This window comes from Salmonella sp. 5800, assembly GCF_046558195.1.
Classification (GTDB): domain Bacteria; phylum Pseudomonadota; class Gammaproteobacteria; order Enterobacterales; family Enterobacteriaceae; genus Salmonella; species Salmonella enterica.
Genome location: NZ_JBGDOX010000005.1, coordinates 1 through 57671, shown reverse-complemented (window position 1 = coordinate 57671; position 57671 = coordinate 1). Strand labels below are relative to the sequence as shown.

Genomic DNA, 57671 nt, shown 5'->3' with positions numbered 1-57671 from the left:
ATTCGATTTTATCTTTCGCAAAAAACCGTGATACTCATCACATCGACGGAACATCGTCCCATAAACAGAATAACCTGCGAGAGATTAATCATGAAAACCATTAAATATGCTGTTGCAGCCATCGCGCTTTCCACCCTTTCTTTTGGCGCTTTTGCCGCAGAACCGGTTAGCGCGTCTCAGACGCAAAACCTGCATAAAATCGGCGTAGTGTCTGCCGATGGCGCCACCACGCTGGATGGCCTGGAAGCTAAACTGGCTGAAAAAGCCGCCGCTGCTGGCGCAAGCGCTTATAACATCACCTCCGCCGTAGGTAATGACAAAATGAGCGGCACTGCGGTGATTTACAAATAATTTACCTGCCCGCCAGATTTCAGACTGTAACATCGCTGTTGTTTGAATTCTGACGGGTATTACCCTCGTCTGTTTGCCAACAGACCCACTGCTCCAACCCTCATTAACCCTGTTTGTTACCCTTATTTGCCCGTCCGTCACTGGACGGGCTTTTTTTATTCGCTAAAAGCCTGTTCGACGCGCGCAAGCCCGTCTTCTAACGTCGCCGCCTCTCCCGTCGCAACCAGACAACAGGCCATTTGCGTTTTTAATGATTGCGGTACCGGCTCGTGGCCGGCAAGGCAGCGCTCAATCCAGCGCGCGGTGATTTCAGGATCTTTAGTCGCAGGCAGTAAAAGCGGCTCGTCGTGCGTGTCGCTCTGACGCTCATGTAGTACCTGCACGCCACGGCTATCAATCAGGCTGATTTGCGGACAGCGTTGCGGGTTGGCATAGACTTCGCCTTCGGTACCATGCATCAGCAAAGCCCGCCCGCCGATGCGGCTAAAAAAGGTCGCCACACGCGGGACATATTCAGGGTGAGAAACGCTTGATAAACGCAGCGCGGCATCCTCAGCAAATGGCGTCGCCAGCTTGGCCAGTGAATGCGCGCTGTTGCGCACGCCCATCCGCCAGCGCATCGCCAGCTGTTTTTCCAGCGGCGGGCAGAGCGCGCTCACCGGGATAAACACCGGCTGGTGCCCGTCCAGTTTGGCCTGCGCTTGTCCACCGTGTAGAGTGGGGACAATCCCCATCAGCTCAAATATTGTTTCCGTCAGTACACGGGTCGGATCTTCACTGACGCCGTGTACTACGACTGGAAAGCCCAATTTATGCAGCAGGATAGCCAGCAGCGGCGTTAAATTCGCCTGTTTACGCGCGCCGTTATAGCTGGGAATAACGACCGGCAACGGCCTATCTGCGGGCGGTGTCAGTTTGATGGTATGATTCTGCATGGCTTCATAAAAGCCCAGCATTTCGGCTTCGCCTTCGCCTTTAATACGCAGCGCCATCAATATACTGCCCATTTCCAGGTCGGGGATGTCGCCATTCAGCATTCGGGTATACAAACCGCGCGCGGTGTCCAGATCCAGATCGCGGGCGTGATTTTTACCTCGCCCGATCTCTTTGATGATCTTGCGATAATCCATTGAAAGCTCCTTGAAGTGTGCTCACAGCATTAACGCCGTCGGCGGCGTGCAGGTTTTGCTTTTGGTTTTACTATAACGTCTGGCACGGCAGGCTGCTCTATCGGAAAAACAGGTAAGGCATTCAGTAAACGCTGTCCGTAGTTTTTGGTCAACAACCGCTTATCATAAATGACCACTTCTCCCCGACAGGCGTGGCTACGGATCAATCGCCCTACCTGCTGAATTAAATTAAAAGACGCGCTTGGTAAGCTTTGTACCTCAAACGGATAACGATTCAGACTTTTTAGCCATTCGCCTTCGGTGATCACAACCGGGCTGTCGATCGGCGGGAAGGCAATTTTATGGATATGGACCTGCGTCAGCAGCTCGCCTTTAAGATCCAGCCCTTCGGCAAAAGACTGAAGCCCAACCAGCACGCTGCGTTCGCCGCTCTCCACCCGTTTACGGTGCAGCTCCACCAGCCGGTAACGCGGCTGGTCGCCCTGGACCAGGAGGAGTAAGCGCACATCAGCGACATGCTCCAGAAAACGCTGCATCGCCCGCCCGCTGGCGAACAGTACCAGCATACCATGATGTTTTTTGCTCTCCAGTTGCTCGCGAAAATAGGCTGCCATTTCGGCAATATGCTGCTCTTCGTTATCAATAGTGGGTTCGTAGCGCATTTGAGGAATCACCAGTTTCCCCTGTTCCACATGATTAAACGGCGAATCCAGCGCCACAAAGCGGTCGCCGGCTTTTTCTTTTAAGCCGCTCATTTCCTGCAGGCGCGAAAAGCTATTGAGCGAGCGCAGTGTCGCCGAGGTGACAATAATGTGCGGTACGCTGCGCCATAACAATCTTTCCAGCTGCTCGCTGACGCGGATACCGACACAATGGAACCAGACGTGGAGTTGCCCTTCGCGTATTTCACGCGTCGCCCATTTGGACACCGGCGCGCCTGAAGACTGCGCCATCGAAGCCAGTCGCCATAATTTACTTTGCGCCTCGAACATTCCCAGCGCCCGGTTCATCTGTAAAATCACCCGATGCAAACGCACAATATCGTGCGACCCGGTTTTTTCGCTGAGATCGTTGAGAAAGGATTCCGCCAGCCCACGCAACGTCTCGGTCAGCTTCGCCAGTCGCTGGCAGATTTCCATGACCTCATCAGGCAACTCGCCCATTGCAAAACGGTGCTCCGCCTCCTGCGCTGCGGGCATATACAGATTAAGAATGGCATTGAGCGAGGCGATCAGTTCGTATACCTCCTCACAATGGGCATTAAGTCGCTCAGGATTCGCTAACGGCGGCGTGGTTTTAGGGCGAAATTGCTCCATGCAGGTCGCCACCAGTTTGCTGAACAGATCCAGTTGCAAGCGATACCAGGAGGCGGTAATTTCCGCGCTCATCTCCAGCGCATCGCGAGCGACATCGGGCAGATGATGACCTTCATCCAGTACCAACAGCAGATGCTTTGGCTCCGGCAGTACGGCTTCACTTTCCATCGCCGCCATTACCAGCGCGTGATTCGCCACCACGACTTCTGCTTCCTGTATTTCACGTCGGGCGACAAAGAATGGACATTCGCGGTAATAGTGACAGTTGCGGTTCAGACAACTGGCTTTATCGGTACTTAATCGCCGCCACAGATCGTCGTCAATAGCAATGTCGGTATGATCCCGCAGACCATCCCATTTGTAACCGTCAAGATCCCCTTTCAGCCTGGCGCAGCGCTTTTGCTCTTCCTGGTTGTTAGGCGTCAGTTCGTCATCAAGAAAGGCGAGCAGATCCTGCTGCGTAGGCTCGCTACTGGCTAGCGCCGCCAGGTTTCGCGGACACACGTAACGCCCGCGGCCAAAGGCGGCGGTAAAGCGCAGATCGGGGATGATTTTTCGTAGCAGCGGCAAATCTTTGCTAAAGATCTGATCCTGTAACGCCACGTTAGCGGTACTGACCACCAGTGTTTTTTGCTCTTCCCGGGCAATGGCGATACCGGGAATAAGATAGGAGAGGGTTTTCCCGACGCCGGTCGGCGCTTCAATAGCCAGATGTCTCCCTTCTTCCCCGGCCAGCGTTCTGGCGACGTCAGCAATCATCTGCCGCTGCGGCGCACGGGGAATAAAGTCGGGAATCTGGTCCTGAAGCGCCTTATACCAGGCGGCGATTTGCGCTTTCAGCGCAGCGGTCAATGCCATGAGAAAACCTGAAGTACTGTATAAACAGCCACTATTGTGTCACATTTCAGGGGCGGGAAGTACCTTTTTTACCGGTTCTGGAAGGCGGCTCGCAACGCGATGTGTATTTTGCCGGATGGCGGTGCAAGCACCTTATCCGGCCTACGTATTTGCATAGTCCGTAGGCCCGGTAAGCGTCGCGCTACCGGGCATGTTGCCGGATAAAATTTACTGAGCAGGCGTGATTCTGCGCGGGCGACGCGGCGGACGTGCTTTGTCGCCAGCGGGTTTCCCCTCGCCTGTGCGCGGTTTTGGTTTCGCCTTCGCCGCCCCGCTATCCTGACGTCGCGGCTGCTGACTGCGCCCCGCTCCCCCCTGATTTTGTCCGCGTCCACGACCACCGCCGCCGCCGCGCTGCTGACGGCCATTCTGAATCGGCTCCGCTTTAATCGACGGGTCCGGCTCATAGCCCGGCGTCGTAATGCGTGGGATCTCTTTTTTCAGCAATTTTTCGATATCACGCAACAGTTTATGCTCGTCAACACAGACCAGCGACAGCGCCTCGCCAGTTGCCGCCGCGCGACCGGTACGGCCAATACGGTGTACATAATCTTCCGGCACGTTCGGCAGCTCATAGTTGACCACGTGCGGCAGCTCTTCAATATCCAGACCACGCGCCGCAATATCCGTCGCCACCAGCACGCGAATATCGCCGGATTTAAAATCGGCCAGCGCGCGGGTACGTGCGCCCTGCGATTTATTACCGTGGATCGCCGCGCTGCGAATACCGTCTTTATTAAGCTGTTCCGCCAGATGGTTCGCGCCATGCTTGGTGCGGGTGAAGACCAACACCTGCTGCCAGTTGCCCTGGCCAATCATTTGTGACAGCAGTTCGCGCTTACGTTTTTTATCGACAAAGTGCACGTGCTGCGTCACCTGCTCTGAGGCCGTGTTGCGGCGCGCCACTTCGATTTCCAGCGGGTTGCGCAACAGCTTTTCGGCGAGCGCTTTGATGTCGTCGGAGAACGTGGCGGAGAACAGCAGATTCTGACGCTTCGCCGGCAGTTTCGCCAGCACGCGACGAATGTCATGAATGAAGCCCATATCCAGCATACGGTCGGCTTCATCCAGTACCAGAATCTCAATCTGATCCAGCTTCACGGCATTTTGATGTTCCAGGTCGAGCAGACGTCCCGGCGTCGCCACCAGCACATCCACGCCGCCGCGCAGTTTCATCATCTGCGGATTGATGCTTACGCCGCCAAATACCACCAGCGAGCGAATATTGAGATATTTACTGTAATCTCTGACGTTTTCGCCAATTTGCGCCGCCAGCTCGCGGGTTGGCGTGAGGATCAACGCACGCACCGGGCGACGACCTTTAGCGTGCGGCTGATGGGTAATCAGATGCTGCAACAATGGCAGGGTAAAACCCGCCGTTTTACCGGTTCCGGTCTGGGCGCTGGCCATCAGATCGCGGCCTTCCAGCACGGCGGGAATCGCCTGTTGCTGAATAGGGGTAGGTTCACGGTAACCCTGCTCGGCAATGGCGCGCAGGATATCAGGGTTTAATCCCAGGGAATCAAAAGACATAACTACTCCGGACCGCCCCGACCGTTGCCGGTGTAGTTTTCAGGGAGATGCTCAAATTTGGAATGACAAAAACCACAATGTCATGAAGGGGCGGAGTGTAGCAGTTTTTGTGATGCGGCGCATAAATTATCCCGGAAGGTGGCAAAGACAAATTAATCGACCACACTGGACAAGTGCCATTATGAGTCATAGTCTTAATCAATCGATTGATTAAGAATTAGGGCGTGTGATGAATATTACCACCACGACCACCAAGGGCGAGCAGGCGAAAAGTCAGCTCATTGCCGCCGCACTGGCGCAGTTTGGCGAGTATGGCCTCCATGCCACCACGCGCGATATCGCCGCGCTGGCGGGGCAAAATATTGCCGCCATTACTTACTATTTCGGCTCAAAAGAGGATTTATACCTCGCCTGCGCCCAGTGGATTGCCGATTTTCTTGGCGAAAAATTTCGCCCCCATGCTGAAAAGGCGGAACGTCTGTTTCGCCAGCCTGTCCCTGACCGGGACGCCATACGCGAGCTCATTCTGCTCGCCTGCAAGAACATGATTATGCTGCTGACGCAGGAAGACACCGTTAACCTGAGCAAATTTATTTCACGCGAGCAGCTCTCTCCCACGTCGGCCTACCAATTGGTTCATGAACAAGTTATCGATCCGTTGCACACCCATCTGACAAGATTGGTTGCCGCTTATACCGGCTGCGACGCCAATGATACGCGCATGATTTTGCATACCCATGCCTTACTGGGCGAAGTGCTGGCGTTTCGTCTCGGCAAAGAAACTATTCTGTTACGTACCGGCTGGCCGCAGTTTGATGAAGAAAAAGCGGAGCTGATTTACCAGACGGTAACCTGCCACATCGATCTTATTCTGCACGGTTTAACGCAAAGGAGTCTGGACTGATGAAAAAACCTGTCGTTATCGGACTGGCAATCGCAGCGATCGTCGCTGTGATTGCCGGTGGAACCTGGTGGTATCAAAGTCGGCAGGACGATGGGCTGACGCTATACGGTAATGTCGATATCCGTACCGTCAATATCAGCTTTCGCGTCGGCGGCAGGCTGGCGTCGCTGAATGTTGATGAAGGCGATGCCATCAAAGCCGGACAGGTGCTCGGCGAACTGGATCACGCGCCATACGAAAACGCGCTGATGCAGGCGAAAGCTGGCGTGTCGGTCGCGCAGGCGCAATATGATTTGATGCTGGCAGGCTATCGCGATGAAGAGATAGCCCAGGCCGCCGCCGCCGTCAGACAGGCACAAGCCGCTTATGACTACGCGCAAAACTTTTATAACCGTCAGCAAGGATTGTGGAAAAGCCGCACCATTTCCGCTAACGATCTGGAAAACGCCCGCTCATCGCGCGATCAGGCGCAGGCGACGCTGAAGTCCGCGCAGGATAAACTGAGCCAGTACCGTACCGGTAATCGTGAACAGGATATCGCCCAGGCGAAAGCCAGCCTGGAACAGGCAAAGGCCCAACTGGCGCAGGCGCAGCTTGATTTGCAGGACACCACGCTTATCGCGCCTGCCAACGGAACCTTGCTCACCCGCGCGGTCGAGCCTGGCAGTATGCTGAACGCTGGCAGCACGGTATTAACGCTCTCGCTGACCCGCCCCGTCTGGGTGCGCGCCTATGTCGATGAACGCAACCTCAGTCAGACGCAACCGGGGCGCGACATTCTGTTGTATACCGACGGTCGTCCTGACAAACCTTACCACGGCAAGATTGGTTTCGTTTCGCCCACCGCGGAATTTACGCCGAAAACCGTCGAAACGCCGGATCTGCGTACCGATCTCGTCTATCGCCTGCGCATTATCGTCACCGATGCGGACGATGCGTTACGCCAGGGGATGCCAGTCACGGTGAAATTTAATGACGAGGCACGGCATGAGTGAGGCCGTTATTACGCTGCACGGTCTGACGAAGCGCTTTGCGGGAATGGATAAACCCGCCGTCGCGCCGCTCGACTGTACCATTCATTCCGGTTATGTCACCGGGCTGGTAGGGCCGGACGGCGCAGGAAAAACCACGCTAATGCGTATGCTGGCGGGCCTGCTCAAAGCCGATGGCGGCAGCGCGTCCGTATTGGGCTTCGATCCGATACAAAACGACAGCGAGCTGCACGCGGTTCTGGGCTATATGCCGCAGAAATTCGGTCTGTATGAAGATCTTACCGTCATGGAGAACCTTAATCTCTATGCCGATTTACGCAGCGTTACCGGCGAGATACGCGAAAAGACCTTTGCCCGTTTGTTGGAATTTACCGCCCTCGGCCCTTTCACTGGCCGTCTGGCGGGGAAATTGTCCGGCGGGATGAAGCAAAAACTGGGGCTGGCCTGTACGCTGGTCGGCGAACCGAAAGTGCTGCTGTTGGATGAACCGGGCGTTGGCGTTGACCCGATTTCACGGCGCGAGTTGTGGCAGATGGTCCACGAGCTGGCGGGCGACGGGATGCTAATCCTCTGGAGCACCTCCTACCTCGACGAAGCCGAACAGTGCCGCGATGTGCTGCTGATGAATGAAGGCGAGCTGCTCTATCAGGGCGAACCTAAAGCGCTGACGCAAACGATGGCCGGTCGTAGCTTTCTGATGAGCAGTCCACAGGAAAACAACCGTAAGTTGCTACAGAGAGCGCTCAAACTGCCGCAGGTGAGCGACGGCATGATTCAGGGACGTTCGGTACGCCTGATCCTGAAAAAAGAGGCGACCGCAGCAGATATTCGTCAGGCCGAAGGAATGCCGGAAATCACCCTCAATGAGACCGCGCCGCGCTTCGAAGATGCGTTTATCGATCTGCTTGGCGGAGCGGGAACCTCGGAGTCTCCGCTGGGTTCAATCCTGCATACGGTTGAAGGCACTGCCGGCGAAACGGTGATTGAAGCGCAGGAACTGACGAAAAAATTTGGCGATTTCGCAGCCACGGACCATGTTAATTTCGTCGTACAGCGCGGCGAGATTTTTGGCCTGCTCGGCCCGAACGGCGCGGGTAAATCAACCACCTTTAAAATGATGTGCGGCCTGCTGGTGCCGACGTCCGGCAAGGCGCTGGTGCTGGATATGGACCTGAAAGTCAGCTCCGGCAAAGCCCGTCAGCATCTGGGCTATATGGCGCAAAAATTTTCGCTTTACGGCAACCTGACGGTTGAGCAGAACCTGCGTTTTTTCTCCGGCGTCTACGGTTTGCGGGGCCGCGCGCAAAATGAAAAAATTCAGCGCATGAGTGAAGCGTTTGGTCTGAAAAGCATCGCGTCGCATCCCACCGATGCGCTGCCGCTGGGCTTTAAACAGCGACTGGCGCTGGCCTGCTCGCTGATGCACGAACCGGATATTTTATTCCTTGATGAACCAACGTCCGGGGTTGATCCCCTCACCCGCCGTGAATTTTGGCTGCATATTAATAGCATGGTGGAAAAAGGGGTCACGGTAATGGTGACGACCCACTTTATGGATGAGGCGGAATATTGCGATCGCATCGGACTGGTTTATCGCGGGAAGCTTATCGCCAGCGGTACGCCGGACGATCTCAAAGCGCAGGCCGCCGATGAGCAACAGGCCGATCCGACGATGGAGCAGGCCTTTATCACTCTCATCAATGACTGGGATAAGGAGCATACGCATGAGTAAGTCTCTCTCCTGGCGCCGCGTGCGTGCGTTGTGCGTCAAAGAGACGCGCCAGATCGTGCGCGATCCCAGTAGCTGGCTGATTGCGGTGGTGATCCCGCTGCTGTTGCTGTTTATTTTTGGTTACGGTATTAACCTCGACTCCAGCAAGCTGCGGGTGGGGATTCTGCTTGAACAACAAAGCCAGGAGGCGCTGGATTTCACTCATGCGATGACCGGTTCACCCTATATCGACGCGACCATTAGCGATAACCGCCATGAATTAATTGAAAAAATGCAGGCCGGACGCATTCGCGGACTGGTGGTGATTCCGGTGGATTTCGCGCAGCAAATGGCGCGCGACGGTGACAGCGCGCCGATTCAGGTGATTACCGACGGCAGCGAGCCAAACACCGCCAACTTCGTTCAGGGTTATGTGGAAGGCATCTGGCAAATCTGGCAACAACAGCGGGCGGAAGATCGCGGCGACACCTTTGAACCGCTCATCGACGTCCAGACGCGCTACTGGTTTAACCCGGCGGCGATCAGTCAGCATTTTATTATTCCTGGGGCGGTGACCATTATCATGACGGTAATTGGCGCAATCCTCACCTCGCTGGTCGTTGCCCGCGAATGGGAGCGCGGCACGATGGAGGCGCTGCTCTCAACCGAAGTGACGCGTGTTGAACTGCTGCTGTGTAAGCTTATTCCCTATTACTTTCTCGGTATGCTGGCGATGCTGCTCTGTATGCTGGTATCGGTGTTTATTCTCGGCGTGCCGTATCGCGGTTCGCTGGTGATTCTGTTTATCATCACCAGTCTGTTTTTACTGAGTACGCTGGGGATGGGGCTGTTGATTTCCACCATTACTCGCAACCAGTTTAACGCCGCGCAGGTGGCGCTGAACGCCGCCTTTTTGCCCTCAATTATGCTGTCCGGGTTTATCTTCCAGATAGACAGTATGCCTGCGGTGATCCGCGCGGTGACCTATATTATTCCGGCGCGCTATTTTGTTAGCACCCTGCAAAGTCTGTTTCTGGCCGGCAATATTCCGGTCGTGTTAGGCGTTAACGTACTGTTTTTAATCGCCTCGGCGGTGATGTTTATTGGCCTGACGTGGCTAAAAACCAAACGACGGCTGGATTAAATATGTGTATGGATAATTGTCGTCGTAGGCCGGATAAGGCGTTCACGCCGCCATCCGGCATTATGCCTGATGCGCTTTGCTTATCAGGCCTACAAACTGGACTGAGAGGACGGACATGTTTCATCGTTTATGGACGTTAATTCGCAAAGAACTGCAATCGCTTTTACGCGAACCGCAAACGCGCGCGATCCTGATTCTGCCGGTGCTGATTCAGGTCATCCTGTTTCCGTTCGCCGCGACGCTTGAAGTCACTAACGCGACTATCGCCATCTATAACGAAGATAACGGCAAACATTCGGTAGAACTTACCCAGCGCTTTGCCCGCGCGAAAGCGTTTACCCATGTGCTATTGCTGAACAGTCCGCAGGAGATCCAGCCGACTATCGATACGCAAAAAGCGCTGCTGCTGGTACGCTTCCCGGCGGATTTCTCGCGGAATCTGGATACCTTCCAGCCTGCGCCGATGCAACTCATTCTTGATGGACGTAACTCCAACAGCGCGCAAATCGCCGCCAATTATCTGCAACAGATCGTCAAGGAGTATCAGCAGACATTGATGGACGGCAAGCCAAAGCCCAACAATAGCGAACTGGTGGTACGCAACTGGTATAACCCGAATCTGGACTACAAGTGGTTTGTGGTGCCCTCGCTGATCGCCATGATCACCACTATTGGCGTGATGATCGTCACTTCACTGTCCGTCGCCCGCGAGCGTGAACAAGGCACTCTGGATCAGCTGCTGGTCTCTCCGCTCACCACCTGGCAGATTTTCGTTGGTAAAGCGGTGCCGGCGCTGATTGTCGCGACCTTCCAGGCCACGATCGTGCTGGCTATCGGCATTTGGGCATACCAAATTCCCTTCGCCGGTTCGTTAGCGCTGTTTTATTTCACGATGGTGATTTACGGGCTGTCGCTGGTAGGCTTTGGCTTGCTGATATCATCGCTTTGCGCCACGCAACAGCAGGCGTTTATCGGCGTCTTTGTCTTTATGATGCCGGCGATTTTGCTCTCGGGTTATGTCTCGCCGGTGGAAAATATGCCAGTCTGGCTGCAAAACCTGACGTGGATAAACCCTATCCGCCACTTTACTGATATTACCAAGCAAATTTATCTTAAGGATGCGAGTCTGGGAATTGTCTGGGGAAGTTTGTGGCCGCTACTGGTGATAGCGGCCACCACGGGGTCAGCGGCGTATGCGATGTTTAGACGCAAAGTGATGTAGCTTTTTATCTTTCGCCAGTAGCGAGACCACGGCGGGCCCGGCCAGGATAGCCAGCCCCGCCAGCGCCAGCAAGACATTGTTTTGCAATACGCGGGATAGCAGCCAGAGGACAATCAGCGCGGTGCCGAAGTACCAGGTGGTAGTCAGCTCTTCCAGCACATCCGCCACATCGCGCCAGCGTTGCTCATGATGGCGCTGCAACGCCAGCATCAGCAGTACCGTCACGCCATAAAGCACGCATAATCCCAGGCCGACGCGCACTAATGTGCCGCTCATCCAGCCTATTACCAGCATCGCCACTACCAGTAAATGCAACATAATCTGCCAACAACCGAGGCCGGTTGCGACACGAACGCGTTGTTGCCACTTCATGGCTTTTCTCCTGAAGCATTTTTCTCTCATTATTCAGAGTACCGAACTTTACGGAAAATTCCGTAAGACCGCATCTTTTTGTGACGACGACTACACTATTTCAATCAGGATAGTGACGCGGACAGGAAGAAAATGACTCAACACACGCGAAATTTTTCATTCAAAGTGCTCACAATTAATACGCACAAAGGTTTTACCGCCTTTAATAAACGCTTCATCCTGCCGGAGCTGCGCGACGCTGTCAGAACGGTCGGCGCCGATATCGTCTGTCTGCAAGAAGTGATGGGCGCGCATGAAGTACATCCGCTGCATATCGAAAACTGGCCGGACACTACCCACTATGAATTTTTGGCCGACACCATGTGGAGCGATTTCGCCTATGGCCGCAATGCGGTCTATCCGGAAGGCCACCACGGTAACGCGGTTCTTTCTCGCTATCCCATTGAACATTATGAAAATCGCGACGTCTCGGTCGGCGGTAGCGAAAAACGCGGCGTGCTCTATTGCCGCATTACGCCGCCCATGCTCAACCGCCCTATCCACGTCATGTGCGTACATCTCGGCCTGCGGGAGAGCCACCGCCAGGCGCAGTTAACCATGCTGGCGGGATGGGTGAATGCCTTGCCGGAATCAGAACCGGTGCTGGTGGCCGGAGACTTTAATGACTGGCGGCAAAAGGCCGGCCCGCCATTAAACGCGGCCGGGCTGGAGGAGATATTCACCCGTGCCCATGGCCGACCGGCGCGCACATTCCCGGTGAGTATGCCGCTGCTGCGACTCGATCGTATTTACGTCAAGAATGCGAACGCCAGTTCTCCTACGGCGCTACCGCTGCGGAACTGGCGACATTTATCAGACCATGCCCCCCTTAGCGCGGAGATCCATCTATGAAATGCGGCTGGCGTGAAGGTAATCAAATTCAGCTACTGGAAAACGGCGACCAGTTCTATCCTGCCGTGTTTGAGGCTATCGCTCAGGCACAGCAAAAAATCATTCTGGAAACCTTTATCTTGTTTGAAGATGAGGTGGGTAAAAAACTCCATGCCGCTCTGCTAAAAGCCGCACAGCGCGGCGTAAAAGCCGAAGTATTACTCGACGGCTACGGCTCTCCCGATCTCAGCGACGCGTTTGTCGGCGAATTAACCTCGGCGGGCGTGATTTTTCGCTATTACGACCCCCGCCCGCGTCTACTGGGGTTGCGAACCAATATCTTCCGCCGAATGCACCGCAAAATTGTGGTGATTGATGATCGTATTGCCTTTGTCGGCGGCATTAACTACTCCGCCGAACATATGTCGGATTACGGCCCGCAGGCGAAACAAGACTACGCGGTACGGGTCGAAGGGCCTGTAGTGGCCGATATCCTGCAATTCGAAGTCGAGAATCTGCCGGGGCAAAGCCCCGCGCGCCGCTGGTGGAAGCGCCATCATCAGGCCGAAGAAAACCGCCACCCCGGCGAAGCGCAGGCGCTGTTTGTCTGGCGGGATAATGAAGAACACCGCGACGATATCGAACGTCATTATCTGAAAATGCTGACCCAGGCAAAGCGTGAAGTGATTATCGCTAACGCCTATTTTTTCCCCGGCTATCGCTTGCTCCACGCAATGCGTAAAGCCGCCCGCCGTGGCGTGAGCGTAAAACTGATTGTCCAGGGGGAACCAGACATGCCGATAGTCAAAGTCGGCGCGCGGTTGCTCTATAACTATCTGGTGAAGGGCGGCGTGCAGGTTTATGAATACCGACGCCGTCCGCTGCATGGCAAGGTGGCGCTGATGGACGATCACTGGGCCACGGTAGGGTCGAGTAATCTCGATCCGCTCAGCCTGTCGCTTAACCTTGAAGCTAACCTGATCATTCACGATCGTACCTTTAACCAGACCCTGCGCGATAATTTACAAGGCATCATCGTGAACGATTGTAAGCAGGTCGATGAGTCTATGCTGCCGAAACGCACCTGGTGGAACCTGACCAAAAGCGTGCTGGCGTTCCACTTTTTACGTCATTTCCCGGCGCTGGTCGGTTGGCTACCGGCGCATACCCCGCATCTGGCGCAGGTTCCCCCGCCTGCCCAGCCGGAAATGGAAACCCAGGATCGCGTTGATCCAGAAAATACAGGAGTGAAGCCCTAATGGCTAAATCGCATCCGCGCTGGCGGCTGGCTAAAAAAGTGCTGACCTGGCTGTTTTTTATTGCGGTCGTCGTTCTGCTGGTGGTTTATGCTAAAAAGGTCGACTGGGGCGATGTCTGGACCGTCATCCGCGACTATAACCGCACGGCGCTTTTAAGCGCTGTAGGACTGGTGATCGTTAGCTATCTTCTGTACGGCTGCTACGACCTGCTTGGACGGCTTTATTGCGGCCATAAGCTGGCGAAGCGACAGGTGATGTTGGTATCGTTCGTCTGCTATGCCTTTAACCTGACGCTCAGCACCTGGGTCGGCGGGATCGGGATGCGTTACCGACTATACTCTCGCCTCGGGTTGCCCGGCAGTACTATCACGCGCATTTTCTCGCTCAGCATTACCACTAACTGGCTGGGCTATATTCTGCTTGGCGGCATCATTTTTACCTTCGGCATTGTCCAGCTTCCCGACCACTGGTATATCGATGAAGGCACGCTACGTATTCTCGGTATCGTTTTATTGTTGATTATCGCGGTCTATCTGTGGTTTTGCGCCTTTGCGAAGCGGCGGCATATGACGATTAAAGGGCAGAAGCTGGTGCTGCCGTCATGGAAATTCGCGCTGGCGCAGATGGCGATCTCCAGCGCGAACTGGATGGCGATGGGCGCCATCATCTGGCTGCTGATGGGTCAGGATGTGAACTATTTCTTTGTGCTGGGCGTACTGCTGGTGAGCAGTATCGCGGGCGTCATCGTGCATATTCCGGCAGGCATCGGCGTGCTGGAGGCCGTATTCCTCGCGTTGCTGGCGGGCGAACATACGTCGCAAGGCACGATTATCGCCGCCCTGCTCGCGTACCGCGTGCTTTACTATTTTATTCCCCTGCTGCTGGCGCTGGTGTGCTACCTGATCCTGGAGAGCCGGGCGAAGAAGCTGCGGGCGAAAAACGAGCGGGCGATGGCGAAATAAATTTAAGCAGACGCGTTTTCGCTTTCCAGCACAACGCGTTTTATCCGGTAAAAATAAACATATGCTGAGAAAAAAGACGTATTCATCTGTAAGCGGGAAAAAAGCAGCAATGACCAGCTAAACAGCAGCAGGAGCACTTCGTGAAACTCGCCCATGAATACTGATGACAGGGTACAGAACGTTGCCAACGTAACGGAAATAATGGCCAACAATAGCGCATAGCGGTAAATAATGACCCCGCTCATTCTTCCTTTAAGCAGGAGCTGATTTGACGGGGTAAGAAAAGCGATATAGCCCACGGCCAGGAAGAAGACCAGCTCCAGATGCTTTTTATTGTGCAGCTCAAACTGCGCAATAACCATGTTTATACTGACGATCCATGTCATGGTCATCATGATCGCCGTAAGCCCAATAACGCCTCCGTGAGGAATACCTTGTTCATACCAGTTTTTTTTGTAGTGGCTGGCCGGATACACAGGTAACTTAATTTCTGGCGGGATCAACTGCCCTTTTTTCACCAGCTCCGCCAGTGTTTTTCCTGTTAGCCACGTCATCAGGTTCATGGGCTTATCATTTCCTTGTCTGTGAGGTTAGATATTTTTGTAATGCGACTCGCACTAATCGACGCCCCAGGCAGAAACGAATCATCATCGTAAACGTTTCGCCATTCATCACCCAGCGGCAAAGCACAACCATAATAATCGCGATAACCAGATCACTCTTTAGTTCGCTATTTTGATTGCACAACACGTCAAATAATCCAGTACCGCAGAGCATAATATTTAATAAAAACAGTAAAACGCAGAGGCGCAAACCCAGGATAAAACCTTTGGCAATAAGCCATACCTCAGCCATAACACATAGCATCATACCTATAGCACTGCCAAAATAAATAATTATATTTAGTGGCCAATACAGGATAAACTTATCAAAAATAAAATGCGCACTGCACACACCTCCCACAAGAAGCATAAAACTAAACGCGCAAACAGGCGCAGGATTAGGTAATGAATGTTCCCATGACAATCCGGTAATGAAATGAGAAATCAGCGCTGGCGGGCATTTCTGATTAAAATCCTCGCCGCCATTTTTAATGGCGCGAGTGACGTCTTTAGCTTCACAAAACGCTAACCAAAATTGTTTGCCACATAATTTACTCATTATACCCATCATCACCAACCTGAATAAAAAACCTGCAACGCCTACGGCCTGAAAGATAATAGTATTTCCAGAATCATCAAAATGATATAACGACACAGCGTAACCACAGCATTAATAATGCCAAGGTAAAGCGTCAGCGCGCCAAATAAAGCGCAACGAGACAGGGATGAAAACTCGCTGTGATATAACATGCGGGCATAACCATGAAGTGTCGATTTTTCTAGTGCTGTAATCAATGTCCATACCAATACCGTCAGCATACTGACTATCCAGACCAGAGTGCTACTGGCCACCAGACTATTGACAACTATCGCAGCGATGATCCCGCTTACCGCCATAAAAATTAACGGTCTGAATAGACCAGAACTGATATTCAGGTAGAAAATAAATAAGGCATTAAGACTAAACATGATTCCAACAATCACGAAAATGGTCGCGCCACCTGAGAAAAGGTAAGCTAATGACACGCCGGTAAGTGTAATGATGGCAATATATATCAACGTTACGACAACAGTGCCAAAGCGGGAAAGGCAGGTAATGGCCCCATACCCCAGACCAAGCAAAAGTGCTGATATCCACAAAACAACAACAGGTTGAACGTGGGTTATCAAAAAATGAGTATACAACGTTAACCATATAATGCCGGCGGTACACCATAGTCCCAACGCAGTATACCAATAGGTAAGGGATAACATTGTCGCGGGAATAAATGCTATTTGCCGTATACGTATTGCAGCCAGAGGTCCCACTTGTCATTTATCACTCTTCACATGATCACGGTGATAAGAATGGCAAGCGCAGGAAAACATTTCTAAGATATTTATGCTGTTTCGCCCTAAATATAGTCCTAAAAAAATCCTGGCGCAGGGCCAGGATTTTAAGAGATCGCTATAATTAGCGGCGATTGCCAAAAATACGCAGTAACATCAGGAACAGGTTGATAAAGTCCAGGTACAGCGTTAACGCGCCGAGAATCGAATATTTACGCAGATTAGCGCTATCGCGGGTATCTATTTGCTCGCCGATATTTTTCAATTTCTGCGTGTCATAGGCCGTCAGACCGACAAACACCACCACCCCGATATAGGTTACCGCCCACATCAGCGCTTCACTCTTCAGCCAGAAATTGACCAGCGACGCCAGAACGATACCAATAAGCGCCATAAACAGCATATTGCCGAAACCGCTAAGATCGCGTTTAGTGGTGTACCCGTACAGGCTCATAGCGCCAAACATTCCCCCCGTTACCACAAACGTGCTGGCGATAGAGGAGTAGGTGTAAACGATAAAAATACTGGATAACGTCAATCCGGTTAGCGCCGAATAGAGCATAAACAGCGTCGTCGCCATTCCGGCGCTAAGTTTATGCACCAGTCCCGACAGAACAAACACCAGCGCAAGCTGGGCAATAATTAAGCCAAAGAAGGTGATCTTACTGGAAAAGACAAACATCATGACGGCTGGCGTATTAGCCGCATACCACGCGATAAACGCGGTCAGTAACAGTCCGACCGTCATCCAGCCATACACTTGCGCCATATAGGTCTGCAGGCCGGACCGCGCCTGCACTATTGAATCAGACCGTGGAAATCTGTCCATGATGAACTCCTGTGTGGAAATGATACCCTAAAGCGTATCACATTCTGCTACCAACGTTTCGCCGACTGCTGGTCGCTGTCGCGCGCTTCGACCCAGCGATCGCCTTCCGGCGTGGCTTCACGCTTCCAGAACGGCGCACGGGTTTTCAGATAATCCATAATGAACTGACCGGCGTCGAACGCGCTACTGCGGTGCGCGCTGGTGACGCCGACAAACACAATCTCATCGCCCGGCCATAATTCGCCAACGCGATGAATCACCGTGACCCGCCCCAGCGGCCAGCGGGAACGCGCCTTCGCGACGATCTCCGCCAGAGCTTTCTCAGTCATGCCGGGATAATGCTCCAGCGTCAGCGCCTTAACGCTATCGCCCAGGTTATGATTGCGCACTTTTCCGGTAAAGGTGACGACCGCGCCGTCTTCGTCGCGCGCCGCCAGCCAGGAATATTCCTCCCCGACGCTAAACGGCGCAGGGCCGACTACAATTCGCGTTTCGCGCATGTCAGCCCCCCGTGACTGGCGGGAAAAACGCCACTTCATCGCCCGCCGTCAGCGGATGGTCAAAACTGACCAGCGTCTGGTTGACCGCCGCCAACAGCTTACCGTCTTCCAGCGCCAGCGCCCAACGATCGCTCTTTGTCGCCAGATGCTGTCGCAGCGACTCAACGGTGGAAAAATCTGCTGGAAGCTCCAGCGCGTCAGTTCCTGTTAGCTCGCGAACCTGGGCGAAGAAAAGCACCTTAATCATGCGCATCCACCTTAAAATCCCCCGATTTGCCGCCGCTTTTCGCCAGCAGGCGCACCGGACCAATTACCATATCTTTTTGTACCGCTTTACACATGTCGTAGATGGTTAACGCCGCGACGGACGCCGCAGTTAATGCTTCCATTTCGACGCCGGTTTTACCGGTCAGACGGCACAGAGACTCAATACGTACACGGTTATGCTCCGGCTCGGCCTGAAGCTGAATCTCCACTTTACTTAGCAGTAGCGGGTGGCACAGCGGGATCAGCTCCCAGGTGCGTTTAGCGGCCTGAATACCGGCAATACGGGCGGTCGCGAAAACATCGCCCTTGTGGTGTTTGCCATCAACAATCATCGCCAGCGTTTCACTACGCATGGTAACGAATGCTTCCGCCCGTGCTTCACGAACGGTTTCCGCTTTAGCGGAAACGTCCACCATGTGCGCTTCGCCTGCGGCGTTTATATGGGTTAATTGCGACATCGTTATTTCTTTAAATGAGGGTGAAAATTACATGGGCGTGTACGGGCATCCAGCTGCGGCGCAATGATATTCTCCCATGCGGTTCTGCACGCTTTTGTGGAGCCCGGCATGGCGAAAATCAAGGTGTTATTCGCCACGCCAGCTACCGCGCGCGACTGCAGAGTTGCGGTGCCGATCTCTTCAAACGAGAGCATGCGAAACACTTCGCCAAATCCTTCCACTTCACGATCGAACAGCGGCAACAGCGCTTCCGGTGCCTGATCGCCTTCGGTCAAACCGGTCCCACCAGTTATCAATACGACCTGCACCTCATCACTGGCGATCCAGGCGGAAACCTGGGCGCGAATCGCGTAACGGTTCTCTTTAACGATGGCTTTCGCCACCACTTCATGCCCGGCCTCCTGCGCCGAATCACGCAGATAATGACCGGAGGTGTCGTCTTCTTCGCCGCGTCGGCTGGAAACAGTAAGAATAGCGATGCGGGTCGGGATAAATTCAGCGCTGACCTGACTCATCTGAAATCTCCTTATTAAGGATTAACCGCCAATGTAAGATAAATTTTGCGTAATACCAGTATTGCTCTGATGAAGGAAGTGGGTCTGCTTTTTCTCCCGCAACGCGTCGGAAATACGTTTCTCAAGCGCGTATTGCTGCGCATCATCCTGTAACAGGTCGCGTAAACTCACGCCGCCGTCGCCAAACAGACATAAATGCAGCTTCCCGACGGACGAAACACGCAGGCGGTTACAGGTGGCGCAGAAATCTTTTTCATACGGCATAATGAGACCGATCTCACCGGCGTAATCGGGATGACAAAAAACCTGCGCCGGGCCATCGCTACGCTGGCGGAGCTGGTGGATCCAACCGCGCTTAATCAGCTCGTCGCGTAATACCTGACCCGAAATATGATGTTTGCGGAAGAGATCGCTCCCCTCGCCCGTCTCCATAAGTTCAATGAAGCGTAGCTGAATGGGGCGAGGCTGAATCCAGGCAAGGAAGGTATCCAACTGATGGTGATTCACGTCGCGCATCAGCACGGTGTTGACTTTCACCTTTTCGAAACCGGCGTCAAAGGCGGCATCGATGCCCGCCATCACCTGGCGGAATTTGTCCTGACCGGTAATCGCATGGAACTGACGCGCATCCAGACTATCCACGCTAACATTGACGCCCGTCAGCCCCGCTTCGCGCCAGTTCGCGGCATCGCGCGCCAGTCGATAACCGTTAGTGGTCACCGCGATCTGGCGAATAGCATCATTTTCACCCACGGCGGCAATGATGTCGGTAAAATCGCGGCGTAATGAAGGCTCGCCGCCGGTAAGACGCACCTTCTCCGTGCCAAGACTGGCAAAAGCGCGCGTAACGCGACGAATTTCATCGACGGTAAGGAAACCGTTGTTAGTGACGCCGCCAGGTTTGTAGCCATCCGGCAGACAGTAGGTGCAACGAAAGTTACACACATCGGTAATCGACAAACGCAAGTAGTAAAACTTACGCGCGAAAGCATCGGTAAGTTGTGAAGCCATGTACACCTTTCCAAATACGGGAGGCGGAGTCATTTCTTCCTGCGCCCTGGTGGCAAACGTTAAACGTTGTCACGGCCAAAGCACCGTATCAAAAATGACCCAGGTGCAGAGGCTAGAGTGTTTACTGTGGTTACGCCGATACTAGCGTGTAAATGACAATTTCGCCATCACGCTTTCGCTATATAAACATATACATAGCGATATGATCGTGCTATTTAGCGACAGAATACGTGAAAATCACACTTTTACATTGATATATATCATTTAGCCGTGGTAACGCCCTCGCTATAAAGGGGTAGTCGGGAATAATTAATTGTCTTTTAGCCGGTCGGCTAATTGCTGAAAACCCGCGACTTGCGCTACTGTAGCGCTGCTTATTTGACTTCAGGAATTTTTATGCGCAATCGTACGCTGGCTGACCTTGATCGTGTCGTTGCCCTCGGCGGAGGGCATGGATTAGGACGCGTCCTCTCCTCGCTTTCTTCATTAGGTTCGCGCCTGACCGGCATTGTGACTACCACAGATAACGGGGGGTCAACTGGCCGTATTCGCCGCTCGGAAGGCGGGATCGCCTGGGGCGATATGCGCAACTGTCTGAATCAGTTAATTACCGAACCCAGCGTCGCATCCGCTATGTTTGAGTACCGTTTTGGCGGTAATGGCGAACTTTCTGGTCATAACCTCGGAAATTTGATGTTAAAGGCGTTAGATCACCTGAGCGTGCGGCCTCTGGAAGCGATTAATTTAATTCGTAATCTGCTTAAAGTGGACGCGCAACTAATCCCGATGTCGGAGCTACCGGTAGATCTGATGGCGATTGACGATCAGGGGCATGAGATTTATGGCGAGGTGAATATCGATCAGTTAGCGACGCCGCCGCAGGAGATCATGTTAACGCCAAACGTTCCGGCGACGCGGGAAGCGGTACAGGCCATTAATGACGCGGATCTGATTCTGATTGGCCCTGGCAGTTTTTATACCAGCCTGATGCCTTGCCTGCTGCTGGATGAACTGGCGCAGGCGCTGCGGCGCACCCCAGCGCCAATGGTGTATATCGGCAATCTGGGTCGCGAACTGAGTCTGCCCGCCGCCAGTTTAACGCTGGTCGATAAGCTGGCGATGATGGAGCAATATATTGGCAAAAAAGTCATTGACGCAGTAGTGGTTGGGCCGCGAGTTGACGTCAGTGCGGTGAACGATCGGCTGGTGATTCAGGAAGTGCTGGAGGCCAGCGATATCCCCTATCGCCACGATCGTCAGTTATTACACAATGCGCTGGAAAAAGCGCTACAGGCGTTGGGTTAAGCCCGTTTACCGACGACGCTGCGCTTATCAGAAGCCTGTTTACACCGAAGGGTAAACAGGCTCTCTCCCCCTTCTGATAAACTGCGTTCAGCTATCGCCAGTAGGCGCTCATGAGCGAGCTCAACTCTTTTTTCAGCAATATATTCTCCATGATCTCAGTAAAGAGGGTCTGATTGATCTCTTCCATTATTTTTATCCCAATAGCACGCTCTGCATCCATCTGTACCTCAGTAGTACGCTCTGCGTCAGAGTCGTCTGCTATTCTTAAATCTTCCAGTTCAGCATTGACCCGGCTCTGATACTCATCCGTTTCAATACACTCATCCCTTTTAGCCATCCTTTCACGCCACTCTTCTGGCGCTATACGCTCCAGCACTTTATGCCACGGCCCCCACAGCGCAAACCATTTGTGAAACTCCCTATTTTCAGCAATTTTTATCCTTATTTCCGCCTCGTCCAGGTCAGACTCAGTGATACCCGAAACGTTATAAAATCGCATATCCTGGGTCATTGTTGTCAGCGACAGCGACTCTCGTAACTGATTCTGAAACCCCAGGTATACTTCGACTTCGTCAATAAAAAACAGCCGTTTTACCTTTTCTCTGGCGAGCGATTCTATTTGCTCCAGCCGAAAAATTTCACGCCCCGCCATAATCAGTTCCGCTAAGTGGCTATCAAAGGCGCCTCTTTCAGCATCATGAACCAACGTCGCTTCCTGCATTTGGTGGTATGCCAGTGTGACCCGATCTTCACAGCTTATCGTTGCATCCATCGCTATAATAAATGCGGTTTCTCTTAGTGTGCTATCATCAGCCAGGCGCATTAGCCAGGCGGAGACTTGTTCCTTAAAATCCGGGTGTCGGGTGTTCTGCGTATCGCTAAGACGATCCAGAAACATGCTGAAAGCCGCCGCGTTTGCCTCTGCCTCAAACGCCCGCCATTGGTTGACGTCTTCCTCCTCGAGATTGGTTAGCCACCCCTGGACAGCTTGATGCAGTGGTCGAGTTACCCGAACAATTGAAAAGTCGCCCATGGCAAAAAATACCTGGGGTCCCTGATAACCCGCAGAGGACATTAGCCGCTGCATATTCTGTATTGTTCGTTCTGAAAAAGGATTATGTTCTACGATTATTCTTGTAGGTTGAGGTCCTTCACCACGAAAACGGGGTAACGACTCCGGGAGACGGACCAGGCGATTGCGAGAGGCCTGCATTATTTGTAATGCCGCCGGGAGGTTTTCCGGTAGATTACTCAATGCGTTACGGGAAACGTCCAGCGTTGTTATCGTGGGAGGTAGTGTTTCAGGCAGAACAGTAATCTGATTTTTACTTACATCCAGGACCTGTAATTCTGGTGGTAACGATGCGGGCAGACTGGTTAAGGCATTTTCGCCGGCCTCCAGAGTCTTCAGGCCCGGCGGCAATGTTTCAGGCAAAGCGGTTAACGAATTACTCTGCACATTCAAATGGGTAATCCCTGACGGAAGATGTGCTGGCAGTGTCCTTATGCGGTTATCATAAACGCTCAGGTACCGAAGTTCCTCAGGTAGATTTTCAGGTAAGCAACTAATTTTATTATGGAAAAGATCCAGCGATTGAAGCGCTGAAGGCAAACGTTCCGGCAATTCAGTAATACGGTTAATGCTCAGCTCCATTTTCTGTATGGTATCCGGTAACGTGGCAGGGATACTGGTTAGCTGATTACTTCTGGCATACAGGATCTGTATATTTCCCTGTAAATTTTCCGGCAAACTTTTCAGTTCATTGTTATCGAGTATCAAAGTAGTTATCTGCTCAGGAATACAGGCGGGTATAGTGGTAAGTCCTAATATTTTCAGACGGAGTTCCGTCTTATTATTTTTCAGGCAGTCACGCATCCGTTGTACGGCTTTTTCACGATTTGCTGCCTCTTCCGCTGGCGCCGCTTTTACCCACTCAGACCAGTTTAACTCATAATTCACAGCATCTTTGGAGCCAGAAGCGCTACTCGCCTGCTCGCTTTCTGTCACACGGGTATAGGTGACTGACTTTCCCCCTCCCTCAACGGTATAGCCATCTGTATTAAAAATTATAGACAGAATTTCCTGACTATTTTCATTCAAAATACAGTATTGGTCTGCCCCCCCTCTACTATACTGAATATTATCCGCATACGCCGGGAAAGCTAACATCCTTAAACATTCAAACTTACTTTTGATCTCTTCTGGTGAGGCGGTTTCAGGTGGATGACAAAGATAAGCGATGCAGTTTTGTGCTTCAACCTGATGTTCTGAAGAGAAAAAGGCACTTATTTTATTCCATATCTCTTCTTTTAAAGGCACCTCTGTTGAGGCCTCATTGCTAATACTTTGATGCCTTGCCGTAGATTGTATATTAGTAATATTAAACATATTTTCCCTACCTGATCTGAACGTAACCTAAAGTAACAGATAAGGATATTCTCAACTTTAAATAAGAGGTCACAGTCGTCATTATTTCGGACAAATCATTCAGTATTTGCAGCGCTTGACTTATAAATGCTCACGCTTCTATCACCTCTTTTTTTTACGTAGGATGATGTTATCTGTTGCCATGACACGCTTTCAACGAACTCACATAAGATTAAAATGACGATCATGAGGATAGCTATACCGATAATACGGGGCGTTTTTTTTCATAGCCGAGGAGAGAGGGAAAATTAGCGTTGGGTTCAGCCTCAACGCTAATTTTCTTCAGTTGTGATTAAACTAGCTACCCCATTGATGTTTTGAGTTTTTCGACAATCTCGTTAGTCAAAGCCTGTCACTGTTTTTCATTCCTGACTGACTTAGCCCTGACTATTGCACTGAAATTCTCAAAAGCGAGCCATGGTAACGATGACTCGCTGGCGATCGACACATTGTCAGGACGCCGCGATAAACAACTCGCGTAACTGGTGCAACTGGTCGCGAATTTGCGCGGCTTCTTCAAACTCCAGATTTTGCGCGTGCTGCATCATTTGCCCTTCCAGTTCATGAATTTTCTGCTGCAACGCTTTCGGCGTCATATCCAGTTCGACAATTCCGGCTTTTGCCGTAGAACGGCCCTTGCCTTTCCCCTTCGCTTTGGTTTTCGCAATATTCTGCCCCAGCGCCAGGATGTCGACCACTTTTTTGTTCAGCCCCTGCGGAGTGATACCGTGCTCTTCGTTGTACTTCTGCTGCTTCTCGCGACGTCGCTCGGTTTCGCCAATCGCCTTCGCCATCGACGGCGTGATTTTATCGCCATACAGAATCGCTTTACCGTTAACGTTACGCGCCGCGCGCCCTATGGTCTGAATCAGGGAGCGCTCGGAGCGCAGGAAGCCCTCTTTATCGGCGTCCAGAATCGCCACCAGCGAGACTTCCGGCATATCCAGCCCTTCGCGCAGCAGGTTAATCCCCACCAGAACGTCAAACTCGCCCAGACGCAAATCGCGGATGATTTCCATGCGCTCCACGGTATCAATATCTGAGTGCAGGTAACGCACGCGCTCGCCGTGTTCTTCCAGATATTCGGTCAAATCTTCCGCCATCCGTTTGGTAAGCGTAGTGACAAGGACACGCTCATTAATGGCCGCACGCTGACGAATTTCGGACAGCAGATCGTCCACCTGGGTCGCCACCGGACGCACTTCAATAATCGGGTCCAGCAGCCCGGTCGGTCGCACGACCTGATCCACCACCTCATCACCAGATTTTTCCAGCTCATAGTTGCCGGGCGTGGCGGAAACATAGATAGTTTGCGGCGCTAAGGCTTCAAACTCCTCAAACTTCAGCGGACGGTTATCCAGCGCCGAAGGCAGACGGAAGCCATACTCGACCAGCGTCTCTTTGCGCGCCCGGTCGCCGCGGTACATGCCGCCTATCTGCGGGATGGTGACATGAGACTCATCCACCACCAGCAGTCCGTCGGCGGGCAGATAATCGAACAAGGTTGGCGGCGGTTCGCCCGGCCCGCGGCCCGACAGAAAGCGGGAATAGTTTTCAATGCCTGAGCAGTAGCCCAGCTCGTTCATCATCTCTAAATCGAACTGCGTGCGCTGGCTTAATCGCTGCTCTTCAAGCAGCTTATTATTCGCCAGCAAGACCTTACGCCTGTCCGCCAGCTCATCTTTTATCTCTTCCATCGCCTGCAGAATACGCTCGCGCGGCGTCACGTAGTGCGTTTTGGGATAGATAGTATAACGTGGCACCGTTGACTCTACCTGCCCGGTTAACGGGTCGAACAGCGACAGGCGTTCCACTTCTTCATCAAACAGCTCAACGCGTAGCGCGATGTCGTCAGATTCAGCCGGGAAGATGTCGATCACTTCGCCGCGCACGCGAAAGGTACCACGCTGAAAAGCTTGATCGTTACGGGTGTATTGCAATTCCGCCAGCCGACGCAAAATCGCGCGCTGGTCAATCAGCATTCCCACCGTCAGATGCAGCATCATTTTCAGGTAGAGATCCGGATCGCCCAGACCGTAAATCGCGGACACGGAAGCCACCACCACGACATCGCGTCGCTCAAGCAACGCTTTCGTTGCCGACAACCGCATTTGCTCAATATGTTCGTTTACCGAAGCGTCTTTTTCGATAAACGTATCCGAACTTGGCACATACGCTTCCGGCTGATAGTAGTCATAGTAGGAGACGAAATACTCCACCGCGTTTTCCGGGAAAAACTCTTTCATTTCGCCGTAGAGCTGCGCCGCCAGGGTTTTATTGGGCGCAAGCACCATCGTTGGCCGCTGCAAGTCCGCAATGACGTTGGCAATGGTGAATGTCTTCCCGGAGCCGGTCACGCCCAATAACGTCTGATGCGCCAGCCCGTCCTCCAGCCCCTCTTCCAGACGACGTATAGCGTCCGGCTGATCGCCAGAAGGTTTAAAAGCGGAATTCAGTTTGAACGGTTTACTCATGAGCGGCTACCTGAAGGAGTGAGCGGGCAGGGGTGTAATTTTACTCTCGACGGTGAATATTGCCAATAAAAAATACTGGATGAAAAAACAGTAACACTCCAGTGTATAATGGCTATCGGTAGATACCCCACGCTATTTAGAGGTAAAACATAGACAGTCGCGGGGTAAAATTCCAGCAGTGTGCTGGTTATCCCCAGACCAGAGTCTTTTTTAACATTTGTCAAGTCGGATGATGAAAGTTTTATGTCAACGTATCCCCCTTCCTTTACAACCATTGATTTTATATAACTTGCTGTCTGAAAAGGGATATTTTCTCAAGCCGTCTTTCGCGCCAATTTAGTCGCAGGCCGCGTCGCCTCTCGCTTACGTTGTGTTTTCTAACTCTAATACACAAGGTTATCCACAGGAATAGTGGATAACTGCTTCCAGCCCGTATCCCCTGCCGCCTGGCAAAATCAGCCCTTGACGTTTTCGCCGGGCGATAAAAAAAAATTATCGCTATTTTTGGCAGATTATTGGCTAACGAGAAGGGAAAAATTGAGGCGTAGACGCTCACATTTTGCACATTTTTAGCATGGCGACGTCAGGAGGGTCTGGCGAAAGAACAGCAGGATCGTCTGATCCTGCAAGAAGGCGGTTTTTAAGCGCGGTCAGGCGCGTTCCAGGGGGCTGAGGTCCAGATACTGTCCTGTCGCCGCCTGCGATGGAGAAATGCCCAGCCACGGGATTTCCCCTAACAGCGGGGCCGGTATGACGCGGCGAAGCGTCGCGAGATATTCACCATGACGCGCGCCCGGCGGCTGTATGTCGTTGGCTATCCATCCGACAAGCGGTAATCCGGCCTGTTCTACCGCCAGCGCCGTCAGCATGGCGTGATTAATACAGCCCAGCTTGACGCCAACAACCAGAATCACCGGCAGCTGTTCCGTCTGTACCCAGTCGGCAAACGTCAGCGTGGCAGAGAGCGGTGTAAACCAGCCGCCCGCCCCTTCTGTCAACACCCAGTCTGCCTGCGACTCCAGCGTTCGCAATCCGCGTGATAATACCGCCGCGTCTATCGCCCGGCCTTCGTCGGCGCTAACGATGTGGGGAGAGGTAGGCTCGGCAAAAGTATAAGGATTGATAGCGGAATAAGGTTGCGGCAGGCTGCTGTTACGCTGTAAGGCCAGGGCATCGCTATTGCGTAGCCCGTCGGTTGTCATTTCGCTGCCGGAAGCGACGGGCTTATAGCCTACGGTTTGATAACCTAACTGCGTTGCGGCCTGCAATAAGGCGCAACTGGCAACCGTTTTACCGACTTCAGTATCAGTACCGGTCACAAAATAGCGTTTAGTCACGTTCAATCACTCCCATAAAAAGATGGTACGTCAGCGGATATTTCCCCTGCCGCTGCGGCCATGCCAACTGAATCTGTCTAAGCCGGGCGCGGGTTAATACATCCGACTCCCGCCCTTCATGAAGATGGGTGGCGCCAATGCCTTTAAGCGAGCGCATCGCGCTCAGGGCATCCTCAAACCACAATGTCATCGCCTGAGTATGACGAGACGCCCGCCAGCCGCGCAGCGCGTGGTCAATGGTCTCTTCCGGCAAAAAGCTATTCGCGTGAGCGCGATTATCGACGGCCTGCCATGCCTGACGCAGTTCCGGCAACGACCCCTGGCACAAGGTGGTAAACGCCACCACGCCGCCGGGCCGTACAACCCGATACAACTCGCTCAACGCATCACGTAAATCGCCGCACCACTGGACCGCCAGGTTGCTCCAGGCCAGGTCAAAAACTTCGGCGTCATGGGGAATCGCTTCGATATCCGCCAGCAAATAGTGATGCGCCGCCTGACGGTCGCGCGCCTGTTGCAGCATCGGCAGCGAAAGATCCAGGGCGGTCACTTCGCTCCCCCGCTCTCGCCAGTAACGACTCATACGTCCGGGGCCGCAGCCTGCGTCCAACACACTGGCAAACTGGCGGCCTGTCAACAGCGTCAGCAGCGCATCCGCGCTGTGTTGCTGCAAAGAGGCGTGCTGTTCATATTGCGATGCGGCCCGGCCAAACGCCGCCGCAATAGCCTGCTTATTCACCTGCGCCATGCAGCACCTCCAGCAGACGGTCGATATCGCACGCTTCATGCGCCTGCGTTAACGTTAAGCGCAGGCGCGCCGTGCCGACAGGCACCGTCGGCGGACGAATCGCCGTCGCCCAGCATCCTTGTTGACGCAGCGCCTCCGCCAGGCGCAATGCACGGCTGTTATCGCCCACGATTAACGGCTGGATGGCGCTATGGGCATTCAGTAGCGTAAATCGGGACGCGTTAACGCCGGCCCGAAAGCGCTGAACCAGAGCGGCGAGTTTTTCGCGCCGTTCACCACCTTCATCGCTACGGATCACCGCCAGCGAGGCGCTTAACGCCTGCGCCTGGGCGGGCGGCATACTGGTGCTGTAAACCAGATGACGGGCGAATTGCAGCAGATAATCCGCGACGCTTTCCGAGCAGAGCACCGCTGCGCCGCTGACGCCAAACCCCTTACCGAAAGTCACCACCAGCAACTCAGGCTTCACCCCCCGTTGCCAGCAGGTGCCCCTCCCCTCACCGCCAGTCACGCCGATGCCGTGCGCATCATCAACCAACAACCAGGCATGATGCCTGCGGGCAATGTGCTGGATTTCCGCCAGCGGCGCGCTGTCGCCGTCCATGCTGTATACACCTTCTGTCACCACCAGTTGCTGACCCACGCAGGGCGATTGCAGTAAACGCGACAGATGCTGCGTATCGTTATGGATAAAGCGGCGAAGCTGCGCCGGACTCAGATTGGCGGCCTCCAGCAGGGAAGCATGACTCAACCTGTCGGCCACAATCCGGTCATTTTTTTTCATTAAGGCGGTAATGACCGCCTGATTCGCCGCAAAGCCAGAGATAAACAGTAGCGCGCGCGGATATCCTAACCATTGCGCCAGTTCCTCCTCTAACGCCCGGTGCGCCACGGAATAACCGCTGATATGACCCGACCCGCCGCTGCCGACGCCAAAACGCGTCGCTGCCTGTTGCCAGGCGCGAATAATCTGCGGGTGTTGACTTAAGCCGAGGTAATCATTGCTGGAGAAGTTAAGATACTGTCGCCCGTTCGCTACCAGCCAGCGTCCGGCGCCCTGCGACACCACATAGCGGCGGCGCAACGTATCCGTCGCCCGACGCGCCGTCAGCGCATCGTCGACGCGTTGTTGCCAACTCATAAGGCTGCCGCGTTGTAATAATCATCGGTGTCAGGCGTCATCAGCGTCTGCTCCAGACGTTGCTGCTGCTCGTTATCGCCCGCCAGCACCCTGGTCTGCTGCGGATTCAGCCCCAGCTTACGGAATAACTGCAGATCCTTGTCCTCTGCCGGATTTGGCGTAGTTAACAATTTGCAGCCATAGAAAATCGAGTTCGCCCCGGCCATAAAGCACATCGCCTGGGTCTGCTCGTTCATCTGTTCACGCCCTGCGGAAAGACGCACGTATGAGGTCGGCATCATGATGCGCGCCACGGCGATAGTACGAATAAAATCAAACGCATCCACGTCATCGTTATCCGCAAGCGGTGTGCCTTTCACCTTCACCAGCATGTTGATTGGCACGCTTTCCGGCGGCGTCGGCAGGTTCGCCAACTGCAACAACAGTCCGGCGCGATCGGTAACCGTTTCGCCCAGACCCACAATGCCGCCGGAGCACACTTTAATCCCTGCTTCACGGACTTTTTCCAGCGTGTCGAGGCGCTCCTGATAGGTACGGGTAGTGATGATATTGCCGTAAAACTCCGGCGAGGTATCGAGGTTGTGGTTGTAGTAATCCAGCCCGGCGTTAGCCAGACGCTGCGCCTGGCTCTCGTTCAACATGCCGAGCGTCATACAGGTTTCCAGCCCCATCGCTTTGACGCCCTGTACAATCTGCTCCAGATAAGGCATATCGCGTTCATGCGGATTCTTCCAGGCCGCTCCCATACAGAAGCGGGTCGAACCGGCGTTTTTCGCTTTACGGGCGGAGTCCAGTACCTGCTCTACCTCCATTAAACGCTCGGCTTCCAGCCCGGTTTTATAGCGCGAGCTCTGCGGGCAGTATTTACAATCCTCCGGGCAGGCGCCGGTTTTGATCGACAGCAGCGTACTAACTTGTACCTGCTGCGGATCGAAATGCTGGCGATGAATTTGCTGCGCTTCAAACAGCAATTCCAGCAGTGGTTTTTCAAATAATTCGGTTACTTGCGACAGTGTCCAGCGTGGGTGGCGAGCCATCGGGCTTCTCCAAAATATGTTGTTTGTTTTTGATATGGTGTAGACTCGTAAACCTAAATCTTTTTAATTTGGTTTACAAGTCGATTATGACAACGGACGATCTGGCCTTCGATAAACGCCATATTTGGCATCCTTACACTTCCATGACCTCGCCGCTGCCGGTATATCCCGTTGAGCGGGCCGAAGGCTGCGAGCTGGTTCTCGCCTCGGGCGAACGCCTGATTGAGGGGATGTCCTCCTGGTGGGCGGCCATTCATGGTTATAACCACCCGCAATTGAACGCGGCGATGAAAGCGCAAATTGACGCCATGTCGCATGTCATGTTCGGCGGCATAACCCATCAACCTGCGGTGAATCTGTGCCGTAAGCTGGTCGCGATAACGCCTGAGCCGCTGGAGTGTGTCTTTCTGGCCGACTCTGGTTCGGTGTCGGTAGAAGTGGCCATGAAGATGGCGCTGCAATACTGGCAGGCGCGGGGCGAATCGCGTCAGCGTTTTCTGACGTTTCGCCACGGTTATCATGGCGACACGTTCGGCGCGATGTCGGTGTGCGATCCGGATAACTCCATGCACAGCTTGTGGAAAGGCTATCTGCCGGAAAATCTGTTCGCGCCGGCGCCGCAAAGCCGGATGGATGGCGAATGGGATGAAAGCGACATCGCGCCATTTGCCCGCCTGATGGCCGCGCATCGCCATGAAATAGCCGCCGTGATTCTGGAACCTATCGTTCAGGGCGCGGGCGGGATGCGCATATATCATCCACAATGGCTCAGGCGTATTCGTAACATGTGCGATCGCGAAGGCATTCTGCTGATTGCCGATGAAATAGCCACCGGGTTTGGCCGTACCGGCAAACTGTTCGCCTGCGAGCACGCCGGGATCGCGCCGGATATTCTGTGTCTCGGCAAAGCCTTAACCGGCGGCACCATGACCCTCTCGGCAACGCTCACGACACGCCAGGTTGCAGAGACTATTAGCAACGGCGAGGCGGGGTGTTTTATGCATGGCCCGACGTTTATGGGGAATCCGCTGGCCTGCGCCGTCGCCTGCGCCAGCCTGACGCTGCTGGAAAGCGGCGAATGGCGTCAGCAGGTGGCGTCTATCGAGTCTCAGTTACGCGCTGAGTTAGCCCCCGCGCAACGTTCGCCCTGGGTGGCGGATGTGCGGGTGTTGGGCGCGATTGGGGTGGTTGAAACCACGCATCCGGTCAATATGGCGGCGCTTCAACGCTTCTTCGTCGGGCAAGGCGTCTGGATCAGGCCGTTCGGCAAGCTAATCTACCTGATGCCGCCCTACATTATTCGTCCGGATCAACTGCGCCGTTTGACCCAGGCGGTCAATGACGCAGTACACAATGAAACATTTTTTAGCCATTAATCAGCGGTAAGCGATGCTGCTTCTGGCTACACTTCTGGTGAGTCAAAAGGAGAGCGCATGAAACTTATCAGCAACGATTTGCGCGATGGAGATAAACTTCCTCATCGCCACGTTTTTAACGGTATGGGCTATGATGGCGATAATATTTCGCCGCATCTGGCCTGGGACGACGTGCCGATGGGCACCAAAAGTTTTGTCGTGACCTGTTACGATCCCGACGCGCCGACCGGCTCCGGCTGGTGGCACTGGGTGGTGGTGAACCTCCCGGCGGATACACGCGTACTGACCCAGGGGTTCGGCTCAGGCCTGGTGGCCGTACCAGACGGCGTCATTCAGACGCGTACCGATTTCGGTAAAGCGGGCTACGGCGGCGCGGCGCCGCCTAAAGGGGAAACGCACCGCTATATCTTTACGGTTCACGCGCTGGACGTCGAGCGTCTTGACGTTGATGAAGACGCCAGCGGCGCGATGGTCGGCTTTAACGTGCATTTCCATTCGCTCGCCAGCGCCTCGATCACGGTGATGTTCAGTTAAGCGCTGTGCCGGATGGCGGCGTAACCGTCTTACCCTGCCAACGGGTTGGGTAAGCCGAATAAACGCCGCGCCATCCGGCAGCATTCACATAAAGTCCGGCACCAGACGCTGTAACGCGCCTTGCGCCAGCAGTGCTGTCGCACACTCAATATCGGGTGCGAAAAAACGATCCTGCGTATAGTGCGCTACCCGCTGGCGCAGTGTCTGCCGCGCCTGTTCCAGTAACGGGCTGGAGGTTAACCCTTCCCGTAAATCTATCCCCTGACAGGCAGCCAGCCACTCCACGGCAATGATGCCGCGGGTATTCGCCGCCATTTCCCAGAGTCGCCGCCCTGCCGCCGGGGCCATTGAGACATGATCTTCCTGATTCGCCGAGGTCGGCAGGCTATCCACGCTGTGCGGGTGCGCCAGCGCTTTATTCTCGCTGGCGAGCGCCGCGGCGGTGACCTGGGCAATCATAAAACCGGAATTAACGCCGCCATTTTTCACCAGGAACGGCGGTAACTGCGACATATGTTTATCCATCATCAGCGCGATGCGCCGCTCCGATAGCGCGCCGATTTCCGCTATCGCCAGCGCCAGATTATCCGCCGCCATGGCAACCGGTTCAGCATGGAAGTTACCGCCGGAGATCACCTCCCCCGCCTCGGCAAAGACCAGCGGATTATCGGATACCGCGTTGGCCTCAGCCAGCAGTACCTCTTTCGTCTGACGTAACTGGGTCAGACAAGCGCCCATTACCTGCGGCTGGCAGCGAAGGGAATACGGGTCCTGAACTTTATGACAGTGGTGATGTGATTCAGCAATAGCACTGGTATCGGTCAACAGATGCCGGAACAACCGCGCGGCGTCAATTTGCCCCTGTTGTCCGCGCGCGGCATGAATGCGCGCATCAAAAGGACGGCGCGATCCCAGTACGGCTTCGGTAGTCAGCGCGCCGCAGACAATGGCGGAGGCAAATAACTCCTGTGCCTCAAACAAACCGCGCAGCGCGAAGGCCGTTGATGCCTGGGTGCCGTTAAGCAGCGCCAGCCCCTCTTTGGCCGCCAGCGCGACAGGCTCCAGTCCGGCCTTTTTTAGCGCCGTCTGCGCCGGAAGCCATTCGCCCTGCCAGCGCGCTTTTCCTTCGCCAAGCAGCGTCAGCGACAGATGCGCCAGCGGCGCTAAGTCGCCCGACGCGCCAACCGAGCCTTTTGCCGGAATCAGCGGATACACGCCGGCATTCACCAGAGCGATGAGCGCCTCTATCACGCTCAACCGAATCCCGGAAAACCCGCGCGCCAGGCTATTGATTTTCAATACCATAATCAGACGCACCATCGCGTCATCCAGTGGGTCGCCTACGCCCGCGGCGTGAGACAACACCAACGATCGCTGTAGATTTTGCAAGTCTTCATCAGCGATGCGCGTCTGCGCCAGCAGGCCGAAACCGGTGTTGATGCCGTAGGCGGTACGCCCTTCGGCAACGATATCATTGACGCACGCGACGCTGGCGTTAATGCCGTCAATGGCGCTGGCGTCCAGCCGAAGCTGTACCGGATGACGCCAGACATCGTACAGTTGAGAGAGGCTTAACTGCCCCGGAGTGAGTGTCATGGTGTTCATATCAGCCTTTCCCCTGCGTCGCCGCAACCATCGGTAAATTCAGACCTTGCTCAACAGCGCATTCCACCGCGAGATCATATCCGGCATCGGCATGGCGCATGACGCCCGTCGCCGGATCGTTGTGTAACACGCGGCGAATACGCGCGGCGGCCTCGTCAGTGCCATCACAGACAATCACCATACCGGCGTGTTGCGAAAACCCCATTCCCACCCCGCCGCCATGATGGAGCGATACCCATGTCGCCCCGCTGGCGGTATTCAGCAACGCATTTAACAGCGGCCAGTCGGAAACCGCGTCGGAACCGTCGCGCATCGCTTCGGTTTCACGGTTAGGGCTGGCGACAGAACCGGAATCCAGGTGATCGCGGCCAATCACAATGGGCGCGGATACCTCGCCGCAACGCACCATTTCGTTGAACGCCAGCCCCAGTTTTTGCCGCCACTCCAGGCCTACCCAGCAGATACGCGCCGGTAACCCCTGAAAATGAATGCGCTCGCGCGCCATATCCAGCCAGTGATGCAGATGTTTATCCTCAGCCACTATCTCTTTGACTTTGGCATCGGTTTTATAGATATCCTGCGGATCGCCGGACAGCGCCACCCAGCGAAACGGCCCGATGCCACGACAGAACAGCGGACGAATATAGGCTGGCACAAATCCCGGAAAATCAAAGGCGTTTTCCACCCCCATCTCTTTCGCCATCTGACGAATATTGTTGCCATAGTCAAAGGTCGGCACGCCCATTTGACTGAACGCCAGCATCGCCCGAACATGCGCCGCCATGGAACGTTTCGCTGCCTGCATCGTCCCGTGGGGATCGGATTGCGCGTTTTTCTGATACTCCTCCCAGCGCCAGCCGGAGGGTAAATAGCCATGTAGCGGATCGTGGGCGCTGGTCTGATCGGTCACCAGGTCCGGGCGCACGCCGCGATTAACCAGTTCCGGCAGGATATCCGCCGCGTTCGCGCACAGGGCGACGGACACGGCTTTCCCCTCGCGGGTGTAGCGCGTAATGCGGGCCAGCGCGTCATCCAGCGTGGCGGCCTGCTCATCCACGTAACGAGTACGCAGACGAAAATCGATACGGCTTTGCTGGCATTCAATCGTCAGCGAACACGCTCCGGCCAGCGTCGCGGCTAGCGGTTGCGCGCCGCCCATGCCGCCCAGCCCGGCAGTCAGCACCCAGCGTCCCGCCAGCGTGCCGTTATAGTGCTGACGCCCCGCCTCGACAAAGGTTTCGTATGTTCCCTGCACGATTCCCTGACTGCCGATATAGATCCAGCTTCCGGCCGTCATCTGACCGTACATCGCCAGCCCTTTCGCATCCAGTTCGTTAAAGTGTTCCCATGTCGCCCAGTGGGGAACCAGGTTGGAGTTGGCGATTAATACCCGCGGCGCGTTGTCGTGCGTTTTAAATACGCCGACCGGTTTGCCAGACTGAATAAGCAACGTTTCGTCCGCCTCCAGCCGGGTGAGCGCATCAACAATAGCGTCATAGCATTCCCAGTTGCGCGCGGCGCGACCAATCCCGCCGTAGACCACCAGCTCATGCGGATTTTCCGCCACGTCAGGATCGAGATTATTCATTAACATCCGCAGCGGGGCTTCTGTCAGCCAGCTTTTCGCCGTTAATACCGTGCCTCGGGGCGCGCGGATAGTCTGCTGACGATACTTGCTTTCAGGCATAGCAATGACTCCTCATTATTATCGGTCTGCCATCGCCAAATAACGCTAAAACGCCACTATCAGGCACCGCCGCAGACCCACAGATAAGAATCAGACATATACTTGTCTATACAAGTAAGCACAAGAATAGAATTAACAAAAATGATACAATTTTGTTATATTGTGTCAGCAATCACGTTTTCCGGCAGCGGCCCGCTCAGGAGATAAATCGTCCCTGTAGCCGGTAGCGCGACCCGGGGAAAAGTAAACGGGCGTGAGAAACAATCCGCGACGCGGACCAGGTCGTACGACGAATGAGCAGACAAGGCTCATGCTCTTTGATAGTTAACCACGCACACTCTTGCGCCGTGGCGCGCACCGCCTCCACAATATGTTCCCCTTCCGTTAGCGGCGCGATCCGCGACAAATAAGCGTGCGGCGTGGTCTGACGGTAATCCTGCGTCAGGTAATCCACGGCAATATCCGCATTCACGCAGCGATCTTCAATTTGTACCGGCAGATCGTTTTCATAATGCACCATGATGGAATGGAAAATGACATCGCTCTCATTGACGTTGAGAGCGCTGGCCTGGATGGCGTTTGCCCGCACGCGCTCCAGCGTGAGCACCTCACAACGATGCTGATGACGGCGGGCGGCAATCTCCTCGGCGATACTGCGGACTTCAAACAGCGCGGACTGGCCTTTTGGTTCGGCGACAAACGTCCCCACGCCCTGTAAACGCACCAGCCACCCTTCATCCGTCAGCTCACGCAGCGCCCGGTTGATGGTCATTCGGCTAAAGCCATACTGGGCGACCAGTTCTGCTTCCGACGGAATGCGATCGTGCGGCTGCCAGACGCCGCCGGCTATTTTTTTACAGATGTCCTGTTTCACCGTTTCGTAAAAAGGCGCAGGCGCAGAACGGGAGCGGGATGAATACATGCGTGAAGCCTTCCTTATGCGGAGAGTGTTTTCCGGATGACAGATTAACGCCACCAGTGCGCGATTTGCCAGCCAAGCCGCGCCGCCACGCGCGCCGCTGCGCCATCTTCATCAAAGCGTGGATTAAACTCAACCAGATCCGCCGCCTGTAATTTTCCGCTGCGGCAAACCGGCTCAATTAAACGCAGAACCTGTATCAGCGGCACGCCCAGCGCTGCGGGAGCGGAGACGGCCGGCATTTCCCAGACAGGCAATACGTCGAGATCGATAGTCAGATAAATTTTATCCACCTTGTCGATAAACTGCGTCATCTGCGCCAGCGCGTCATGGCAGTCAAGATCCTCCACCACGGTAACATTCCGCCACTGCGCTTCCCGCCACAACGCCTGCGTATTCGCCGCACGGCTCACGCCGAAACAGGCATAATGAAACGCGCGGCTCTGCGCGTCGCATAGCTGCGCCAGTTGACGAAACGGCGTCCCGGATGTTGCCCGGTCGGTCTGACGGAGATCCAGATGCGCATCAAGATTAATGATCCCTACGCTTTCCTGCGCAAACGCGTCCAGCACCCCCGCGCCGTGTCCAAACGCGGTTTCATGCCCGCCGCCCATTACCAGCGTGCGCATCCCGGCCCGCAGACAGCGGCTTACCGCATCGCGCAAGGCCTGCTGCGCGCCTTCCAGATCGGGCGTCGGCGCAACCCAATTGCCTAAATCCACCAGCCGTTCATGTCCCTGATGGCTGGCCATATTCGCCAGCGCTTTACGCAACGCGTCCGGGCCGCCTGCCGCGCCGGGACGACCTGAATTGCGTTTTACCCCCTCGTCGCAGGCAAATCCCATTAACGCGATCTTTTGCTGCCAGTTTTCGGGGGAAAAGGTCTCGCTGCGCGTGACGGTCTGAAACAGACGCCGCGCATCCGGCGCTTCTATACTGTCATCGCGCCCCTGCCAGAGCGCCGGAGAAGCCGGATACCATTGCGTCATGAGATTTGTCCTCTGTATACCCGCTGATATAAAGGATTACGCCCCGGCTCATACACAATCTCTACCGGCTGTTCAGCATCCCACACCACAAAATCCGCCCGGTAGCCGGCCCTGATCTGCCCATGCGTCGCCTGTCTTCCCAGCGCACGAGCGGCATGGCGCGTAACGCCCGCCCATGCCTCTTCCGGCGTCAGACCAAACTGTACGCAGGCCATATTCATCGCCAGATGCAAACTGCAAAACGGGCTGGTGCCGGGATTGAAATCGCTGGCGACGGCGACAGGCACCTGATAGCGGCGCAGCAGTTCTACCGGCGGGCGCTGCGTCTCGCGCAGAAAATAAAACGCGCCGGGCAATAATACGCCGACAGTACCGCCGTCACGCATCGCCGCGACGCCCGCTTCATCAAGATATTCGATATGATCCGCCGATAAGCCCTGATAACGGCTCACCAGCTGCGCGCCGCCCAACAGCGAAAGCTGCTCAACATGGCCTTTAACGGGAATACCTAACGCCTTCGCCGTCTGCAACACGCGCTCACTCTGGGCCACATTAAAGCCGACGCTCTCGCAAAAGAGGTCTACCGCATCAAATAACCCTTTTTGCCAGAGCTGCGGAATCATCGTCTCGCAGACCAGAGTGATGTAGCCGTCCGGGTCGTCACGATACTCCGCTGGCGTAGCATGAGCGGCCAATAGCGTGGGGCTAATATCGATAGCGTTTTCGGCGGCAAGCTTTGCAGCGACACGCAATAGCTTTTCTTCTGTCGCCAGCTCCAGACCATAGCCGGATTTAATCTCCAGCAGCGTAACGCCTTCGCTGGCAAGGCGCATCATGCGTTCGCGCGCCAGCAGGTAGAGCGTCTCCTCCGCACAGGCGCGGGTTGCTGATACCGTCGCGTTAATGCCGCCGCCCTGAGCGCTAATATGCTGGTATGACGCGCCGTTAAGCCGCTGCTCCCACTCTGCGGCGCGGTTACCGGCAAACACCAGATGCGTGTGGCAATCGATAAGTCCCGGGGTTACCAGTCGTCCCTGCATATCATGGATATTGTCCCCACTGACAGGAAGCTGCGTCTCTGGCACGATATCGCAAATATGCCCTTCGCGTACAATCAGCGCCTGGTTATCCACCAGCCCGTACGGGGCTTGCCGCTGCGGGTCCATAGTCGCCAGCCTGATGTTTCGCCAGACAGTATCGCCCGGTAAAAGTTGCCGCATTCCTGTCGCTCTCTTGCCTGTCATGAGTTGTATAGACATTTATTTTCTTTCTGCTCCGGATTGTCAACTCAAAGCGCGAAAGTTGTTGCTTAATTGTGATAAAACTATCTGATGCTACAGGTGTTTCCAGCCTGAAAAGGAACTTTTTACCTTTTCGCCTTCCCGTTTCGTTCAACTTAGTATAAAAAAGCAGGCTTCAATGGATGTCATTTAACTTTTTCAAGCCCGGAGCAACCTGTGAATACATTATCGGTTTCCCGTCTGGCGCTGGCACTGGCTTTTGGCGTGACGCTGAGCGCCTGTAGCTCTACGCCACCCGATCAGATTCCTTCCGATCAAACCGCGCCTGGCACCGCCTCGCGCCCAATTCTGTCGGCAAATGAAGCGAAAAACTTCGTTGCGGCGCACTATTTTGCCTCCCTGACGCCGAATACCGCCCCGTGGTCGCCGTCGCCGATTACCCTGCCCGCACAGCCTGACTTTGTGGTGGGGCCGGCAGGTACGCCAGGCGTTACGCACACCTCAATTCAGGCCGCGGTCGATGCGGCAATGGTTAAACGCACGAACAAACGCCAGTACATTGCTATTATGCCGGGCGACTATCAGGGGACCGTGTATGTTCCCGCCGCGCCGGGAAGTCTGACCCTGTACGGGATCGGTGAAAAACCGATCGATGTGAAAATTGGGATGGCGATTGATGGTGAAATGAGTGTCGCTGACTGGCGCCGCGCGGTGAATCCCGGCGGGAAATATATGCCTGGTAAACCCGCCTGGTATATGTTCGATAACTGCCAAAGCAAACACGCCGCGACGATCGGTGTGATGTGTTCTGCCGCGTTCTGGTCGCAGAATAACGGTCTGCAGCTACAAAATCTGACCATCGAGAACACGCTGGGCGACAGTGTCGATGCCGGAAACCATCCGGCGGTGGCGCTGCGTACCGATGGCGACAAAGTCCAGATTAACAAGGTCAATATCCTTGGCCGCCAGAACACCTTCTTTGTGACCAACAGCGGCGTGCAGAACCGTCTGCAAACCGATCGTCAGCCGCGTACGCTGGTGACGAACAGCTATATTGAAGGCGATGTGGATATGGTGTCCGGACGCGGCGCCGTAGTGTTCGATAACACCAACTTCCAGGTCGTCAACTCCCGCACACAGCAGGAAGCCTACGTCTTCGCCCCGGCTACGCTGTCCAATATTTACTATGGCTTTTTGGCGATCAACAGCCGCTTTAACGCCTCCGGCGATGGCGTTGCGCAGCTTGGCCGCTCGCTGGATGTCGACGCCAACACCAACGGTCAGGTAGTGATCCGCGACAGCGTGATTAACGAGGGCTTCAACGTTGCCAAACCGTGGGCCGACGCGGTCATCTCGAAACGTCCGTTTGCCGGAAATACGGGAACCGTGGATGACAAAGACGAGGTGCAGCGTAATCTGAACGACACTAACTACAACCGCATGTGGGAATACAACAACCGCGGTGTAGGCAGTAAAGTGGTGGCGGAACCTAAGCAGTAATCGCTGTTCCGGTTCAGGCTTATAAACGGGCCGCAGCAGCAGATGTGGCGGCCCGTGGTTTTACTGCAAGCGATGTTTATCGAAATTAATCAGGCATCCTGCCCTGGTGAGCTCCAGCCCGCCGTCCTCCGGCACACAGCGCTTTAGTACGCGTTCACCACAACCCACATTGGCCCCTGGCCGACGGCATAACGGCCTTTTTCCGTCAGCAACCCCTGAGTGCCCGTAATTTCATAGACCGCGATATGATGTGATTTTTGACCCGCAGCAATCAGGTATTTCCCGCTGTTGTCGATATTAAAGCCGCGCGGTTGGGCTTCCGTCGGCTGGAAGCCTTCAACACTCAGTACGCTGCCGTCTTCGGAGACACTAAAGACGGTAATCAGACTGGCGGTGCGGTCACAGGCATACAGATGCCGTCCATCCGGCGTAATATGAATATCCGCCGCCCAACGGGTATCGGAAAAATCGGCGGGCATCATATCCAGGGTTTGTACGCACTCTATCTCACCATGCGGATTTTTAAGCTGCCAGACATCCACCGAACTGTTCAGTTCATTGACGCAATACGCATATTGTCGATTCGGGTGGAAGACCATATGACGCGGGCCTGCCCCTTCGACTGTATTTACTTCCGCCGGCTCCTGGGCCACCAGATGGCCGTCATCGCTTAGCGTAAACAGACAAATGCGATCCTGTTTTAGCGCAGGCACCCACAGGGTACGGTTATCAGGCGTAATATTTGCCGAGTGGCAGCCGTCCAGCCCTTCCACCACATCCACCAGCTCAACCGGCAGACCATCCTGTAAGCGCGTCACGCTGACATTACCGGCGTTATACGATCCGACAAAGACAAAACGACCATGATGATCGGTAGAAATATGGGTCGGGCTACCCGGCAGGGCGGATTCGGCGGCAAACGTCAGCGCGCCATCATCCGGCGCAATACGATACGCCAGGACACGAAACTCCGGGCGCACGCCGACATAGAGGTAGCGTTTATCCGGACTGACCACCATCGGCTGAACCTGACCGGGCACATCCACGACCTGCACCAGCGTCAGCGTCCCTTCGTGGTTCAGGCTCCAGACGTGAATTTGCTGACTCTCAGGGCTGGCGGTATAGACTGTTTGTTTCATGAATACTCCTTTGCATATGGCATGTAGCTGCAATAACAGGACACAGCTTAACGTAGTCGCTTTTGACGGCGAATGCTGAATTCAGACGCAGAATTTTGTCTGCTTACCGTCCCGGTGTACCATGCCGACAGACGGAATTATTACTCTTAATCTGGAAAAAATTATGACTGCACGCGTGATTGCCCTCGATTTAGACGGAACGTTATTAACCCCGCATAAAACCTTACTCCCCTCCTCGCTTGACGCGCTATCACGCGCCAAAGAGGCGGGCTTTCAACTTATCATTGTCACTGGTCGCCATCACGTTGCTATTCATCCTTTTTATCAGGCGCTGGCGCTGGATACACCTGCTATTTGCTGCAACGGCACCTATTTGTATGATTATCAAGCTAAAACTGTCCTGGATGCCGATCCTATGCCCGTGGATAAGGCGTTGCAGTTGATTGATTTACTGGATGAGCATCAGATTCACGGCCTGATGTATGTTGATGACGCTATGCTTTACGAACACCCAACCGGTCACGTCGTGCGTACCTCCCGGTGGGCGCAGACCTTGCCGCCGGAGCAACGTCCGACCTTTGCACAGGTCTCTTCGTTGGCGCAGGCGGCGCGCGACGTGAATGCCGTGTGGAAGTTTGCGCTTACCGATGAAGATATTCCCAGGCTACAGCGGTTCGGTCAGCATGTTGAACAGGCGCTTGGCCTGGAGTGCGAATGGTCATGGCACGATCAGGTGGATATCGCGCGCAAAGGCAACAGTAAAGGCAAGCGCCTTACCCAGTGGATAGAAGCGCAGGGAGGGTCAATGAAAAATGTGATCGCTTTCGGCGATAACTACAACGACATCAGTATGCTGGAGGCGGCAGGCACCGGCGTTGCGATGGGCAACGCCGATGAGGCGGTGAAAGCGCGCGCTGACGTTGTGATCGGCGATAACACTACCGATAGCATCGCCAAATTTATTTACACCCACCTGCTATAGTCAGGCGGTGATAGAAACGCTTTTCACCTGCGCGTAAAGCCACAGGCCAGGCTTGATATTCAGCTCATCCCTGGCCCACGGGCTTATTCGCGCCCACAGCGTTCTGCCGCCTATCTCAAGCTGGACTTCCACCTGTCCGTTATCGTCATAACAATTCGCCACTTTTGCCCGCAATACGTTGCGGATACTGGTCTGCTGCGGCGGCTGTAGTACCAGCGAGACATCCGACGCCTGTATGCGAATACGCAGTGTGGATTGCAGCGGCTGATTGAGTTTATTTACCCACAGGTGCTGGTCGCCAAGCGCCAGAGCGGTCATGGCATAATGCGGGTGATGCTCCAGCACGCTGACTTTCAGAATACTGCTCTGTTGCTCTTTCGGCAGCCACGGGTGCATAACGCTGCTTCCCCAGACTTCTTCCAGCGGGCCAAACGCTTTAACCTGTCCATCCTCCAGCACCATGACTTTATCCGCCAGGTGGAGAATTTCATCGAGAGAATGGCTGACATACAGCATGGGAATATTGATTTCTCGCGCCAGCCGTTGCAGGTACGGCAGTAATTCGCGTTTACGCGGGATATCCAGCGAGGCCAACGGTTCGTCCAACAGCAGCAACTCCGGGGCGGTGAGCAATGCCCGGCCTATCGCTACGCGCTGTTTTTCTCCGCCGGACAAGCTCCCCGGCAGGCGATCAAGCAACGCTTCAATTCCCAGCAGCGACACCAGCTTATCAAACTGACCGGTCATGCTTTTCGCCATGCCGTAGCGCAAATTGCCGCGTACTTTGTAATGGGGGAACAGGCGCGCATCCTGGAAAACATAACCGATGCGGCGCTTTTCCGGCGTTAAACAGATACCGTTTTCCGCGTCATGCAACACCCGGCCATTCAGCGCGATGCGTCCTTTTTGCGGGCGAGTCAAACCACTGATGGCATTAATCAGCGAAGTTTTTCCCGCGCCGGAGACGCCAAAGATAGCCGTGATCCCACTGGCTGGCAGCGTTTCGTTGAGGGTTAAACAGTGCGTTCCCAGCGTCTGAGAAAAATTAAGCTCCAGCATGGTTAGCGCCCCGTCCGTTCACGGCTAATCCGCGCCAGCCATTCAGAAATCAACAGCGAAATCAGCGCTAATACAATCGAAATCACGCACAGCCTCGCCGCCGCGCTCTCCCCGCCCGGCGTCTGGATCAAGGTATACATGGCGGAAGGTATGGTGCGGGTTTCGCCCGGAATATTGGAAACAAAGGTAATGGTCGCGCCAAATTCGCCAAGCGAACGGGCAAACGCCAGCACCGTACCGACAATAATGCCCGGCAGGGTAAGCGGTAAGGTGATAGTCAGAAAAACGCGCCAGCGCCCGGCGCCCAGCGTTCTGGCGGCCTGTTCAAGCTTGATATCCACCCCCTCCAGCGCCAGCCGAATAGCCCGCACCATCAGAGGGAAAGACATCACTGCCGCCGCCAGCACGGCGCCGCGCCAGCTAAAGGCAAACGTGAGACCGAACCAGTCATACAGCCACTGGCCAATAAATCCGCGTCGCCCCATCGACACCAGCAGCAGATAGCCGACCACCACCGGCGGCAGCACCAGCGGCAGATGCAGGACACTATCAAGTAAGGCTTTGCCCGGAAACCGGCATCGCACCAGTAACCAGGCAAAAAAGATCCCAAACGGCAGGCTAAACAGCACGGCCAGGGAAGACACTTTCAGGCTAAGAAGGACAGCCTGCCATTCTGGATCGGTCAGTATCATTACTTCGTCGTAAATCCATAACGTTTAAAGATTGCCGAGGCCTGCGGTCCTTTCAGGTAATCATAGAACGCGCTGACGGTCGCATTTTTATGCCCCTCCACGATAGCGATGGGGTATTCCACTTTTTTATGTGAATCTTCCGGGAACGTCGCCACCACGTTGACCCCCTTGCTGGCGACCGCATCAGAACCGTATACAATGCCCAAAGGCGCTTCGTTACGTTCGACCAGCGCCAACGCACCGCGCACATCCTCGCCCGGCGCCAGTTTCGGTTCAAGCGTTTGCCATGCGCCCAACTTTTGCAGCGCTTCTTTGGCATAAATTCCCGCCGGTACGTGTTGCGGATCGCCCACCGCCAGACGCCCGCCGTTCAGCAGACGAATCCAGTCCGTTTTGTTGTCGATGGTAAACGGTTTTTGCTCACTGGCTTTCGGCGCCACCACTACCAGGCTATTGCCAAGCAATGTTTCGCGCGTCGTGGTATCCACCGCTTTTTTATCGGCTGCGTAATCCATCCATTTCTGGTCAGCAGAGATGAACAGATCCGCCGGCGCGCCCGCTTCTATCTGGCGCGCCAGCGTTGAAGAGGAGGCGAATGAGGAAACCACATCCACATTTTTCTCTTTTTTATATTCTGCCGCAATGTCTTGCATCGCGTTCGTTAGCGACGCGGCGGCGAATACGGTGATCTTGCCTTCATCCGCCAGCGCATGACCAGCGATGACGAAAGATAATGTCGCCCCTGCGACCAGGCGTAACCAGGAATGCGCCATCTGTAACTCCTTGTGCGTTTCGTTATGTAAACGACAATATAACGATAATCTCAGGGGTTTCCCAGCGGTTATTCATACCCATTAACGATTAAACACAGAAAATATCGGCAGGAAAAGCAGGATCTTGAGTAACAAAAACGCCCGACTGAGCGGGCGTTTGGGGAAATCAGCGGTTCTGTCTGGACTGGTCTTTCTGACCGATACCGGAAAAAATGTTGAACACCTCACCCAGACCGTAAATCAGACCGAGGATGATGGCCATCACTACCGGTACCATGATGACGGCGAATACCAGACTTTTTAATAACTCTAACATGGGCAACTCCAGATATAGTCCTTTTTGTATTTTAACCGCATCACACAGAAAAGCACTCCCCTTTTGTGCGGTCGGCTTTGCGCTGACGCGCTTTTCAGTCACAATAGTCTTTTTACCAGGAGCTGGTTATGCAGGCCGAAATCCTTCTTACCCTGAAACTTCAGCAAAAGCTTTTTGCCGATCCCCGACGTATCTCTCTGCTGAAACACATTGCGCTTTCCGGCTCGATTAGTCAGGGCGCGAAAGACGCGGGAATCAGCTATAAGAGCGCCTGGGATGCGATAAACGACATGAACCAGCTTAGCGAACATATGCTGGTTGAACGCGCAACGGGCGGCAAAGGCGGCGGCGGCGCGGTATTAACCCGCTATGGTCAGCGTCTGATCCAGCTTTACGATTTGCTGGGCCAAATTCAGCAAAAAGCGTTCGATGTGTTAAGCGACGATGACGCCCTGCCGCTTGACAGTCTGCTGGCCGCTATCTCCCGCTTTTCACTGCAAACCAGCGCCCGAAATCAGTGGTTCGGCACCATTACCGCCCGCGATCGCGATCAGGTACAACAGCATGTCGACGTGCTGCTGGCCGACGGCAAAACGCGGCTCAAAGTCGCGCTGACGGCGCAAAGCGGCGAGCGTCTCGGCCTGGAGGAAGGTAAAGAAGTGCTGATCCTGCTAAAAGCGCCGTGGGTTGGCATTACCCGGGATGCAGCCGTTGCGCGCGCCGCTGACAATCAGTTGTCGGGAACGATCAGCCATATCGAGCGCGGCGCGGAACAGTGTGAAGTGTTGATGGCGCTGCCGGACGGCCAGACGCTGTGCGCCACGATACCGACTACGGATGCCGCCACGTTAAAGGAAGGCGATGACGTGATTGCCTGGTTTAATGCGGACAGAGTGATTATTGCAACGTTGTGCTAAGCACATTGACATCCGTTGCCGAAAGACGTATCCCTGTCATTCATCGCTGCAAAAAATGGGATGCAAAATGTCATCGTTGCAAATTTCGCAAGGCACGTTTCGTCTGAGCGATACAAAAACACTTCATCTGGATTCGCTGACGCTCAATGCGGGCGATAGCTGGGCATTCGTTGGGGCTAACGGGAGCGGGAAGTCGGCGCTCGCCCGTGCGCTGGCGGGTGAACTGCCGTTATTAACAGGCGAGCGCCAGTGTCGGTTTACCCGCATTACTCGTCTGTCCTTTGAACAATTGCAAAAGCTGGTCAGCGATGAGTGGCAACGTAATAACACCGATATGCTCAGTCCTGGCGAAGACGATACCGGGCGCACTACCGCGGAAATTATTCAGGATGAAGTTAACCATCCTGCCCGCTGTGCAATGCTGGCGCAGCAGTTCGGCATTTTCGCTTTACTCGACAGGCGTTTTAAATACCTTTCTACCGGCGAGACGCGAAAAGCGCTGCTGTGTCAGGCGCTGATGTCTGAGCCAGAGTTATTGATCCTTGATGAACCGTTCGACGGGCTTGACGTGACCGCCCGTCAACAACTGGCGCAACGCCTGACGGCGTTGAACCAGGCGGGCATTACCCTGGCGCTGGTACTCAACCGTTTTGATGAAATCCCGGACTTCGTGCAGTTTGCCGGGGTGCTTGCCGACTGTACGCTGGCGGAGACCGGAACGACGGCAGAGTTGCTGCAACGGGCGTTGGTTGCTCAACTCGCGCACAGCGAGCGTCTGACCGACGTACAATTACCCGAACCGGACGAACCTTCCGCCCGCCATGCGTTACCCGATGGCGAACCACGGATCGTACTTAACGATGGCGTAGTCTCGTATAACGATCGCCCTATCCTCCACCACCTAAGCTGGCGAGTCAATCCGGGCGAACACTGGCAGATCGTCGGTCCTAACGGAGCGGGTAAGTCTACGTTGCTTAGCCTTATTACTGGCGATCATCCGCAAGGCTACAGCAACGATCTTACGCTGTTCGGGCGGCGGCGAGGAAGCGGCGAAACAATCTGGGATATCAAAAAACATATCGGCTACGTCAGCAGCAGTTTACATCTGGATTACCGCGTCAGTACCACGGTACGCAATGTCATTCTCTCCGGCTATTTCGATTCTATCGGCATTTACCAGGCCGTTTCAGACAGGCAACGAAAACTGGCGCAACAGTGGCTGGATATTCTGGGAATCGATAAGCGTACGGCGGATGCCCCCTTCCACAGTCTCTCCTGGGGACAGCAGCGGCTGGCGCTGATCGTGCGCGCGCTGGTTAAGCATCCGACAGTGTTGATTCTGGATGAGCCGCTGCAAGGGTTGGATCCGCTGAACCGCCAACTGGTACGCCGTTTTGTAGATGTATTAATTCGCCAGGGAGAGACCCAACTGCTGTTCGTTTCCCATCATGCAGAGGATGCGCCTGCCTGTATTACCCACCGGCTGGAATTTGTACCAGAGGGCGAACGTTATAAGTACGTTTCCGGACGATGCAATAATTAAATGTATTATCAGAATGGCGCCGCGCGCCATTCTGGAACCGCTCTCCTTTTATTAAGAATAATAATAACGGTCGATAAGCTTACTATCTCTTGAATCGCTGACCGCCTCATTGTCATAATAATCCTGAAATTTTCGACAATGATGTCGTATGTGAATATAAGGGATTTATTATGGCTTTTCGTTTTCCACAAATAATACTATTTTTACTGGCAGCCATGTTATTTTGCCCCGGCAGTTATGCTGAGCAAAAGCCGACCGCTGCGCAGGAAGCACGTAAAACCGCCGTTGAGGTCGCTGTTGAAGGCATGAGTCGCGCCGCCGTTGCGGGTCCGACAAAGATTAGTTTAGGTGATAAAGCCACGCTTAATCTACCGGAAGGATTTACCTGGATACCCGCAAAAGAAGCGGCGGTATTTATGCGTGAAATTGGTAACTATGTTGACGATGAATATTTTTACGGTCTCGTATTTAAAAAGGAAATGAATGGATTTATTTCTATCGAATATGATGATTCTGGTTATGTAAAAGATGATGATGCAAAAAACTGGGATGCCGATGAATTAATGGATAACCTGCGCAAAGGCACAAAAGAAGCGAATAAAGATCGTATTGCAAAAGGCATTGAGCCGATAGAAATTATTGGCTGGATCGAGAAGCCTACCTACGATGCAACCAATCATCGTCTGATCTGGTCCGCCGCCATCCAGGATATCGGCACCAACGAACCACTGAATGAACAAGGCGTGAACTACAACACCTATCTGCTGGGACGTGAAGGCTATTTTTCTTTAAATCTGGTGACCGACAGAGGTTCTGTTGACCACGAAATCCCTCTGGCGAAAAGAATTCTCAGTTCCGTCAAGTTCAACCCGGGACAACGCTACGCTGACTTCAACGAATCAACGGACAAAATAGCGGAGTATGGGCTCGCCGCGCTGATTGGCGGTATCGCGGCCAAGAAAGTAGGGCTGCTTGCTATGCTCGGTATCGCGTTACTTAAATTCTGGAAAGTGACCGCCATCGGCGTCGTCGCTGTCGGGGCGCTCGCCAGGAAGCTACTCTCGCGTAAAAAAGACTGACAGCTCCTGCCCCGTCCGTTTCATTCCCAGGCGCGTAACGCGCCTTTTTTTCGGATAAAAAGCAGAAGCATTCTCAAGCCAGATGATTTGTAATCATTTAATTGATATAAATGCGTAAAATCACCAGCGTGTAAACGATTCCACTAATTTATTACATGTCACACTTTTCGCATCTTTGTTATGCTATGGTTATTCCATACCATAGGCTTAACGGAGCGAATTATGAGAGTATTGGTTACAGGTGGTAGCGGTTACATTGGAAGTCATACCTGCGTACAATTGCTGCAAAATGGTCATGACGTCGTCATCCTCGATAACCTCTGCAACAGCAAGCGCAGCGTGCTGCCCGTTATTGAACGTCTGGGCGGTAAGCACCCGACCTTTGTCGAAGGCGATATTCGCAACGAAGCGCTTATAACCGAAATTCTGCACGATCACGCGATTGATACCGTGATTCACTTTGCCGGCCTGAAAGCCGTCGGCGAATCGGTCGCCAGACCGCTGGAGTACTATGACAACAACGTCAACGGTACGCTGCGGTTGGTCAGCGCCATGCGTGCGGCCAACGTTAAAAACCTTATTTTTAGCTCCTCTGCCACCGTTTATGGCGATCAGCCCAAAATTCCTTACGTCGAAAGTTTTCCTACCGGCACGCCGCAAAGCCCCTACGGCAAAAGTAAATTGATGGTAGAACAGATCCTCACCGATCTGCAAAAAGCCCAGCCGGAGTGGAGTATTGCGCTGCTGCGTTATTTCAACCCGGTCGGCGCGCACCCGTCGGGCGACATGGGAGAAGATCCGCAAGGTATTCCGAATAACCTGATGCCCTATATCGCCCAGGTCGCCGTGGGGCGTCGCGAATCGCTCGCCGTTTTCGGCAACGATTACCCGACCGAGGATGGCACCGGCGTACGCGATTACATTCACGTTATGGACTTAGCCGACGGGCACGTCGTGGCGATGGAAAAACTGGCGGACAAATCCGGCGTACATATTTATAACCTCGGCGCGGGTGTCGGCAGTAGCGTCCTGGATGTGGTCAACGCCTTTAGTAAAGCCTGCGGTAAACCCATTAATTACCACTTCGCGCCGCGTCGCGACGGCGATCTCCCGGCGTATTGGGCGGATGCCAGCAAAGCCGATCGCGAGCTGAACTGGCGCGTCACCCGCACGCTTGACGAAATGGCGCAGGACACCTGGCACTGGCAGTCACGCCATCCGCAGGGATACCCAGATTAAGGACGTTGTTATGACCCCATTTAATCCCATCGATCATCCGCATCGCCGTTATAACCCGCTTACCGGCCAGTGGGTTCTGGTTTCGCCGCATCGCGCAAAACGCCCCTGGCAGGGGGCGCAGGAAACGCCGTCTCAGCAAATGCTGCCGGCCCACGATCCGGACTGCTTCCTGTGTGCGGGCAATACGCGTGTCACCGGCGATAAAAATCCCGATTACAAAGGGACTTACGTCTTTACTAACGATTTCGCGGCGCTGATGGCCGACACGCCGGATGCGCCGGACAGCCACGATCCGCTGATGCGCTGTCAGAGCGCGCGCGGCACCAGCCGCGTGATCTGCTTTTCTCCCGATCACAGTAAAACGCTGCCGGAGTTGAGCCTGCCCGCGCTGACGGAAATCGTCAGAACCTGGCAAACGCAGACCGCCGAGTTAGGCAAAACCTATCCGTGGGTGCAGGTCTTTGAAAATAAAGGCGCGGCGATGGGCTGTTCGAACCCGCATCCGCATGGACAGGTCTGGGCCAACAGCTTCCTGCCGAATGAGGCCGAACGCGAAGATCGTTTACAAAAAGCCTATTTCGCCGAACAGCGTTCGCCAATGCTGGTGGATTATGTCCAGCGGGAACTGGCGGACGGCAGCCGCACCGTGGTCGAAACCGAACACTGGCTGGCGGTGGTGCCTTACTGGGCGGCGTGGCCGTTCGAAACGCTACTGTTACCCAAAACGCATGTCCTGCGCATTACCGATTTAAACGACGAGCAGCGCGACTCTCTGGCGCTGGCGTTGAAAAAGCTGACCAGTCGTTATGACAACCTGTTCCAGTGTTCCTTCCCCTACTCAATGGGCTGGCACGGCGCGCCGTTTAACGGTGAAGAAAACGCACACTGGCAGTTGCACGCGCACTTTTATCCGCCGCTGCTGCGCTCTGCGACCGTCCGCAAATTTATGGTCGGCTATGAAATGCTGGCGGAAACCCAGCGTGATTTAACCGCAGAACAAGCGGCTGAACGCCTGCGCGCGGTCAGCGACATCCATTTTCGCGAATCCGGAGTATAAAAATGAATCTGAAAGAGAAAACGCGCGCGCTGTTTGCTGAAATTTTCGGCTACCCTGCCACCCACACGATTCAGGCGCCAGGCCGCGTCAATCTGATCGGCGAGCACACTGATTACAATGATGGTTTTGTTCTGCCCTGTGCTATCGATTACCAGACCGTAATTAGCTGTGCGCCGCGCGACGATCGTACCGTACGGGTGATTGCCGCCGATTACGACAATCAGGCGGACGAATTTTCACTGGATGTGCCGATCGTGACCCACGATAGCCAGCAATGGTCTAACTATGTGCGCGGCGTAGTGAAACACCTGCAACAGCGTAACAACGCGTTTGGCGGCGTGGATATGGTCATCAGCGGCAATGTGCCGCAGGGCGCCGGGTTAAGCTCCTCCGCCTCGCTGGAAGTGGCGGTGGGCACCGTCTTCCAGCAGCTTTATCACCTGCCGCTGGACGGCGCGCAAATTGCGCTCAACGGACAAGAGGCCGAGAACCAGTTTGTCGGCTGTAACTGCGGCATTATGGATCAGCTCATCTCTGCGCTCGGCAAAAAAGATCATGCGCTGCTGATTGATTGCCGTACGCTCGGCGCCAAAGCGGTTTCCATGCCGAAAGGTGTCGCCGTGGTGATCATCAATAGTAACTTTAAGCGCACGCTGGTGGGCAGCGAGTATAATACCCGCCGTGAACAGTGCGAAACCGGCGCCCGTTTCTTCCAGCAGCCGGCCCTGCGCGATGTCAGCCTTGAGGCGTTCAATGCCGTTGCCAGCGAACTGGACCCGGTAGTCGCAAAACGCGTTCGCCATGTATTGAGCGAAAATGCGCGCACCGTTGAAGCGGCAAGCGCGCTGGAGAAAGGTGATTTGCAACGTATGGGCCAACTGATGGCGGAGTCCCATGCCTCAATGCGCGATGATTTCGAAATTACCGTCCCGCAGATAGACACGCTGGTAGACATTGTCAAAGCGACCATCGGCGATCAAGGCGGCGTGCGCATGACCGGCGGCGGCTTCGGCGGCTGTGTTGTCGCGCTGATCCCGGAAGATCTGGTTCCCGCTGTGCAGCAGGCCGTTGCGCAACAGTACGAAGCGAAAACCGGAATCAAAGAAACCTTTTATGTATGCAAACCGTCACAAGGAGCAGGACAGTGCTAAATGAAACGCCCGCACTGGCCCCCGATGGTCAACCGTACCGCCTGCTAACCCTGCGCAACAGCGCAGGGATGGTGGTAACGCTGATGGACTGGGGAGCCACTCTTCTTTCCGCCCGTATTCCGCTGTCTGACGGCAGCGTTCGGGAAGCATTGCTGGGCTGCGCCAGCCCGGAACACTACCCTGAACAGACGTCATTCCTCGGCGCCTCTATTGGCCGTTACGCGAACCGTATCGCCAATAGCCGCTATACGTTTGCCGGCGAAACCGTACAGTTAAGCCCAAGCCAGGGCGAGAACCAGCTACACGGCGGACCGGAAGGCTTTGACAAGCGCCGCTGGCAAATTGTGAACCAGAACGATCGCCAGGTATTATTCGCGCTCACCTCTGATGACGGCGACCAGGGCTTTCCTGGCCATCTTTGCGCCACGGCGCAATATCGTCTGACCGATGACAATAGAATATCCATCACCTACCGGGCGACGGTCGATAAACCCTGTCCGGTGAATTTGACCAACCACGTCTATTTTAATCTGGACGGCGATCGGACCGACGTGCGCCAACATAAGCTGCAAATTCTGGCGGATGAGTATCTGCCGGTAGATGAATCCGGTATTCCACGCCAGGGGCTAAAATCGGTATCCAATACCTCGTTTGACTTCCGAATGCCAAAAGTCATTGCCAGCGAGTTTCTCGCCGATGACGATCAGCGCAAGGTTAAAGGCTACGACCATGCTTTCCTGCTACAGACGCAGGGTGATGGCAAAAAGCCGGCGGCCCGTCTGTGGTCACAGGATGGAAAGCTACAAATGATGGTTTACACCACCGCCCCGGCGCTACAGTTTTATTCCGGCAATTATCTGGCGGGTACGCCTTCCCGCGGGCCGGAACCTTATGCCGACTGGCAAGGGCTGGCGCTGGAAAGCGAACTGCTGCCGGACAGCCCGAATCATCCTGAATGGCCGCAGCCTGACTGTATCCTTCGCCCTGGCGAGGAGTACGCCAGCCTGACCGAGTATCAGTTTATTCCGTTCTAACGATATGCCGCTACATGCCCGATGACGCAAGCTTATCGGGCCTACGCGCCATTGCCCTGCTCAAACCTCCACCACTTAAAGACAAAATCGCAACTCTGAGTTCACAAGAACCTTACACTGCGCCACTATTTTCGCTATGGTTATGCGTAAGCATTGCCGCCAACACCTCGCGGCAATATAATGAGAATTATTATCATTACATATGATTTATAGGAGTGAGAGTATGGCTGTAACTAAGCTGGTTCTGGTACGTCACGGTGAAAGTCAATGGAACAAAGAGAACCGTTTCACCGGCTGGTATGATGTTGACCTGTCTGAAAAAGGCGTAAGCGAAGCAAAAGCAGCAGGTAAACTGCTAAAAGAAGAAGGTTTCAGCTTTGATTTTGCCTACACTTCCGTACTGAAACGCGCTATCCATACGCTGTGGAACGTACTGGATGAACTGGATCAGGCGTGGCTGCCGGTGGAAAAATCCTGGAAACTCAACGAACGTCACTATGGCGCGTTGCAGGGGCTGAATAAAGCGGAAACGGCCGAAAAATATGGTGACGAGCAGGTTAAGCAGTGGCGCCGCGGTTTTGCCGTAACGCCGCCGGAACTAACCAAAGATGATGAGCGTTATCCGGGTCACGATCCACGTTATGCCAAACTGAGCGAGAAAGAGCTGCCGTTGACCGAAAGTCTGGCGCTGACCATCGACCGCGTTATTCCTTACTGGAACGACACCATCCTGCCGCGTATGAAGAGCGGTGAGCGCGTGATCATCGCCGCTCACGGTAACTCATTGCGTGCGCTGGTGAAATACCTGGATAACATGAGTGAAGATGAGATTCTTGAATTAAACATCCCGACCGGCGTGCCGCTGGTGTATGAGTTCGACGAAAACTTCAAGCCGCTCAAACATTACTATCTGGGCAACGCTGACGAAATCGCCGCGAAAGCGGCTGCCGTGGCGAATCAGGGTAAAGCGAAGTAATCACCTTTGCCGGATGGCGGTATAGCTGCCTTATCCGGCCTACGAGCAATGGGTAGGCCGGATAAGCGCAGCGCCATCAGGCAATACGTCTTAAACAGCGATCACGCCGTCCAGCACCACCTGCAATTTCCCCTGCGAACAGCGCTCCACGCGTCCTCGTACCCGGTACACTTCAGCCAGACGCTCCGCAGTAATCACCGTCTCCGGCGCGCCGCTGGCGACCAGCCTGCCGTCTTTTAGCATCAGGACATGGTCACCATGACGCAGTGCAATATTAATGTCATGCGCCACGACTATCGTTACCCTATTTTGCGCCTGGGTATCCCGACGCACGAGATCCATTACGTGAAACTGATAGTTTAAATCCAGCGCGCTGAGCGGCTCATCCAGCAACAGAAGTTCAGGGCGACGAATCAGTGATTGCGCCAGACCCACTAACTGCCGCTGACCGCCGGAAAGCTGGTCGAGATACTGCAACGCCAGATGCGTTATGCCCAATTGCTCAAGGATAGCCAGTATCTGCGATCTGCCCTGCGCATTGTCTCTGCCGCCTGATGCCCGTAGTACCACGATAATCGACTCCAGTACATGCAGATGTACACCCTGCGGTAATGACTGCGGCAAAAATACAACTTTCTGCGCCCGCTCGGCAAACGATAACGACATGAGATCTTCGCCATCAAGCAGCGCCTCGCCGTCGGCGTTATTCAGCCCGGCCAGCGAACGTAGTAACGTCGATTTACCACAGCCGTTCGGCCCCAGCAAAATGGTAATTTTCCCGCGCGGCAGTAAGGGAACGTTGAGATCTGCAATAACCGGCTGAGTGGAATAGCCGGCGCTAAATGAGCGGAGCATTAACCCGCGCATCAGAGACTCCCCCGATGTCGCAATACAATGCTTAAAAAGAACGGAACCCCGACCAGCGAGGTGACAATCCCCACCGGCACCACGACGCCCGGAATACTATTTTTCGCCGCAATAGAGGCCAGCGATAACACCAGCCCGCCTATCAGCACGCTGCCCGGAAGGTAGAAACGGTGATCTTCCCCCAAAAGTATTCGCGCAATATGCGGCGCAACGAGACCAATAAAACCAATCGGCCCGACGAAAGCTACCGCCAGCGCTGATAACAAGCTGATACGCAACAATGACAGCAGGCGTAAACGGCGGACATGAATCCCAAAGCTCATCGCCCTCTCTTCGCCCAGACGTAATGCCGTGAGTTGCCAGGCGCTTCGTAACGCGCAAAAAAGCACAGCAATAAACACCACGGCCAGTACGCCCAATTTTTCCCACGACGCGCGGACCAGGCTCCCCATCGTCCAGAATACCAGCCCCTGCAGCGTATCTTCATCAGCCACAAACTGCATAATGGCGACCAACGCGTTAAAGGTGAATACCAACGCAATACCGAACAACACCACTCCGGATGCGGCGACGCCTGTCCAACGGGTAATACCGTCCAGGAGTAACGCGGATAAAAGCGCAAAGATGAACGCATTGGCCGGGATAAACCAGGCGGCAGGAATACCGGGAATACCGATCCCCAACACAATCGCCAGCGCAGCGCCAAAAGCCGCCGCGGACGATACGCCGAGGGTAAACGGTGTCGCCAGCGGATTATTTAAAATGGTTTGCATTTCGGCGCCCGCTAACCCTAACGCCATGCCTACCAGCAGCGCCATCAGGGCATAGGGTAAGCGGATATCCCAGACAATAACGTGTATGCCAGCATTCACCTTTTCCGGCTGGAAAAGCGCCTGCCACAGCGCACTGAGCGGTAAACCAGAAGACCCACAGGTTACATCCACCATCAGTGAAGCCATCATCGCCAGCGCAATAGCTAACATGAGCACGGCCCGTTTGCGTATGAGCTGGCGATAGCGCGGAATGACGGGCGTGGAAGCGAGAGCGGGGGCTAAAAGTGATTTGTCCTGACAGGTCATGATTCGGGCTACGTTATTAATCAGAGGAGAATTATAGCGCCGAATTATTTCGTTATATATTTATTTATATTTCGATTGATGACACGGTGGCCTATCTCACCGGTTTCCAATAAATATCCTCCGGCATAGCCCTGTCTCTTGATCAGATCTCCTGATCAAGAGACAGGGCCTGGCTGGGGGTTTTCCATAGACAAAAAAAGCGTGGAGCCATCCACGCTTGAGGCTGCTGACAACGTGTAACCAGGTGGCAATGTTCCAACCACGGACTTACAAAAAGTACGTAATCTGTTGATATTCTCATTTCGTAAGTCAGGCAAAGCGCCAGCTGCCTCTCGCAGAAATGCCAACACAACAGATAATTGTCAGCAGTCCTCATTTTTCAGTCAGCAAATATCGGTCCGGCAGGGAATTTCGCCAGAAACCCGGTGACGGCCAGCAGCGACCATAGCCCGGGCCACTCAATCTGGCGCTCCCGCAGTTCATCATCCAGCGTCATAAGCGCAAACTCACCTTTATCGCCCAGCACGCCGCCCTGCCAGAGCAGCCGCTGCGCCTGCTGCCGCGCCCAGGGAGAATCGCTCTTCCAGGCCAGCAGGTGCAGCAGAGCCTGCTGCAGACAGACACCGTGAGAATGTTGATCCCGCAACAGCCGCCGGTAAACCGGCAGCGATATGCTGCGCACGGTATAAAAACCGCTGCGGGTTTCGCTGTCAACATCTGCCATGCCAGCACAGAACTGACTGGCCAGGTCACATAAACGATTGTGCGTCAGCGGCTGGCGCAGGGCATCCAGACGACCTGCTGCGGCACACAGCAGCCCGCTCCTTTGCCGTTCTTGTGGCAGCGAATCAGGCAAAACCGCTACCGTTTCAGCCGCCCCGGCCTGCGCATGCTGTACGCCCGCGTCATAACAACGGACAAAGAAATCATGGCTGCCACGGACGATTGACGGGTGCGCCAGCAGATTCAGCGCCGGGTGCAGTTGTTCAAGCTCGTCCAGTGACGCCAGCGTATAATTGACAACCACATCTTTTGTCGATGCCCGGCCTTCCGGACGAAATGCTATGGTTTCATTCATTAAAGTCTCCTTATGGGACATTCCCGGAGGCGATGCTGCGCATCTGTTCGGGCTACAGATCCATGCAATCCGGTAGCCCGGACAGGCGCAACGCGCCGCCTCCGGGAAAGGTACCGGTTTACATCGCCAGCACGTACTTGAGCATCACGCCCGCCGCAATGGCCGAGCCAATCACCCCGGCCACGTTCGGGCCCA

At 54.5% G+C, this 57671-nt stretch carries 54 protein-coding genes, 2 pseudogenes and 1 riboswitch; of the genes and pseudogenes, 22 read left to right on the top strand and 34 right to left on the bottom strand.

Annotation, left to right across the window (positions count from 1 at the left end; translation table 11 throughout):
• Nucleotides 1–90: 90 nt before the first annotated feature.
• Entirely contained in the window at nt 91–351 is a 261-nt protein-coding gene (gene ybiJ / locus ACLJZ5_RS11395; RefSeq protein WP_000849089.1) for a DUF1471 family protein YbiJ, read from the top strand.
• A gap of 155 nt (nt 352–506) precedes the next feature.
• On the opposite strand, the gene ybiB is transcribed toward ybiJ, so the two are convergent.
• The 3 genes from ybiB to rhlE form a co-directional block, all read right to left on the bottom strand.
• Complete coding sequence (gene ybiB / locus ACLJZ5_RS11390; protein ID WP_024797844.1) at nt 507–1481, bottom strand: DNA-binding protein YbiB; 975 nt, start codon at nt 1479–1481, stop codon at nt 507–509.
• Between the two features lie 29 nt (nt 1482–1510).
• A complete protein-coding gene (gene dinG / locus ACLJZ5_RS11385; RefSeq protein ID WP_001218637.1) occupies nt 1511–3655 on the bottom strand; it encodes an ATP-dependent DNA helicase DinG in 2145 nt (714 codons plus the stop codon).
• 207 nt (nt 3656–3862) lie between these two features.
• Nucleotides 3863–5227, bottom strand: coding sequence for an ATP-dependent RNA helicase RhlE (gene rhlE, locus ACLJZ5_RS11380; RefSeq protein WP_000007059.1), 1365 nt, complete (start codon nt 5225–5227; stop codon nt 3863–3865).
• A gap of 229 nt (nt 5228–5456) precedes the next feature.
• Here rhlE and cecR point away from each other — a divergent pair, with 229 nt between their 5' ends.
• The 5 genes from cecR to ACLJZ5_RS11355 all read left to right on the top strand — a co-directional run bounded on the left by cecR (nt 5457) and on the right by ACLJZ5_RS11355 (nt 11200).
• A complete protein-coding gene (gene cecR / locus ACLJZ5_RS11375; RefSeq protein WP_024797845.1) occupies nt 5457–6131 on the top strand; it encodes a transcriptional regulator CecR in 675 nt (224 codons plus the stop codon).
• Complete coding sequence (gene hlyD, locus ACLJZ5_RS11370; RefSeq protein WP_000743431.1) at nt 6131–7126, top strand: secretion protein HlyD; 996 nt, start codon at nt 6131–6133, stop codon at nt 7124–7126. Before cecR ends, hlyD begins: the two co-directional genes overlap by 1 nt.
• Complete coding sequence (locus ACLJZ5_RS11365) at nt 7119–8855, top strand: ATP-binding cassette domain-containing protein (protein WP_024797846.1); 1737 nt, start codon at nt 7119–7121, stop codon at nt 8853–8855. Before hlyD ends, ACLJZ5_RS11365 begins: the two co-directional genes overlap by 8 nt.
• Nucleotides 8848–9978, top strand: a complete 1131-nt coding sequence (locus tag ACLJZ5_RS11360) for an ABC transporter permease (RefSeq protein ID WP_000045765.1) — start codon at nt 8848–8850, stop codon at nt 9976–9978. The genes ACLJZ5_RS11365 and ACLJZ5_RS11360 overlap by 8 nt, the downstream gene beginning before the upstream one ends.
• Nucleotides 9979–10093: 115 nt before the next feature.
• Nucleotides 10094–11200, top strand: coding sequence for an ABC transporter permease (locus tag ACLJZ5_RS11355; protein WP_000469050.1), 1107 nt, complete (start codon nt 10094–10096; stop codon nt 11198–11200).
• On the opposite strand, the gene ACLJZ5_RS11350 is transcribed toward ACLJZ5_RS11355, so the two are convergent.
• Entirely contained in the window at nt 11162–11572 is a 411-nt protein-coding gene (locus ACLJZ5_RS11350) for a YbhQ family protein (RefSeq protein ID WP_000871970.1), read from the bottom strand. The genes ACLJZ5_RS11355 and ACLJZ5_RS11350 overlap by 39 nt on opposite strands.
• A gap of 132 nt (nt 11573–11704) precedes the next feature.
• On the opposite strand from ACLJZ5_RS11350, the gene ACLJZ5_RS11345 reads away from it, so the two are divergent.
• Genes ACLJZ5_RS11345 through ACLJZ5_RS11335 form a run of 3 tightly spaced genes read left to right on the top strand, consistent with a single transcriptional unit; the run spans nt 11705 to nt 14663 of the window.
• Entirely contained in the window at nt 11705–12463 is a 759-nt protein-coding gene (locus tag ACLJZ5_RS11345; RefSeq protein ID WP_000192039.1) for an endonuclease/exonuclease/phosphatase family protein, read from the top strand.
• A complete protein-coding gene (gene clsB / locus ACLJZ5_RS11340; protein ID WP_000649639.1) occupies nt 12460–13701 on the top strand; it encodes a cardiolipin synthase ClsB in 1242 nt (413 codons plus the stop codon). The genes ACLJZ5_RS11345 and clsB overlap by 4 nt, the downstream gene beginning before the upstream one ends.
• Nucleotides 13701–14663 carry a YbhN family protein gene (locus ACLJZ5_RS11335; RefSeq protein WP_001129817.1) on the top strand — a complete coding sequence of 321 codons (963 nt, stop codon included), beginning with the start codon at nt 13701–13703 and terminating at the stop codon, nt 14661–14663. The genes clsB and ACLJZ5_RS11335 overlap by 1 nt, the downstream gene beginning before the upstream one ends.
• Before the next feature lie 2 nt (nt 14664–14665).
• On the opposite strand, the gene ACLJZ5_RS11330 is transcribed toward ACLJZ5_RS11335, so the two are convergent.
• From ACLJZ5_RS11330 to moaA, 9 genes are all read right to left on the bottom strand, one after another.
• Nucleotides 14666–15226 (bottom strand): hypothetical protein, encoded by a 561-nt coding sequence (locus ACLJZ5_RS11330; protein ID WP_001052196.1) that lies wholly within the window; start codon nt 15224–15226, stop codon nt 14666–14668.
• A 7-nt stretch (nt 15227–15233) separates the two neighbouring features.
• Nucleotides 15234–15842, bottom strand: coding sequence for a hypothetical protein (locus ACLJZ5_RS11325; protein WP_077914043.1), 609 nt, complete (start codon nt 15840–15842; stop codon nt 15234–15236).
• Between the two features lie 23 nt (nt 15843–15865).
• On the bottom strand, nt 15866–16573 hold the full coding sequence (locus ACLJZ5_RS11320) for a Bax inhibitor-1 family protein (protein WP_024797848.1): 708 nt from the start codon (nt 16571–16573) through the stop codon (nt 15866–15868).
• Between the two features lie 145 nt (nt 16574–16718).
• Nucleotides 16719–17423, bottom strand: a complete 705-nt coding sequence (locus ACLJZ5_RS11315) for a Bax inhibitor-1 family protein (RefSeq protein ID WP_000373611.1) — start codon at nt 17421–17423, stop codon at nt 16719–16721.
• A 47-nt stretch (nt 17424–17470) separates the two neighbouring features.
• The gene (gene moaE, locus ACLJZ5_RS11310) at nt 17471–17923 is read right to left on the bottom strand and encodes a molybdopterin synthase catalytic subunit MoaE (RefSeq protein ID WP_001209385.1); all 453 of its coding nucleotides are present in this window, start codon (nt 17921–17923) and stop codon (nt 17471–17473) included.
• Between the two features lies 1 nt (nt 17924).
• Nucleotides 17925–18170 (bottom strand): molybdopterin synthase sulfur carrier subunit, encoded by a 246-nt coding sequence (moaD, locus tag ACLJZ5_RS11305; RefSeq protein WP_000598599.1) that lies wholly within the window; start codon nt 18168–18170, stop codon nt 17925–17927.
• The gene (gene moaC, locus ACLJZ5_RS11300) at nt 18163–18648 is read right to left on the bottom strand and encodes a cyclic pyranopterin monophosphate synthase MoaC (RefSeq protein WP_000080894.1); all 486 of its coding nucleotides are present in this window, start codon (nt 18646–18648) and stop codon (nt 18163–18165) included. The genes moaD and moaC overlap by 8 nt, the downstream gene beginning before the upstream one ends.
• Before the next feature lie 2 nt (nt 18649–18650).
• Entirely contained in the window at nt 18651–19163 is a 513-nt protein-coding gene (gene moaB / locus ACLJZ5_RS11295) for a molybdenum cofactor biosynthesis protein B (protein ID WP_000084604.1), read from the bottom strand.
• Nucleotides 19164–19184: 21 nt separating this feature from the next.
• The gene (gene moaA, locus ACLJZ5_RS11290; RefSeq protein ID WP_000168181.1) at nt 19185–20174 is read right to left on the bottom strand and encodes a GTP 3',8-cyclase MoaA; all 990 of its coding nucleotides are present in this window, start codon (nt 20172–20174) and stop codon (nt 19185–19187) included.
• A riboswitch (molybdenum cofactor riboswitch) is annotated at nt 20162–20306 on the bottom strand. It overlaps the preceding gene by 13 nt.
• 264 nt (nt 20307–20570) lie before the next feature.
• Here moaA and yvcK point away from each other — a divergent pair.
• Nucleotides 20571–21479: a uridine diphosphate-N-acetylglucosamine-binding protein YvcK gene (gene yvcK, locus ACLJZ5_RS11285; RefSeq protein WP_001246033.1), complete on the top strand. Its 909-nt coding sequence runs from the start codon at nt 20571–20573 to the stop codon at nt 21477–21479.
• Nucleotides 21480–21570: 91 nt separating this feature from the next.
• On the opposite strand, the gene slrP is transcribed toward yvcK, so the two are convergent.
• The 7 genes and pseudogenes from slrP to bioB form a co-directional block, all read right to left on the bottom strand.
• Nucleotides 21571–23868: an SPI-1 type III secretion system effector E3 ubiquitin transferase SlrP gene (gene slrP, locus ACLJZ5_RS11280; RefSeq protein WP_024798660.1), complete on the bottom strand. Its 2298-nt coding sequence runs from the start codon at nt 23866–23868 to the stop codon at nt 21571–21573.
• 7 nt (nt 23869–23875) lie between these two features.
• A pseudogene (locus tag ACLJZ5_RS11275) lies at nt 23876–24051 on the bottom strand (hypothetical protein).
• 308 nt (nt 24052–24359) lie between these two features.
• Nucleotides 24360–26381 carry an excinuclease ABC subunit UvrB gene (gene uvrB, locus ACLJZ5_RS11270; protein WP_000042502.1) on the bottom strand — a complete coding sequence of 674 codons (2022 nt, stop codon included), beginning with the start codon at nt 26379–26381 and terminating at the stop codon, nt 24360–24362.
• A 650-nt stretch (nt 26382–27031) separates the two neighbouring features.
• Nucleotides 27032–27718, bottom strand: coding sequence for a dethiobiotin synthase (gene bioD / locus ACLJZ5_RS11265; protein WP_000167226.1), 687 nt, complete (start codon nt 27716–27718; stop codon nt 27032–27034).
• Nucleotides 27711–28466 carry a malonyl-ACP O-methyltransferase BioC gene (gene bioC / locus ACLJZ5_RS11260; RefSeq protein WP_024798377.1) on the bottom strand — a complete coding sequence of 252 codons (756 nt, stop codon included), beginning with the start codon at nt 28464–28466 and terminating at the stop codon, nt 27711–27713. Before bioC ends, bioD begins: the two co-directional genes overlap by 8 nt.
• On the bottom strand, nt 28450–29607 hold the full coding sequence (gene bioF / locus ACLJZ5_RS11255) for an 8-amino-7-oxononanoate synthase (protein ID WP_024798659.1): 1158 nt from the start codon (nt 29605–29607) through the stop codon (nt 28450–28452). The genes bioC and bioF overlap by 17 nt, the downstream gene beginning before the upstream one ends.
• The gene (bioB, locus tag ACLJZ5_RS11250; RefSeq protein ID WP_000090727.1) at nt 29604–30644 is read right to left on the bottom strand and encodes a biotin synthase BioB; all 1041 of its coding nucleotides are present in this window, start codon (nt 30642–30644) and stop codon (nt 29604–29606) included. The genes bioF and bioB overlap by 4 nt, the downstream gene beginning before the upstream one ends.
• Before the next feature lie 86 nt (nt 30645–30730).
• On the opposite strand from bioB, the gene bioA reads away from it, so the two are divergent.
• Nucleotides 30731–32020, top strand: a complete 1290-nt coding sequence (bioA, locus tag ACLJZ5_RS11245) for an adenosylmethionine--8-amino-7-oxononanoate transaminase (RefSeq protein ID WP_000205502.1) — start codon at nt 30731–30733, stop codon at nt 32018–32020.
• Nucleotides 32021–32077: 57 nt separating this feature from the next.
• A complete protein-coding gene (locus ACLJZ5_RS11240) occupies nt 32078–32554 on the top strand; it encodes a kinase inhibitor (RefSeq protein ID WP_000767404.1) in 477 nt (158 codons plus the stop codon).
• Nucleotides 32555–32638: 84 nt separating this feature from the next.
• Here ACLJZ5_RS11240 and hutH read toward each other — a convergent pair whose 3' ends face one another.
• The 5 genes from hutH to hutI all read right to left on the bottom strand — a co-directional run bounded on the left by hutH (nt 32639) and on the right by hutI (nt 38974).
• Nucleotides 32639–34159: a histidine ammonia-lyase gene (gene hutH, locus ACLJZ5_RS11235; RefSeq protein ID WP_024798516.1), complete on the bottom strand. Its 1521-nt coding sequence runs from the start codon at nt 34157–34159 to the stop codon at nt 32639–32641.
• Between the two features lies 1 nt (nt 34160).
• Complete coding sequence (gene hutU, locus ACLJZ5_RS11230; protein WP_001115217.1) at nt 34161–35846, bottom strand: urocanate hydratase; 1686 nt, start codon at nt 35844–35846, stop codon at nt 34161–34163.
• Between the two features lie 196 nt (nt 35847–36042).
• Nucleotides 36043–36768 carry a histidine utilization repressor gene (locus ACLJZ5_RS11225; protein ID WP_000287413.1) on the bottom strand — a complete coding sequence of 242 codons (726 nt, stop codon included), beginning with the start codon at nt 36766–36768 and terminating at the stop codon, nt 36043–36045.
• Between the two features lie 44 nt (nt 36769–36812).
• A complete protein-coding gene (gene hutG, locus ACLJZ5_RS11220) occupies nt 36813–37754 on the bottom strand; it encodes a formimidoylglutamase (protein WP_000195698.1) in 942 nt (313 codons plus the stop codon).
• Nucleotides 37751–38974 carry an imidazolonepropionase gene (gene hutI, locus ACLJZ5_RS11215; protein WP_001249483.1) on the bottom strand — a complete coding sequence of 408 codons (1224 nt, stop codon included), beginning with the start codon at nt 38972–38974 and terminating at the stop codon, nt 37751–37753. The genes hutG and hutI overlap by 4 nt, the downstream gene beginning before the upstream one ends.
• A gap of 237 nt (nt 38975–39211) precedes the next feature.
• On the opposite strand from hutI, the gene ACLJZ5_RS11210 reads away from it, so the two are divergent.
• A complete protein-coding gene (locus ACLJZ5_RS11210) occupies nt 39212–40495 on the top strand; it encodes a putative acyl-CoA thioester hydrolase (protein WP_024797886.1) in 1284 nt (427 codons plus the stop codon).
• Nucleotides 40496–40638: 143 nt separating this feature from the next.
• On the opposite strand, the gene pgl is transcribed toward ACLJZ5_RS11210, so the two are convergent.
• Nucleotides 40639–41634: a 6-phosphogluconolactonase gene (pgl, locus tag ACLJZ5_RS11205; protein ID WP_000815468.1), complete on the bottom strand. Its 996-nt coding sequence runs from the start codon at nt 41632–41634 to the stop codon at nt 40639–40641.
• Nucleotides 41635–41797: 163 nt separating this feature from the next.
• On the opposite strand from pgl, the gene ACLJZ5_RS11200 reads away from it, so the two are divergent.
• Nucleotides 41798–42616, top strand: a complete 819-nt coding sequence (locus ACLJZ5_RS11200; protein WP_031617835.1) for a pyridoxal phosphatase — start codon at nt 41798–41800, stop codon at nt 42614–42616.
• On the opposite strand, the gene modC is transcribed toward ACLJZ5_RS11200, so the two are convergent.
• The 4 genes from modC to ACLJZ5_RS11180 form a co-directional block, all read right to left on the bottom strand.
• Nucleotides 42617–43675, bottom strand: a complete 1059-nt coding sequence (gene modC, locus ACLJZ5_RS11195; RefSeq protein WP_000891710.1) for a molybdenum ABC transporter ATP-binding protein ModC — start codon at nt 43673–43675, stop codon at nt 42617–42619. It abuts the gene before it with no gap.
• A gap of 2 nt (nt 43676–43677) precedes the next feature.
• Nucleotides 43678–44367 carry a molybdate ABC transporter permease subunit gene (gene modB, locus ACLJZ5_RS11190; RefSeq protein WP_000604026.1) on the bottom strand — a complete coding sequence of 230 codons (690 nt, stop codon included), beginning with the start codon at nt 44365–44367 and terminating at the stop codon, nt 43678–43680.
• The gene (gene modA, locus ACLJZ5_RS11185; RefSeq protein WP_000951416.1) at nt 44367–45140 is read right to left on the bottom strand and encodes a molybdate ABC transporter substrate-binding protein; all 774 of its coding nucleotides are present in this window, start codon (nt 45138–45140) and stop codon (nt 44367–44369) included. The genes modB and modA overlap by 1 nt, the downstream gene beginning before the upstream one ends.
• Before the next feature lie 166 nt (nt 45141–45306).
• Nucleotides 45307–45456, bottom strand: coding sequence for an AcrZ family multidrug efflux pump-associated protein (locus ACLJZ5_RS11180; RefSeq protein WP_000891513.1), 150 nt, complete (start codon nt 45454–45456; stop codon nt 45307–45309).
• A gap of 128 nt (nt 45457–45584) precedes the next feature.
• On the opposite strand from ACLJZ5_RS11180, the gene modE reads away from it, so the two are divergent.
• From modE to gpmA, 8 genes are all read left to right on the top strand, one after another.
• Entirely contained in the window at nt 45585–46373 is a 789-nt protein-coding gene (gene modE, locus ACLJZ5_RS11175; protein WP_024797884.1) for a molybdenum-dependent transcriptional regulator, read from the top strand.
• A 67-nt stretch (nt 46374–46440) separates the two neighbouring features.
• Nucleotides 46441–47916, top strand: a complete 1476-nt coding sequence (gene modF / locus ACLJZ5_RS11170; protein WP_024797883.1) for a molybdate ABC transporter ATP-binding protein ModF — start codon at nt 46441–46443, stop codon at nt 47914–47916.
• 170 nt (nt 47917–48086) lie between these two features.
• Nucleotides 48087–48995, top strand: coding sequence for a DUF2167 domain-containing protein (locus ACLJZ5_RS11165; protein ID WP_023203950.1), 909 nt, complete (start codon nt 48087–48089; stop codon nt 48993–48995).
• Nucleotides 48996–49217: 222 nt separating this feature from the next.
• Nucleotides 49218–50234, top strand: a complete 1017-nt coding sequence (gene galE / locus ACLJZ5_RS11160) for a UDP-glucose 4-epimerase GalE (protein WP_001265465.1) — start codon at nt 49218–49220, stop codon at nt 50232–50234.
• A gap of 10 nt (nt 50235–50244) precedes the next feature.
• Nucleotides 50245–51291, top strand: a complete 1047-nt coding sequence (gene galT, locus ACLJZ5_RS11155; RefSeq protein ID WP_000187471.1) for a galactose-1-phosphate uridylyltransferase — start codon at nt 50245–50247, stop codon at nt 51289–51291.
• A 2-nt stretch (nt 51292–51293) separates the two neighbouring features.
• Nucleotides 51294–52442, top strand: coding sequence for a galactokinase (gene galK, locus ACLJZ5_RS11150; protein ID WP_023230573.1), 1149 nt, complete (start codon nt 51294–51296; stop codon nt 52440–52442).
• Nucleotides 52436–53476: a galactose-1-epimerase gene (galM, locus tag ACLJZ5_RS11145; protein WP_024797882.1), complete on the top strand. Its 1041-nt coding sequence runs from the start codon at nt 52436–52438 to the stop codon at nt 53474–53476. Before galK ends, galM begins: the two co-directional genes overlap by 7 nt.
• Nucleotides 53477–53699: 223 nt before the next feature.
• Complete coding sequence (gene gpmA, locus ACLJZ5_RS11140) at nt 53700–54452, top strand: 2,3-diphosphoglycerate-dependent phosphoglycerate mutase (protein ID WP_000301556.1); 753 nt, start codon at nt 53700–53702, stop codon at nt 54450–54452.
• A 90-nt stretch (nt 54453–54542) separates the two neighbouring features.
• Here the strand turns inward: gpmA and ACLJZ5_RS11135 are convergent, their stop codons facing one another.
• The 4 genes and pseudogenes from ACLJZ5_RS11135 to ACLJZ5_RS11120 form a co-directional block, all read right to left on the bottom strand.
• Nucleotides 54543–55319: an ABC transporter ATP-binding protein gene (locus tag ACLJZ5_RS11135; protein ID WP_021000081.1), complete on the bottom strand. Its 777-nt coding sequence runs from the start codon at nt 55317–55319 to the stop codon at nt 54543–54545.
• Nucleotides 55319–56398, bottom strand: coding sequence for a FecCD family ABC transporter permease (locus ACLJZ5_RS11130; RefSeq protein ID WP_024797881.1), 1080 nt, complete (start codon nt 56396–56398; stop codon nt 55319–55321). The genes ACLJZ5_RS11135 and ACLJZ5_RS11130 overlap by 1 nt, the downstream gene beginning before the upstream one ends.
• Before the next feature lie 379 nt (nt 56399–56777).
• Nucleotides 56778–57476, bottom strand: a complete 699-nt coding sequence (locus tag ACLJZ5_RS11125) for a triphosphoribosyl-dephospho-CoA synthase (RefSeq protein ID WP_001005993.1) — start codon at nt 57474–57476, stop codon at nt 56778–56780.
• 118 nt (nt 57477–57594) lie between these two features.
• Nucleotides 57595–57671 (bottom strand): annotated as a pseudogene (locus ACLJZ5_RS11120) (oxaloacetate decarboxylase beta chain); the annotation flags it as partial.

Coding starts and splice junctions, on each gene's coding strand:
- ybiJ (WP_000849089.1), top strand. CDS start 91: ATGAAAACCATTAAATATGCTGTTGCAGCCATCGCGCTTTCCACCCTT.
- ybiB (WP_024797844.1), bottom strand. CDS start 1,481: ATGGATTATCGCAAGATCATCAAAGAGATCGGGCGAGGTAAAAATCAC.
- dinG (WP_001218637.1), bottom strand. CDS start 3,655: ATGGCATTGACCGCTGCGCTGAAAGCGCAAATCGCCGCCTGGTATAAG.
- rhlE (WP_000007059.1), bottom strand. CDS start 5,227: ATGTCTTTTGATTCCCTGGGATTAAACCCTGATATCCTGCGCGCCATT.
- cecR (WP_024797845.1), top strand. CDS start 5,457: ATGAATATTACCACCACGACCACCAAGGGCGAGCAGGCGAAAAGTCAG.
- hlyD (WP_000743431.1), top strand. CDS start 6,131: ATGAAAAAACCTGTCGTTATCGGACTGGCAATCGCAGCGATCGTCGCT.
- ACLJZ5_RS11365 (WP_024797846.1), top strand. CDS start 7,119: ATGAGTGAGGCCGTTATTACGCTGCACGGTCTGACGAAGCGCTTTGCG.
- ACLJZ5_RS11360 (WP_000045765.1), top strand. CDS start 8,848: ATGAGTAAGTCTCTCTCCTGGCGCCGCGTGCGTGCGTTGTGCGTCAAA.
- ACLJZ5_RS11355 (WP_000469050.1), top strand. CDS start 10,094: ATGTTTCATCGTTTATGGACGTTAATTCGCAAAGAACTGCAATCGCTT.
- ACLJZ5_RS11350 (WP_000871970.1), bottom strand. CDS start 11,572: ATGAAGTGGCAACAACGCGTTCGTGTCGCAACCGGCCTCGGTTGTTGG.
- ACLJZ5_RS11345 (WP_000192039.1), top strand. CDS start 11,705: ATGACTCAACACACGCGAAATTTTTCATTCAAAGTGCTCACAATTAAT.
- clsB (WP_000649639.1), top strand. CDS start 12,460: ATGAAATGCGGCTGGCGTGAAGGTAATCAAATTCAGCTACTGGAAAAC.
- ACLJZ5_RS11335 (WP_001129817.1), top strand. CDS start 13,701: ATGGCTAAATCGCATCCGCGCTGGCGGCTGGCTAAAAAAGTGCTGACC.
- ACLJZ5_RS11330 (WP_001052196.1), bottom strand. CDS start 15,226: ATGAACCTGATGACGTGGCTAACAGGAAAAACACTGGCGGAGCTGGTG.
- ACLJZ5_RS11315 (WP_000373611.1), bottom strand. CDS start 17,423: ATGGACAGATTTCCACGGTCTGATTCAATAGTGCAGGCGCGGTCCGGC.
- moaE (WP_001209385.1), bottom strand. CDS start 17,923: ATGCGCGAAACGCGAATTGTAGTCGGCCCTGCGCCGTTTAGCGTCGGG.
- moaD (WP_000598599.1), bottom strand. CDS start 18,170: ATGATTAAGGTGCTTTTCTTCGCCCAGGTTCGCGAGCTAACAGGAACT.
- moaC (WP_000080894.1), bottom strand. CDS start 18,648: ATGTCGCAATTAACCCATATAAACGCCGCAGGCGAAGCGCACATGGTG.
- moaB (WP_000084604.1), bottom strand. CDS start 19,163: ATGAGTCAGGTCAGCGCTGAATTTATCCCGACCCGCATCGCTATTCTT.
- moaA (WP_000168181.1), bottom strand. CDS start 20,174: ATGGCTTCACAACTTACCGATGCTTTCGCGCGTAAGTTTTACTACTTG.
- yvcK (WP_001246033.1), top strand. CDS start 20,571: ATGCGCAATCGTACGCTGGCTGACCTTGATCGTGTCGTTGCCCTCGGC.
- slrP (WP_024798660.1), bottom strand. CDS start 23,868: ATGTTTAATATTACTAATATACAATCTACGGCAAGGCATCAAAGTATT.
- uvrB (WP_000042502.1), bottom strand. CDS start 26,381: ATGAGTAAACCGTTCAAACTGAATTCCGCTTTTAAACCTTCTGGCGAT.
- bioC (WP_024798377.1), bottom strand. CDS start 28,466: ATGGCGCAGGTGAATAAGCAGGCTATTGCGGCGGCGTTTGGCCGGGCC.
- bioF (WP_024798659.1), bottom strand. CDS start 29,607: ATGAGTTGGCAACAACGCGTCGACGATGCGCTGACGGCGCGTCGGGCG.
- bioB (WP_000090727.1), bottom strand. CDS start 30,644: ATGGCTCGCCACCCACGCTGGACACTGTCGCAAGTAACCGAATTATTT.
- bioA (WP_000205502.1), top strand. CDS start 30,731: ATGACAACGGACGATCTGGCCTTCGATAAACGCCATATTTGGCATCCT.
- ACLJZ5_RS11240 (WP_000767404.1), top strand. CDS start 32,078: ATGAAACTTATCAGCAACGATTTGCGCGATGGAGATAAACTTCCTCAT.
- hutH (WP_024798516.1), bottom strand. CDS start 34,159: ATGAACACCATGACACTCACTCCGGGGCAGTTAAGCCTCTCTCAACTG.
- hutU (WP_001115217.1), bottom strand. CDS start 35,846: ATGCCTGAAAGCAAGTATCGTCAGCAGACTATCCGCGCGCCCCGAGGC.
- ACLJZ5_RS11225 (WP_000287413.1), bottom strand. CDS start 36,768: ATGTATTCATCCCGCTCCCGTTCTGCGCCTGCGCCTTTTTACGAAACG.
- hutG (WP_000195698.1), bottom strand. CDS start 37,754: ATGACGCAATGGTATCCGGCTTCTCCGGCGCTCTGGCAGGGGCGCGAT.
- hutI (WP_001249483.1), bottom strand. CDS start 38,974: ATGCGGCAACTTTTACCGGGCGATACTGTCTGGCGAAACATCAGGCTG.
- pgl (WP_000815468.1), bottom strand. CDS start 41,634: ATGAAACAAACAGTCTATACCGCCAGCCCTGAGAGTCAGCAAATTCAC.
- ACLJZ5_RS11200 (WP_031617835.1), top strand. CDS start 41,798: ATGACTGCACGCGTGATTGCCCTCGATTTAGACGGAACGTTATTAACC.
- modC (WP_000891710.1), bottom strand. CDS start 43,675: ATGCTGGAGCTTAATTTTTCTCAGACGCTGGGAACGCACTGTTTAACC.
- modB (WP_000604026.1), bottom strand. CDS start 44,367: ATGATACTGACCGATCCAGAATGGCAGGCTGTCCTTCTTAGCCTGAAA.
- modA (WP_000951416.1), bottom strand. CDS start 45,140: ATGGCGCATTCCTGGTTACGCCTGGTCGCAGGGGCGACATTATCTTTC.
- ACLJZ5_RS11180 (WP_000891513.1), bottom strand. CDS start 45,456: ATGTTAGAGTTATTAAAAAGTCTGGTATTCGCCGTCATCATGGTACCG.
- modE (WP_024797884.1), top strand. CDS start 45,585: ATGCAGGCCGAAATCCTTCTTACCCTGAAACTTCAGCAAAAGCTTTTT.
- modF (WP_024797883.1), top strand. CDS start 46,441: ATGTCATCGTTGCAAATTTCGCAAGGCACGTTTCGTCTGAGCGATACA.
- ACLJZ5_RS11165 (WP_023203950.1), top strand. CDS start 48,087: ATGGCTTTTCGTTTTCCACAAATAATACTATTTTTACTGGCAGCCATG.
- galE (WP_001265465.1), top strand. CDS start 49,218: ATGAGAGTATTGGTTACAGGTGGTAGCGGTTACATTGGAAGTCATACC.
- galT (WP_000187471.1), top strand. CDS start 50,245: ATGACCCCATTTAATCCCATCGATCATCCGCATCGCCGTTATAACCCG.
- galK (WP_023230573.1), top strand. CDS start 51,294: ATGAATCTGAAAGAGAAAACGCGCGCGCTGTTTGCTGAAATTTTCGGC.
- gpmA (WP_000301556.1), top strand. CDS start 53,700: ATGGCTGTAACTAAGCTGGTTCTGGTACGTCACGGTGAAAGTCAATGG.
- ACLJZ5_RS11135 (WP_021000081.1), bottom strand. CDS start 55,319: ATGCGCGGGTTAATGCTCCGCTCATTTAGCGCCGGCTATTCCACTCAG.
- ACLJZ5_RS11130 (WP_024797881.1), bottom strand. CDS start 56,398: ATGACCTGTCAGGACAAATCACTTTTAGCCCCCGCTCTCGCTTCCACG.
- ACLJZ5_RS11125 (WP_001005993.1), bottom strand. CDS start 57,476: ATGAATGAAACCATAGCATTTCGTCCGGAAGGCCGGGCATCGACAAAA.